The organism is Thermocrinis jamiesonii (assembly GCF_000702425.1).
Classification (GTDB): domain Bacteria; phylum Aquificota; class Aquificia; order Aquificales; family Aquificaceae; genus Thermocrinis; species Thermocrinis jamiesonii.
Genome location: NZ_JNIE01000002.1, coordinates 1 through 54,349, shown reverse-complemented (window position 1 = coordinate 54,349; position 54,349 = coordinate 1). Strand labels below are relative to the sequence as shown.

Annotated in this window: 65 protein-coding genes, 1 pseudogene and 1 CRISPR repeat array (1 of these 67 cut by a window edge); of the genes and pseudogenes, 29 read left to right on the top strand and 37 right to left on the bottom strand. The window is 41.5% G+C overall.

What is annotated here, in order from left to right; all coding sequences use genetic code 11:
* The 7 genes from sreC to secA form a co-directional block, all read right to left on the bottom strand.
* Window positions 1-378, bottom strand: the 5' end (the start) of a protein-coding gene (gene sreC, locus K217_RS0100355) for a DmsC/YnfH family molybdoenzyme membrane anchor subunit (protein ID WP_029551153.1). The gene continues 636 nt to the left of window position 1, outside the view; only the first 378 of its 1,014 coding nucleotides appear in the window; its start codon is at window positions 376-378; its stop codon lies off the left edge, out of view.
* Between the two features lie 3 nt (window positions 379-381).
* On the bottom strand, window positions 382-1,080 hold the full coding sequence (sreB, locus tag K217_RS0100350) for a sulfur reductase subunit SreB (RefSeq protein ID WP_029551152.1): 699 nt from the start codon (window positions 1,078-1,080) through the stop codon (window positions 382-384).
* Window positions 1,081-1,082: 2 nt separating this feature from the next.
* Window positions 1,083-1,616 (bottom strand): Uma2 family endonuclease, encoded by a 534-nt coding sequence (locus K217_RS0100345; protein ID WP_029551151.1) that lies wholly within the window; start codon window positions 1,614-1,616, stop codon window positions 1,083-1,085.
* Complete coding sequence (sreA, locus tag K217_RS0100340; RefSeq protein ID WP_029551150.1) at window positions 1,613-4,456, bottom strand: sulfur reductase subunit SreA; 2,844 nt, start codon at window positions 4,454-4,456, stop codon at window positions 1,613-1,615. The genes K217_RS0100345 and sreA overlap by 4 nt, the downstream gene beginning before the upstream one ends.
* A gap of 184 nt (window positions 4,457-4,640) precedes the next feature.
* A complete protein-coding gene (locus K217_RS0100335) occupies window positions 4,641-5,714 on the bottom strand; it encodes a M28 family peptidase (RefSeq protein ID WP_029551149.1) in 1,074 nt (357 codons plus the stop codon).
* Window positions 5,704-6,621, bottom strand: a complete 918-nt coding sequence (gene ilvE, locus K217_RS0100330) for a branched-chain-amino-acid transaminase (protein WP_029551148.1) — start codon at window positions 6,619-6,621, stop codon at window positions 5,704-5,706. Before ilvE ends, K217_RS0100335 begins: the two co-directional genes overlap by 11 nt.
* 45 nt (window positions 6,622-6,666) lie before the next feature.
* Window positions 6,667-9,465 (bottom strand): preprotein translocase subunit SecA, encoded by a 2,799-nt coding sequence (gene secA, locus K217_RS0100325; RefSeq protein ID WP_029551147.1) that lies wholly within the window; start codon window positions 9,463-9,465, stop codon window positions 6,667-6,669.
* Between the two features lie 74 nt (window positions 9,466-9,539).
* On the opposite strand from secA, the gene fliG reads away from it, so the two are divergent.
* From fliG to K217_RS0100310, 3 genes are read left to right on the top strand one after another with little or no spacing between them, the layout of a single operon-like run.
* Window positions 9,540-10,544: a flagellar motor switch protein FliG gene (gene fliG / locus K217_RS0100320; protein ID WP_029551146.1), complete on the top strand. Its 1,005-nt coding sequence runs from the start codon at window positions 9,540-9,542 to the stop codon at window positions 10,542-10,544.
* Entirely contained in the window at window positions 10,537-11,193 is a 657-nt protein-coding gene (locus K217_RS0100315; RefSeq protein WP_029551145.1) for a FliH/SctL family protein, read from the top strand. The genes fliG and K217_RS0100315 overlap by 8 nt, the downstream gene beginning before the upstream one ends.
* Entirely contained in the window at window positions 11,190-12,464 is a 1,275-nt protein-coding gene (locus tag K217_RS0100310) for a FliI/YscN family ATPase (RefSeq protein WP_029551144.1), read from the top strand. The genes K217_RS0100315 and K217_RS0100310 overlap by 4 nt, the downstream gene beginning before the upstream one ends.
* A gap of 4 nt (window positions 12,465-12,468) precedes the next feature.
* Here K217_RS0100310 and K217_RS0100305 read toward each other — a convergent pair whose 3' ends face one another.
* On the bottom strand, window positions 12,469-13,149 hold the full coding sequence (locus K217_RS0100305; protein WP_029551143.1) for a tetratricopeptide repeat protein: 681 nt from the start codon (window positions 13,147-13,149) through the stop codon (window positions 12,469-12,471).
* A gap of 26 nt (window positions 13,150-13,175) precedes the next feature.
* Between K217_RS0100305 and K217_RS0100300 the strand changes: the two genes are divergently transcribed.
* Window positions 13,176-13,919: an ATP-binding protein gene (locus K217_RS0100300; RefSeq protein WP_029551142.1), complete on the top strand. Its 744-nt coding sequence runs from the start codon at window positions 13,176-13,178 to the stop codon at window positions 13,917-13,919.
* Here K217_RS0100300 and pstB read toward each other — a convergent pair.
* Genes pstB through K217_RS0100270 form a run of 6 tightly spaced genes read right to left on the bottom strand, consistent with a single transcriptional unit; the run spans window position 13,900 to window position 18,578 of the window.
* Complete coding sequence (pstB, locus tag K217_RS0100295; protein WP_029551141.1) at window positions 13,900-14,664, bottom strand: phosphate ABC transporter ATP-binding protein PstB; 765 nt, start codon at window positions 14,662-14,664, stop codon at window positions 13,900-13,902. The two genes, K217_RS0100300 and pstB, sit on opposite strands and share 20 nt — an antisense overlap.
* A gap of 11 nt (window positions 14,665-14,675) precedes the next feature.
* The gene (gene pstA, locus K217_RS0100290) at window positions 14,676-15,539 is read right to left on the bottom strand and encodes a phosphate ABC transporter permease PstA (RefSeq protein ID WP_052177997.1); all 864 of its coding nucleotides are present in this window, start codon (window positions 15,537-15,539) and stop codon (window positions 14,676-14,678) included.
* A gap of 1 nt (window position 15,540) precedes the next feature.
* Entirely contained in the window at window positions 15,541-16,470 is a 930-nt protein-coding gene (pstC, locus tag K217_RS0100285) for a phosphate ABC transporter permease subunit PstC (RefSeq protein WP_029551139.1), read from the bottom strand.
* A 48-nt stretch (window positions 16,471-16,518) separates the two neighbouring features.
* A complete protein-coding gene (locus tag K217_RS0100280; RefSeq protein WP_029551138.1) occupies window positions 16,519-17,514 on the bottom strand; it encodes a PstS family phosphate ABC transporter substrate-binding protein in 996 nt (331 codons plus the stop codon).
* A 49-nt stretch (window positions 17,515-17,563) separates the two neighbouring features.
* Entirely contained in the window at window positions 17,564-18,283 is a 720-nt protein-coding gene (gene rlmB, locus K217_RS0100275; protein WP_029551137.1) for a 23S rRNA (guanosine(2251)-2'-O)-methyltransferase RlmB, read from the bottom strand.
* Window positions 18,267-18,578: a hypothetical protein gene (locus K217_RS0100270; protein ID WP_029551136.1), complete on the bottom strand. Its 312-nt coding sequence runs from the start codon at window positions 18,576-18,578 to the stop codon at window positions 18,267-18,269. Before K217_RS0100270 ends, rlmB begins: the two co-directional genes overlap by 17 nt.
* Window positions 18,579-18,601: 23 nt before the next feature.
* On the opposite strand from K217_RS0100270, the pseudogene K217_RS07875 reads away from it, so the two are divergent.
* Window positions 18,602-19,444 (top strand): annotated as a pseudogene (locus K217_RS07875) (ABC transporter transmembrane domain-containing protein); the annotation flags it as partial.
* Between the two features lie 150 nt (window positions 19,445-19,594).
* The gene (locus tag K217_RS07870; RefSeq protein WP_425477609.1) at window positions 19,595-20,275 is read left to right on the top strand and encodes an ATP-binding cassette domain-containing protein; all 681 of its coding nucleotides are present in this window, start codon (window positions 19,595-19,597) and stop codon (window positions 20,273-20,275) included.
* On the opposite strand, the gene K217_RS0100260 is transcribed toward K217_RS07870, so the two are convergent.
* Window positions 20,255-21,430, bottom strand: coding sequence for a class I SAM-dependent rRNA methyltransferase (locus K217_RS0100260; RefSeq protein ID WP_029551134.1), 1,176 nt, complete (start codon window positions 21,428-21,430; stop codon window positions 20,255-20,257). The two genes, K217_RS07870 and K217_RS0100260, sit on opposite strands and share 21 nt — an antisense overlap.
* Before the next feature lie 276 nt (window positions 21,431-21,706).
* On the opposite strand from K217_RS0100260, the gene K217_RS0100255 reads away from it, so the two are divergent.
* From K217_RS0100255 to K217_RS0100220, 9 genes are all read left to right on the top strand, one after another.
* Entirely contained in the window at window positions 21,707-22,684 is a 978-nt protein-coding gene (locus K217_RS0100255; protein WP_029551133.1) for a 3-dehydroquinate synthase II, read from the top strand.
* On the top strand, window positions 22,674-22,985 hold the full coding sequence (locus K217_RS07810; RefSeq protein ID WP_231476959.1) for a glycosyltransferase family 2 protein: 312 nt from the start codon (window positions 22,674-22,676) through the stop codon (window positions 22,983-22,985). The genes K217_RS0100255 and K217_RS07810 overlap by 11 nt, the downstream gene beginning before the upstream one ends.
* Before the next feature lie 96 nt (window positions 22,986-23,081).
* A complete protein-coding gene (locus tag K217_RS07805; RefSeq protein ID WP_231476958.1) occupies window positions 23,082-23,519 on the top strand; it encodes a hypothetical protein in 438 nt (145 codons plus the stop codon).
* Window positions 23,520-23,543: 24 nt separating this feature from the next.
* Window positions 23,544-24,128, top strand: coding sequence for a nicotinamidase (locus K217_RS0100245; RefSeq protein WP_029551132.1), 585 nt, complete (start codon window positions 23,544-23,546; stop codon window positions 24,126-24,128).
* Window positions 24,129-24,196: 68 nt separating this feature from the next.
* Complete coding sequence (locus K217_RS0100240; protein WP_029551131.1) at window positions 24,197-24,628, top strand: Hsp20/alpha crystallin family protein; 432 nt, start codon at window positions 24,197-24,199, stop codon at window positions 24,626-24,628.
* A gap of 58 nt (window positions 24,629-24,686) precedes the next feature.
* The gene (locus K217_RS0100235) at window positions 24,687-24,869 is read left to right on the top strand and encodes a hypothetical protein (RefSeq protein ID WP_029551130.1); all 183 of its coding nucleotides are present in this window, start codon (window positions 24,687-24,689) and stop codon (window positions 24,867-24,869) included.
* A gap of 69 nt (window positions 24,870-24,938) precedes the next feature.
* Window positions 24,939-25,742 (top strand): thiazole synthase, encoded by an 804-nt coding sequence (locus K217_RS0100230; protein WP_029551129.1) that lies wholly within the window; start codon window positions 24,939-24,941, stop codon window positions 25,740-25,742.
* Window positions 25,739-27,028, top strand: coding sequence for a protoporphyrinogen oxidase (gene hemG / locus K217_RS0100225; RefSeq protein ID WP_029551128.1), 1,290 nt, complete (start codon window positions 25,739-25,741; stop codon window positions 27,026-27,028). The genes K217_RS0100230 and hemG overlap by 4 nt, the downstream gene beginning before the upstream one ends.
* A 31-nt stretch (window positions 27,029-27,059) precedes the next feature.
* Window positions 27,060-29,042, top strand: a complete 1,983-nt coding sequence (locus K217_RS0100220) for an LPS-assembly protein LptD (RefSeq protein WP_029551127.1) — start codon at window positions 27,060-27,062, stop codon at window positions 29,040-29,042.
* Here K217_RS0100220 and rpe read toward each other — a convergent pair.
* Window positions 29,020-29,688, bottom strand: coding sequence for a ribulose-phosphate 3-epimerase (gene rpe / locus K217_RS0100215; RefSeq protein ID WP_029551126.1), 669 nt, complete (start codon window positions 29,686-29,688; stop codon window positions 29,020-29,022). The two genes, K217_RS0100220 and rpe, sit on opposite strands and share 23 nt — an antisense overlap.
* Window positions 29,685-30,986 carry a homoserine dehydrogenase gene (locus tag K217_RS0100210; RefSeq protein ID WP_029551125.1) on the bottom strand — a complete coding sequence of 434 codons (1,302 nt, stop codon included), beginning with the start codon at window positions 30,984-30,986 and terminating at the stop codon, window positions 29,685-29,687. Before K217_RS0100210 ends, rpe begins: the two co-directional genes overlap by 4 nt.
* A 36-nt stretch (window positions 30,987-31,022) precedes the next feature.
* On the opposite strand from K217_RS0100210, the gene K217_RS0100205 reads away from it, so the two are divergent.
* From K217_RS0100205 to K217_RS0100195, 3 genes are read left to right on the top strand one after another with little or no spacing between them, the layout of a single operon-like run.
* Entirely contained in the window at window positions 31,023-31,343 is a 321-nt protein-coding gene (locus K217_RS0100205; RefSeq protein ID WP_029551124.1) for a thioredoxin family protein, read from the top strand.
* Window positions 31,340-31,843, top strand: coding sequence for an HIT family protein (locus K217_RS0100200; protein ID WP_029551123.1), 504 nt, complete (start codon window positions 31,340-31,342; stop codon window positions 31,841-31,843). The genes K217_RS0100205 and K217_RS0100200 overlap by 4 nt, the downstream gene beginning before the upstream one ends.
* The gene (locus tag K217_RS0100195; protein WP_029551122.1) at window positions 31,833-32,591 is read left to right on the top strand and encodes an ABC transporter ATP-binding protein; all 759 of its coding nucleotides are present in this window, start codon (window positions 31,833-31,835) and stop codon (window positions 32,589-32,591) included. The genes K217_RS0100200 and K217_RS0100195 overlap by 11 nt, the downstream gene beginning before the upstream one ends.
* On the opposite strand, the gene leuA is transcribed toward K217_RS0100195, so the two are convergent.
* Window positions 32,588-34,150 (bottom strand): 2-isopropylmalate synthase, encoded by a 1,563-nt coding sequence (leuA, locus tag K217_RS0100190; protein WP_029551121.1) that lies wholly within the window; start codon window positions 34,148-34,150, stop codon window positions 32,588-32,590. The two genes, K217_RS0100195 and leuA, sit on opposite strands and share 4 nt — an antisense overlap.
* A 76-nt stretch (window positions 34,151-34,226) precedes the next feature.
* On the opposite strand from leuA, the gene trpD reads away from it, so the two are divergent.
* From trpD to K217_RS0100175, 3 genes are all read left to right on the top strand, one after another.
* Complete coding sequence (gene trpD / locus K217_RS0100185) at window positions 34,227-35,240, top strand: anthranilate phosphoribosyltransferase (protein ID WP_029551120.1); 1,014 nt, start codon at window positions 34,227-34,229, stop codon at window positions 35,238-35,240.
* Entirely contained in the window at window positions 35,240-35,977 is a 738-nt protein-coding gene (locus tag K217_RS0100180; RefSeq protein ID WP_029551119.1) for a menaquinone biosynthesis protein, read from the top strand. Before trpD ends, K217_RS0100180 begins: the two co-directional genes overlap by 1 nt.
* A gap of 369 nt (window positions 35,978-36,346) precedes the next feature.
* Window positions 36,347-36,641: a CRISPR direct-repeat array (repeat unit 29 nt; unit sequence GTTCCTAATCTACCGTGTGGAGTTGAAAG).
* A 47-nt stretch (window positions 36,642-36,688) separates the two neighbouring features.
* Window positions 36,689-37,228: a tetratricopeptide repeat protein gene (locus K217_RS0100175; protein WP_029551118.1), complete on the top strand. Its 540-nt coding sequence runs from the start codon at window positions 36,689-36,691 to the stop codon at window positions 37,226-37,228.
* Here the strand turns inward: K217_RS0100175 and K217_RS0100170 are convergent.
* Window positions 37,212-38,195 carry a hypothetical protein gene (locus K217_RS0100170; RefSeq protein WP_029551117.1) on the bottom strand — a complete coding sequence of 328 codons (984 nt, stop codon included), beginning with the start codon at window positions 38,193-38,195 and terminating at the stop codon, window positions 37,212-37,214. The genes K217_RS0100175 and K217_RS0100170 overlap by 17 nt on opposite strands.
* Window positions 38,164-39,105, bottom strand: coding sequence for a dihydroorotate dehydrogenase (locus tag K217_RS0100165; RefSeq protein WP_029551116.1), 942 nt, complete (start codon window positions 39,103-39,105; stop codon window positions 38,164-38,166). The genes K217_RS0100170 and K217_RS0100165 overlap by 32 nt, the downstream gene beginning before the upstream one ends.
* Before the next feature lie 20 nt (window positions 39,106-39,125).
* Between K217_RS0100165 and asd the strand changes: the two genes are divergently transcribed.
* The 8 genes from asd to ccsB all read left to right on the top strand — a co-directional run bounded on the left by asd (window position 39,126) and on the right by ccsB (window position 43,582).
* The gene (asd, locus tag K217_RS0100160) at window positions 39,126-40,118 is read left to right on the top strand and encodes an aspartate-semialdehyde dehydrogenase (protein WP_029551115.1); all 993 of its coding nucleotides are present in this window, start codon (window positions 39,126-39,128) and stop codon (window positions 40,116-40,118) included.
* The gene (locus tag K217_RS0100155; protein ID WP_029551114.1) at window positions 40,105-40,521 is read left to right on the top strand and encodes a M67 family metallopeptidase; all 417 of its coding nucleotides are present in this window, start codon (window positions 40,105-40,107) and stop codon (window positions 40,519-40,521) included. The genes asd and K217_RS0100155 overlap by 14 nt, the downstream gene beginning before the upstream one ends.
* On the top strand, window positions 40,481-41,146 hold the full coding sequence (hisIE, locus tag K217_RS0100150) for a bifunctional phosphoribosyl-AMP cyclohydrolase/phosphoribosyl-ATP diphosphatase HisIE (RefSeq protein ID WP_052177993.1): 666 nt from the start codon (window positions 40,481-40,483) through the stop codon (window positions 41,144-41,146). The genes K217_RS0100155 and hisIE overlap by 41 nt, the downstream gene beginning before the upstream one ends.
* A 68-nt stretch (window positions 41,147-41,214) precedes the next feature.
* Complete coding sequence (rpsF, locus tag K217_RS0100145; RefSeq protein ID WP_029551112.1) at window positions 41,215-41,550, top strand: 30S ribosomal protein S6; 336 nt, start codon at window positions 41,215-41,217, stop codon at window positions 41,548-41,550.
* Window positions 41,543-41,950 carry a single-stranded DNA-binding protein gene (gene ssb / locus K217_RS0100140; RefSeq protein WP_029551111.1) on the top strand — a complete coding sequence of 136 codons (408 nt, stop codon included), beginning with the start codon at window positions 41,543-41,545 and terminating at the stop codon, window positions 41,948-41,950. The genes rpsF and ssb overlap by 8 nt, the downstream gene beginning before the upstream one ends.
* Before the next feature lie 12 nt (window positions 41,951-41,962).
* Window positions 41,963-42,181 (top strand): 30S ribosomal protein S18, encoded by a 219-nt coding sequence (rpsR, locus tag K217_RS0100135; protein WP_029551110.1) that lies wholly within the window; start codon window positions 41,963-41,965, stop codon window positions 42,179-42,181.
* A gap of 13 nt (window positions 42,182-42,194) precedes the next feature.
* Window positions 42,195-42,641 (top strand): 50S ribosomal protein L9, encoded by a 447-nt coding sequence (rplI, locus tag K217_RS0100130; RefSeq protein WP_029551109.1) that lies wholly within the window; start codon window positions 42,195-42,197, stop codon window positions 42,639-42,641.
* A 17-nt stretch (window positions 42,642-42,658) separates the two neighbouring features.
* Entirely contained in the window at window positions 42,659-43,582 is a 924-nt protein-coding gene (gene ccsB / locus K217_RS0100125) for a c-type cytochrome biogenesis protein CcsB (RefSeq protein ID WP_029551108.1), read from the top strand.
* Here the strand turns inward: ccsB and K217_RS0100120 are convergent.
* The 17 genes from K217_RS0100120 to K217_RS0100040 form a co-directional block, all read right to left on the bottom strand.
* Window positions 43,579-44,802 (bottom strand): EAL and HDOD domain-containing protein, encoded by a 1,224-nt coding sequence (locus K217_RS0100120; protein WP_029551107.1) that lies wholly within the window; start codon window positions 44,800-44,802, stop codon window positions 43,579-43,581. The genes ccsB and K217_RS0100120 overlap by 4 nt on opposite strands.
* A 78-nt stretch (window positions 44,803-44,880) precedes the next feature.
* Complete coding sequence (locus K217_RS0100115; RefSeq protein ID WP_038028050.1) at window positions 44,881-45,993, bottom strand: 5-(carboxyamino)imidazole ribonucleotide synthase; 1,113 nt, start codon at window positions 45,991-45,993, stop codon at window positions 44,881-44,883.
* Window positions 45,993-47,699, bottom strand: coding sequence for an FAD-dependent oxidoreductase (locus K217_RS0100110; RefSeq protein ID WP_029551105.1), 1,707 nt, complete (start codon window positions 47,697-47,699; stop codon window positions 45,993-45,995). Before K217_RS0100110 ends, K217_RS0100115 begins: the two co-directional genes overlap by 1 nt.
* 14 nt (window positions 47,700-47,713) lie before the next feature.
* Entirely contained in the window at window positions 47,714-47,953 is a 240-nt protein-coding gene (locus K217_RS0100105) for a hypothetical protein (RefSeq protein WP_029551104.1), read from the bottom strand.
* Window positions 47,947-48,288 (bottom strand): DsrE family protein, encoded by a 342-nt coding sequence (locus tag K217_RS0100100; protein ID WP_029551103.1) that lies wholly within the window; start codon window positions 48,286-48,288, stop codon window positions 47,947-47,949. Before K217_RS0100100 ends, K217_RS0100105 begins: the two co-directional genes overlap by 7 nt.
* Window positions 48,285-48,563 (bottom strand): 30S ribosomal protein S17, encoded by a 279-nt coding sequence (rpsQ, locus tag K217_RS0100095; protein ID WP_029551102.1) that lies wholly within the window; start codon window positions 48,561-48,563, stop codon window positions 48,285-48,287. The genes K217_RS0100100 and rpsQ overlap by 4 nt, the downstream gene beginning before the upstream one ends.
* Entirely contained in the window at window positions 48,560-48,760 is a 201-nt protein-coding gene (gene rpmC, locus K217_RS0100090) for a 50S ribosomal protein L29 (protein WP_029551101.1), read from the bottom strand. The genes rpsQ and rpmC overlap by 4 nt, the downstream gene beginning before the upstream one ends.
* Entirely contained in the window at window positions 48,757-49,185 is a 429-nt protein-coding gene (gene rplP, locus K217_RS0100085; RefSeq protein ID WP_029551100.1) for a 50S ribosomal protein L16, read from the bottom strand. The genes rpmC and rplP overlap by 4 nt, the downstream gene beginning before the upstream one ends.
* A gap of 1 nt (window position 49,186) precedes the next feature.
* On the bottom strand, window positions 49,187-49,885 hold the full coding sequence (gene rpsC, locus K217_RS0100080) for a 30S ribosomal protein S3 (protein ID WP_029551099.1): 699 nt from the start codon (window positions 49,883-49,885) through the stop codon (window positions 49,187-49,189).
* Complete coding sequence (gene rplV / locus K217_RS0100075) at window positions 49,885-50,220, bottom strand: 50S ribosomal protein L22 (RefSeq protein ID WP_029551098.1); 336 nt, start codon at window positions 50,218-50,220, stop codon at window positions 49,885-49,887. Before rplV ends, rpsC begins: the two co-directional genes overlap by 1 nt.
* 9 nt (window positions 50,221-50,229) lie before the next feature.
* Complete coding sequence (gene rpsS, locus K217_RS07750) at window positions 50,230-50,526, bottom strand: 30S ribosomal protein S19 (RefSeq protein WP_038028064.1); 297 nt, start codon at window positions 50,524-50,526, stop codon at window positions 50,230-50,232.
* A 158-nt stretch (window positions 50,527-50,684) separates the two neighbouring features.
* Window positions 50,685-51,557 carry a 50S ribosomal protein L2 gene (rplB, locus tag K217_RS0100065; RefSeq protein ID WP_029551096.1) on the bottom strand — a complete coding sequence of 291 codons (873 nt, stop codon included), beginning with the start codon at window positions 51,555-51,557 and terminating at the stop codon, window positions 50,685-50,687.
* Between the two features lie 4 nt (window positions 51,558-51,561).
* The gene (rplW, locus tag K217_RS0100060; protein WP_029551095.1) at window positions 51,562-51,861 is read right to left on the bottom strand and encodes a 50S ribosomal protein L23; all 300 of its coding nucleotides are present in this window, start codon (window positions 51,859-51,861) and stop codon (window positions 51,562-51,564) included.
* Window positions 51,858-52,445 carry a 50S ribosomal protein L4 gene (gene rplD, locus K217_RS0100055; protein WP_029551094.1) on the bottom strand — a complete coding sequence of 196 codons (588 nt, stop codon included), beginning with the start codon at window positions 52,443-52,445 and terminating at the stop codon, window positions 51,858-51,860. Before rplD ends, rplW begins: the two co-directional genes overlap by 4 nt.
* Window positions 52,442-53,146, bottom strand: coding sequence for a 50S ribosomal protein L3 (gene rplC / locus K217_RS0100050; RefSeq protein ID WP_029551093.1), 705 nt, complete (start codon window positions 53,144-53,146; stop codon window positions 52,442-52,444). Before rplC ends, rplD begins: the two co-directional genes overlap by 4 nt.
* Window positions 53,147-53,148: 2 nt before the next feature.
* The gene (gene rpsJ, locus K217_RS0100045) at window positions 53,149-53,463 is read right to left on the bottom strand and encodes a 30S ribosomal protein S10 (RefSeq protein ID WP_029551092.1); all 315 of its coding nucleotides are present in this window, start codon (window positions 53,461-53,463) and stop codon (window positions 53,149-53,151) included.
* 10 nt (window positions 53,464-53,473) lie between these two features.
* Window positions 53,474-54,349: elongation factor Tu (locus K217_RS0100040; protein WP_029551091.1), on the bottom strand; the 876-nt coding region annotated here is incomplete at its 5' end.

Sequence of the window (54,349 nt, the reverse complement as noted above, 5' to 3'; positions counted from 1 at the left end):
CCATCCAAGAATGAAGGTTATCACACCAAATAGGTGATACCAAAAGCCTGTTTGATCAAAGAATCTAAGCACAGTAAATATAAAGAGTGTGAATCCGTAGGTTCCGCTAAAGACTGCTTCCCGAGAAAGCCAAGAGGTTCTGAACCTCTTTATTGCTTTCCATGCCCTTAGTTTGTGTCCAAGGTGAAAGCTTGCTCCTATGGCTCCAAGTCCAATAAGAATCAGAGATATTATGTTTGAGATAAGGACCATGTGTTTTGGAAGGCCAGTCTGCTTTCCAAAAAGCGTGAGAAACTCCATAAAGTAAGTAAAGGTAAAAAGACCTATGGACGTTCCTGCGGTAAGGAAGAAAAAGATCAGAGATAGGGCTGGATGCATCTTTTAACCTCCTTTGTAGTGTCTTCTTAGCACTTCAAGGAACATAGGATTTTCGGGCTTTAACAGGTGTTCATCTATGTGAATTTTAGTTTCCGTTCTTGGCAGGTAATGATTAGCTGGATTGGTTCCCATGTCTGGAAACAATACAAAGCCATTCCTTTCTTTGATCATTTTGTAAGCTTCGCTGTTGGGGTCTTCTATATCACCAAAGAACCTTGCCTTTGCGGGACAAGTCAAAACGCATGCGGGTTTTCTGTGCTCTGGTGGTAGTGATTCATCGTATATTCTGTCTATACAAAGGGTGCATTTTTTCATCACTTTATCCGCTTCGTCAAACTCTCTACAGCCGTAGGGACAAGCCCAAGAGCAGAGCTTACATCCTATGCAGTCATCGTAATTTACCAGCACTATACCATCCTGTTCCCTCTTATAACTTGCACCGGTGGGGCATACAGGCACACAGGGCGCATTCTGACAGTGAAGACAGGATTTGGGAAGATGGAAAACCTGAGTGTCTGGAAACTCTCCCACTTCATAAGTCATTATCCTGTTATACCATACCCCTTCGGGATTTCTTCCATACGGATCAAAGTCCGAAAGGGGTCCAAAAGACGCCTGTGTGTTCCATTCTTTGCAGTTTGTAGCACAAGCATGACAGCCCACACAGGTGTTTAGGTCTATCACCAAAGCATACTGTGGCATGATCAAACCTCCTCAAAGAGTTCCTTAAGGTCTATTTCTAAGCCAAGAAGCTCGGACCTGACTTTTCCATCTTTTTTAGCCTGAGAAGTGAGTTTAAACCCTTCCTCTGAGTTTGAGTATATTTCAAAGGTTTTTCTTTTTGGATCCACTATCCAGTATTCCTTTACACCTACCCTTTCATAAACATCTTTTTTCTCCGTAAGGTCATAATAGGCAGTGGAAGGAGAAAGAATCTCCACCACCACATCGGGCGCTCCAAATATGCCCCTTTCTTCTACCTTTGCTTTGCTGTCTTTTAAAACTACCACTAAATCTGGCTGATAAGCATTCTCTTCGTCAAGATAAACATCTATGGGAGACAGAATAACTTGGGCGTCTTTTAGTCTTGTCCTAAGGATGATAAAAAGGTTTCCTAAGGTATTTTGATGACTATATCCTGGTGCAGGGCTCATAACAAGTTCTCCCTCAATTAGTTGATAAGGTGCCCCTTCTGGGAGTTCCATGTAGTCTTTTACTGTTTTCTTTGTTCCTATCATGGTTTATACCTTAAAACCTCTACCCATCTTTCCTTTATATAATCTAATGGTTCTATTTCAAACTGTGGATAAGTTTCTGGCGTTTGATCCTCTGCTTTATAGACCTTTACCTTTGTGTCAAACCACGCCAAGTGTCCAGTTATTGGGTCTCCATAATAGATCTCCCTTCCTCCAATGTTGATGCTGTGAGGTATCACATGGTTCAGCAGAAAGCCTTGATGACCTTCTTCTGCCTCTGGCTTTAAACCCCAAGCACCTTTCATTTTACCTATGGCGTTCCAGGTCCAAACTGAATTGGGTTCTGTGGTGTTTGTTAGGAATACTTGACACTTAACCTTTCCTATTCTTGACTCAACCCATACCCAATCTAAGTGTTTTATACCGAGTTTTTCTGCGGTCTTTGGATTCATGTAAAGGTAATTTCTTGTGGATATCTGTCTTAACCATGCATTTTGAGAGTCCCAAGAGTGATACATCCACTGGGGCCTTTGGGTAAAGGCATAAAGTGGATAGTCTTTTCCGGAAACTTCTTCTTCAAAGGGCGGATACCAGAAAGGAAGGGGATCAAAGTATTTAATAAGTCTTTCTCTGAGGATTGGGTCGTTCGGTGGTTGATTTTTACCTTCCCAAAGTCCCTGACCTGCAAGTCTAAAGGTTTGAAGGGATTCAAGGTAAAAGTTAAACACTATTGGGGCTACCTTCTTTAGGAAACCAACACCAACCGCCCATTCCTGGTAGTCCTTATTTACGTGTCTGTAATATCTCATGTTGTCCGGAAGTTTGTAGTAGAAAAATCCCTTGTTTTTGATGTACATTTCCAATTGCTTAGGGTTGGGCTCTCCTACAAAGTGTTTGTCTCCGTTTTTACCCCTCCATCCCGCAAGGGCACCCACACCCGGTCTTATCTGCCAATTTATAAGAAAATCCTTAAAGTCCTTGTATTTTCTTGAACCGTCTGGATTTACAAAGCCGGGAAGTTTCAGCCTTGAGCCAAGTTCTACCATTATATCCCCCCAACCCATCACATCGTAGCCGTTTTGTTTGGGATCTACGATGGGGTGTCTCAGCGCATCTACTGGACCATCTACTGCAGAAGGTGGTCTGTCAAGCAAAGACAACGCAAACCACTGCTCAAGGTATGTAGCATCTGGCAAGACTAAATCCGAATAAGCAACCTGTTCGCTGTAGAAAGCATCTATGGTAATGATCTTTGGTATTATGTAGTTGCCCGCAGGGTCTGTGGCAGTCAGGGCTTCTATGATGTAAGGAATGTTCTGGGACGAGTTCCAAGCCATGTTTGCCATGTAGATCATCAAAACTTCTATTCCGTAAGGGTTTTGCTGATAGGCTGCAGGGATCACGTTTTGAATTAGTCCGTGAGCTGTCATTGGGAACCACCAGCTGTAAGCCCAGTCTATTCTTACTGGGTTTCCTTTTTCATCCACCAAGAGATCGTCCGGGTTTTGAACATAACCAAGGTGAGGTCCAGGATAGATTTCTCCGTACTTTATCTCGTCTGGCCTTGTAATCTTGTAAGGTTTGGGAAGATCTTCTATGTGTTTTGGATAGGGGGGCTTATTGAGAAATCCTCCGGGCACATCCACCACGCCCAACATCATCATAAGCAAGAAAACAGCCCTTGCGGTCTGAAAGCCATTGCTGTGGGAAGCTATACCCCTCATAATGTGGAAGGATACTGGCCTTCCAACAACCTTTTTGTGCTTTCTTCCCCAAACGTCGGTCCATTCAATGGGAAGTTCTATAGGATGATACAACGCTATTGTGCCCATCTCTTTGGCTATACGCTCTATGTCCTTTGCAGGAATGCCTGTTATCTTTTCCACCTTTTCTGGCGAATAATCTTTTACAAGTCTTTCTGCGAATATGTCAAAGGCTGGTCTTACAGTATATCCCTCTGGTGTTTTGAACTCTCCGATGAAAGCTGGATCCAAATCGTCTGGCACTATCCTATCCGCAGGCTTAAAGCTCTGACTTTTCTTGTCAAAAACCATAGGTTTTCCTTCTTGGTTTCTGTAAAAGAGTCCATCCTTTGAGGTTCCTGGTGCTTGAATTACAAGCCAGCTTGCGTTGGTGTATTCTTTAAGAAACTCCCAATTCACCAAGTTATACTTAAACAGCACGTGCATTAAACCAAGGAAAAATGCTCCATCTGTGCCAGGTTTTATTGGGATCCACTCGTCTGCTATCGCACCATAGCCCCATCTTACAGGATTGACGACTACAAATTTCCCACCCTTGCGCTTCATCTCCTGAATGCCAAGCTTAAACGGATTGGAAGAGTGGTCTTCTGCCACACCCACGAGCATAAAGTATTTAGTGTTTTCAAAATCTGCTTCTCCAAATTCCCAAAAGGAACCACCTATGGAGTAAAGACCTGCGGCGGCGATATTTACAGAGCAAAATCCACCGTGAGCTGCCCAATTTACAGTTCCCAACTGGCTTGCAAACCAGCTGTTTATCTGTTGCATTTGATCCCTTCCGGTAAAGAAGGCTATCTTGTATGGTCCTTTTTTACGAGCTTCCTCTAACCACTGCACTGCTATTTGCAGCGCCTCTTCCCACTCTATTTCCTTGAACTTACCAGAACCTCTTGGACCTACCCTAAGCAGAGGCTTTCTGAGCCTTGCAGGACTGTATTCTTTCATAATACCAGAAGAACCTTTTGCACACAAAACACCTTTGTTAGTAGGATGCGCATCGTTCCCCTTTATGTAAGTAACTTTGTTGTTTCTGATATATACCTCTATCCCACACCTGCAGGCACACATATAACAAGTGCTGTACGCTTTTCTGTCATAAAAGCTTCCACCTACATCCATGGGAAAACCTCCTGCTATTAAAAAGTTTAAAAATTTTCTATCGTTTTCAATTTCAACTTTCTTATACAATCATAAGCTTATCTTATGGAGAAGATAAGCAAAACTTATAAGAAGTTCGGAAAACAGAGAAAAACTTTTTTGCACAACTTCTTGCCTTTATAGGAGTGCTGTTAGCTTTCGTGTTTTAAATTTTTCCAAGGTCTTTTAGGAAATGCAAAACAGCAAAAAACCAAAGCTTGGCTATTTGCCAATCTATTGCGTAGTAATTGTCGCAGATAGTGTGCCTAATAGGTAGTGGATGGGAGCTTAAGAAAAGCGTTTTTAGTCCAGCCATTTTGAAGGGTATGTGGTCGCTTTTTGCGGATGGGACCGCTTTGAGTTCAACTTCTAAACCTACCTGCCTTGCTATGCGGTAGAAACGCTCAGACAACTCATGATCGTTGTATCCACCACTATCTCTGTATATAACCACCGGACTGTTCCATCCTATGCCATCTAAGTTAATGCAATAATATGCATGTTTTAGTCCCTTGCTTACATGGTGCTTTGCACCTTCTAAACCTATTTCCTCACAATCGGTAATCAGAAACCTAAGTTTGAAAGGAAGTCTAAAGTCCTTCTTCAACTCTTGGTAGAGATAAGGTAGGATGAAAGATGCCAATCCGTTGTCTACCGCTCCGCAAGTTTCTGGCTTTGTATCCATATGAGCTATCACATAAACCACAGGACCTTTTCCCAACTCAAACACTATGTTGCTACACCTAAGCTCTTCTTCTTTGCTTTCCACATAAAGCCTGACGTAAAAGTCCTTTACTTTTGGAAGCTCGCTCCTTTTAATAGAAACTACCGCTAAATCTTCATGCACCGCACCGTAGAATATTTGGTCTAAACTGCCAAGATAACAAACCAAAGCTTTTACATTTTTGTTCTTTAAAAGCTCAAAGTTTACGCTCTTTGCTTCCTGAAGGGCTATGTCCCCTTCTATAAAATCTTCCTTTACGTATCCTTCAAAGGTTCCGCTCAAACTTCCAACAAAGGGAAAAGCTTTAACAAAATTTCCATTTGTTTCTAAATAAGCTCTAACCGGCACACGCTTTTTTACTGAAAAACGTTCTTCCACAAAAGGAATAGCCTTTTCTCTAAGAATGGTCTTTATAATTTCCTTTGCTTTTTTGTGTTCCTTTGTGCCAGGAAACCTGCTTAGGGTTAGATACTCGTAAGCTCTTAATCTTAATTCTTCGTATATTTCACTTTTCATAAACTGGCGTAAGCCAAACTTTGTATCTTTCCATCCTACCACTCACAGCCTTAAAATAAAGTTCCTGCAGTTCTTTTGTGATGGGTCCCACTTCCCCTCCATTTATTTTTCTGTTGTCTACCTCAATCACCGGTGTTATCTCAGCGGCGGTTCCTGTTAGAAAAATTTCATCTGCTATATAAAGCTCACTCCTTGCTACGGGTCTTTCTTCAACTTCTAACATCAGCTCATTCTTTGCAAGCTTTATGACCGCAGATCTTGTTATGCCCTCCAATATGTGCTCTGAGTAAGAAGGGGTTATAAGTTTTCTACCTCTCAGTATAAATATGTTTTCTCCCGAACCTTCTGCTACAAAACCGTTCTGATTTAACATTATCGCCTCGTCATATCCAGATAGGAGAGCTTCAGTTTTAGCCAACGCACTGTTTACATAAGCACCTGCTACCTTCCACCTTGAAGGGATAGAGTTGTCGTCGTTCCTACGCCAAGAAGAAACCTTTACCCTAATTCCCTTGGAAGTGTCCAAATATCTACCAAACTTGTAAATGTATATGGCAACAGTGGGGGTAAAGCCGACAAGCTTTGGAGTTAGAGCAAGGTCTTTGAAGTAAGCTATAGGTCTTATATAAACATCCTCCCTTACTTCGCTTTTTCTTAGAATTTCCTTTGTAATATCCACTAAATCTTCGGCGGAATACTTAAGTTCCATGAACATAGCTCTACAGTTGTTTAAAAGCCTCTGGTAGTGCTCTTTGGCAAATAGGATGTATAGTTGTTCTTCCTCTTCATTCCAATAAGCCCTTATACCCTCAAAAACTGCGGTGCCATAATGAAAAGAGTTGGTCTTTATACTTATCTTTGCCTCTTCTACTGGCACTATTTTGTCTTCAAAGAAGGCGTATTCCATAGGTAAAGTATTATACCCCAATCTATTGAAGTTTCTGACTTTTGCTTAGACCTTCTTCCTTTTGGCTTTTAACCTTTCCTTTAAAGTCTTCCTTCTTGGCCCTTTTTCGTCCTTTTTGCCTTCTACCCCACTGAAAATGGCAGATTTAAGCAGTTTTTCCCTTTCCTCCTCTTCCCTTTTTACCTCCTCTTCCACCTCTTCTTGAGAAGCAACCTGAACCTTAATCAAATCTTCAAGTACCTTTTCCTTTAGGTTATACAGCATGTTTTCAAAGAGCAAGAAAGCTTCCTTTTTGTATTCCACCAACGGATCCTTTGCAGCATATCCCCTCAGGTATATACCCTCCCTTAGTCTGTCAAGTATATGAAGGTGTTCCCTCCATAGCTGGTCAAGGTTGGACAGTGCAATCACCTTAAAGATCTCTCTAAAAAGAGTATCTCCCCACACCTTTTTCTTTTCTTCCAGTATGCTGAGTATTTCAGCGCTTAGCTTTTCCACAAGCTCTTCTTTGTCTCTAACCTTTGGAATGTCTATTTTTCTTCCAGTTAGTTCATTTAAATAATCTTCCAAGGGCTTTAACTCCCAAAGTTCAGGATCCTCTTCAGGCAATAGCTGTGTAACCTTTTGATTAAGCACATCCTTTACAAACTCCTCCAAGTATTCTTCTAAGTCCTTGCCTTCCAAAATATCCCTTCTTAATCCATAAACAGTTTGCCTTTGCACATTTACTACGTTGTCGTATTCTAAAAGTCTCTTCCTTATTTGGAAATTCTGGGCTTCTATCCTTTTCTGTGCATTTTCGATAGCCTTCGTTACCATTCTGCTTTCTATGGGTTCCCCTTCGGGGATCTTCAAAAGCTCCATCATCTTCTTTACCTTGTCTCCACCAAATAGCCTCAGAAGGTCATCCTCAAGGGAAAGAATAAATCTGGATTCACCTGGGTCGCCTTGCCTACCAGCTCTACCCCTCAGCTGGTTGTCTATCCTCCTTGATTCGTGCCTTTCCGTTCCTATAACTAATAGACCACCAAGTTCAATTACCTTTTTCTTTTCCTCTTCAGTTATTCTGTATGCTTCTTGCAGAGCGGACTTCCACTCTTCCTGAGTAGCCTCCTCCGGAATTTTACCCTTTTTTCTCAGAATTTCCTTAGCTAAATACTCCGGATTTCCACCAAGCAGTATGTCCGTACCTCTACCTGCCATGTTGGTGGATATGGTAACAGCTCCAAGCCTTCCCGCCTGAGCAATTATCTCTGCCTCCTTTTCGTGATGTTTTGCGTTAAGCACGTTATGAGGTATGCCTCTTTCTTTCAAAAGTTTAGAAAGATGCTCTGAGTCTTCTATGGATATTGTGCCTACTAAGATGGGTCTTCCTCTGCTGTGCTCTTTTTCTATCTGTTTTACCACCTCCTCCCACTTTTCCTTTTTGGTCTTAAAGACCATATCTGGCAAGTCTTTCCTGCGCATGGGCTTGTGAGTTGGAACCACAACCACATCAAGCCCATATATTTCTTTAAACTCTAAAGCTTCAGTTTCTGCTGTTCCAGTCATACCAGCCAACTTTTGGTAAAGCCTAAAGTAGTTCTGAAAAGTTATGCTTGCCAAAGTTTGATTCTCTTGCTGTATGGGCACACCCTCCTTGACCTCTATAGCCTGATGCAATCCGTCGGACCATCTTCTACCAGGTAAAACCCTACCCGTAAATTCGTCCACTATTAGCACCTCTCCATCCTTTACTATGTAATGCACATCCCTTTTAAACAGCTCGTGAGCTTTTAAGGATTGATAAATAGCGTGCAGTAGGTCTATGTATTTAATGTCATAAAGGTTTTCAATTCCCAAAAACTCCTCAAGCTTTTTTATACCTTCTTCCTTTAGCTGAACAGTCCTATTTTTTTCATCTACCGTGTAGTCTTCTCCAGCTTTTAACCTTCTCACCGCTTGGTCTGCCTTGTAGTAAATGGAAGTATCCATCTGGGATGGCCCCGATATTATCAGCGGGACCCTTGCCTCGTCTATGAGTATAGAATCCACCTCGTCTATTATGGCATAGTGATGTCCCTTTACTTGAACTATATCATCCAAAGAAAAGCTCATGTTGTCTCTTAGATAGTCAAAGCCAAACTCGTTGTTTGTGCCGTAAGTTATGTGGGCTTGGTATGCGCTTCTTCTATCGCAAGAAACCAACTTGGTAAAAAACGCCTTTTTTGCTTCCACGTTTATTTTTTCTGAAGGAAGTATTTCTTCAAAGTATCCCTTAGGCCATACTCTAAGGTCTTCTTCTACCGCTTTTTTGAACAAATCTTCATCCACCCACTCCACCCTGTAGGAACTATAATCTGAGTTTATTACACCCACCTCCAAGCCCAAGAACCTGTATATGGGACCCATCCACTGTGCGTCTCTTCTTGCCAAGTAATCGTTGACAGTCACCACATGCACTCCTCTGTCCGTTAGGGCATTTACGTAAGCAGCTGAAGTAGCTACCAAGGTTTTCCCTTCCCCTGTCTTCATCTCTGCAATTTTACCCTCATGTAAAACAAGACCACCAATGAGCTGAACGTCAAAGAACCTAAGCCCTATGGTCCTTTTCCCCGCCTCCTTAACCAAAGCAAAGGCAAGGATAACCTCTTCCGTAATCCTACCCTTGCTGATCTCATCCTTTAAGCTTTCCTCTTGGGAAATTTTTTGGAATAATTCTTTTGAAATAGCAATAACTTCTTTGTTTGTAAGTTCATCCAATTCCTTCTCTTTTTGATTTATTTTCTCAACAACCTTTCTAAGGCGCTTTATTTCACGCTCGTTCTTTGTCCCTATGATTTTTTTCAAAAGCCATTCTATCATAAGATAAAAGTATAAAGAAATTTCTATCCAGTATATTCGGATTTATCATAATAATTATCGGAGGTGCATAGAATATGCCTGAAGCAAAAAGTAAATTGAGCAAACCACAAAAGGCTGCCATACTGTTAATGGCACTCCCGCCTCAGGTAGCAGTTGAAGTTATGAAAGAACTAAAGGATGAGGAAATACAAGAGATCCTCGTTTACGCTTCAAACTTAGAAGGGATTACTTTAAAGGACATAGAGGAGATAGGCAAGGAATTTATAGAAGAATACAAAGCAACATCCTTCATAACCCCAGATATGGAAGCTCTATTGGAATTTGCAAGAAAAGTATTACCTCCAGAAAAATTTGCGAAAATATACGAGTTTTTAAGCAGTTCAACGCTTATAAAAAGTTTTCAGGAATTGGAAAGGGTGGATGAACGCTTTCTTGCCAATCTTTTGAGAAATGAACATCCACAAACCATAGCTGTGGTTCTTTCTCAGCTTTCCGCTGGAAAATCAGCGGAGGTACTAAAGCTTTTACCAGACAGCTTGAAAGTGGAAGTAACAAAGAGAATGGCAACCCTTGAAAACATATCCCCCGAATTAATGGGTGAATTGATAGAAGTTTTAGCAGAAGAGATTAAAAGTATGGGAATAAGCGGTATTATGCAAAAGATGGAAGGTGTTCCCCTTGTAGCTAACATCCTCAACGCGCTTGATAGAAACACAGCAAACAGTATTCTACTAAAGTTGGAACAAGAAGATCCATATTTAGCAGAAAAGATAAGGGAAAAAATGTTTACCTTTGAAGACATAAGGAAGTTAGACAACAAAGCCATAGTGGAAATCTTAAAAGCTGTTGATAAGAACGTGCTTATGATAGCCCTTAAGGGTGCTCCAGAGGATATAAAGGAAAAATTCCTGTCAAACATGTCTAAGAAAGCTGCTGAGATAATGAAAGAAGATATGGAAGCTATGGGACCTGTTAGGGTTAGTGAGGTAGAGAAGGCTCAAAAAGAGGTCATAAGAGTAATCAAAAACTTGGCAGACCAAGGCATAATAGATTTGACCAGTGGAGAATACTATGCCTGATTTCTTTAAACCTATACACTCTCCTGCGCTTTCGGAACCTGTCCAAGAGGAAAAACAGCGTGAAGAAAGCACAGATCTGCTTAGAGAAGTTGAAGCTTTGAAGGACGCTTTGATCTCTATGGAGAAAAAACTGCAGGAGTGCTTAAAAACAAAGGAAGAGTTAAGATCCCTTAACTCTAAATTGGAAGAAGAAAAAAATTCTTTACTGGTTAAAAACAAGGAGTTGGAAGACTTAGTAAATGATTTAAGTCTCTCTAAAGAAACTTTTGAAAAGCTCATTCAAGAATTTTCACACCATCTTTCAAAAATTGAAGAGCGCATAAAGGAAGAGCTAAAAGAATTAGCAATACGAATAGCCAGAAAGCTTTATTTGACTGACAAACTTCCAAAGGAAGAGGTAATCTTAAAGGCCTTAGAAAAAGCTCTTGACAATAGTAATCTAATTGGAGGTATGGTACGGATATTTTTAAATCCAAAAGATTACCCTTTTGTGGAGCAGTTGATTAACAAGCTTGAAATGGGCAATGTGAAAATTGAACTAATTAAGAAAAGCGATATCAACAGAGGAGATTTTCTAATGGAAACTCCCAACTTTTGGATAGAGAGGGAGCTGGATAGTATTTTGAAGGAAATAGAAGAGGAGCTATGAAAGGTATATATAGGATATACGGGAAGGTTCTAAAGGTTAGCGGTATTCATTTAGAAGCTACTGCGCCAGAAGGAGCTGTGGGCAATCATGTCATTATAAAAACAGACAACGGTGACGTGGATGGAGAGGTGATAGGTTTTCATGAAAACAGGTATCTTATTATGCCTTTTGGAAGTTTGTCAGGAGTAAAGGTGGGGGATAGAGTATGGATAAAGGGAGAAGGGGTATCTACTGTGGTTGGAGAGCAAGCCCTTGGACAGCTGTTGAACCCTTTGGGTAGAAGAATTGCGGATGGAAAACCTATATCCGGAGAGAGAAGACCGATAGAGCTTAAAGATATAAATCCTTTGCACAGACGTAGGATAAAAGAGGTGTTTGATACAGGCGTAAGAACTATAAACGCACTCTTCACCTTAGGTAAGGGACAAAAGGTAGGCGTATTTGCAGGAGCTGGTGTGGGAAAAACCACTTTGTTGGGGATGATCACAAAGTTCAGTAAAGCGGATGTGGTAGTGCTTGGTTTGATAGGCGAAAGAGGTAGAGAAGTTAGAGAATTCGTAGAGGACATTTTAGGGGAGGCAATAGCAAGAAGTGTAGTTATAGTTACAACAGCAGATCAGGCGCCTATAATGAAAGTAAAAGGTGCTATCAGTGCATTGGTCCATGCAAGGTATTTTGCCGAAAAGGGCTATGACGTGCTCTTGGTGTTGGACTCTCTAACTCGTTTTGCCATGGCTCAGAGAGAGGTTGGGCTTTCCGCTGGAGAACCCCCCACTTTAAAGGGCTATACACCTTCTGTCTTCTACCTTCTATCCAGGATAGTAGAAAGTTGTGGAGCCTTTCAAAACGGTAGCATAACGGGAATATTCAGCGTTTTGGTTGAAGGGGATGATATAAGCCTTGATCCTGTGGCGGATGCCCTTATGGGCATGCTTGACGGTCATATTATCCTCTCAAGAAAACTTGCCAACGCAGGTTTATTCCCCGCCATAGACCCAGTAAAAAGCTTAAGCAGGTTAATGCCACAAATAGTCCAGCAGGACCACATGCGAGTTGCTCTTCAGATTAAGGAAATCCTAAGTGCTTACGAATCTGTTGAAGAACTGGTGAATTTAGGTTTATACACTCAGGGCACTAACCCGTTGGTGGATAAAGTTATAAAACACGAAAGGGCAATAAAGGACTTTTTCAGGCAAGATTACAAAACCTCCGTAGATTTTGAAAGTAGCGTTTCAAGCCTTATGGAATTGTTCAGAAAGTTAATGGAATAGAATATTACCTATCAACTTTGGTCTTTGCTATGTTGGCCTCGTCCGACAGAGGGAATTCTCTTAGGATTTTTTCGTAGTATTCCTTAGCTTTAGCTGTGTCTCCGGAGTTTTCGTAGATCCTGGCAAGCTGTAGGTAAGCAGAGGGTAATTTGTTGCAATCTACCAGCTCACCTCTTTTACATTTTTCCTCCAACGTTCTCCAAACAGCCTCCGCCCTCTTTATGTCTCCAAGATCCCTGTAGACCACACCCAGCCAAAGGTAGGCATTGTCTGTTAGGGGTGTTTGGGGATTATTTTTAATAAACTCTATGAACTTATCCTTTGCCTGATTTAACTGTCTGAGGTTGTAAAGGTTAAGCGCCTCTTGATATTCTTTTTCGTAGTCCTTTGGAGCGCTGTCCTTTGCTAACTGCTCGCCAGTTTTTAGTTCTTCAGTGGCTCTGCGGTGATGGATTTCTCCTCCGGTCTTTGTTTCTTCAAGCTCTAACCTCAAACTTGCCAAATTCTGAGACAGCGCATCTACTCTTTCCTCTATCTTTATCTGTTGAGCTTCAATCTTTCTTTGTTGTTCTTCCAGTTGGGTTATGCGTTTGTTTATCTGAGAAAGCTTGAAGTTTAACTCTTCTTGCGTCACTCCACCACAGGAGGATATAAGAAAAGCTAAAAGGAACAGCTTCCTTACCATTGGTTTTTATTTTAAACTATTCTGGCATGTTTGAAGAGTTTTTAGCCTTTAGGTTCAAAGATGGTAAGCTTCAACCTATTGCCCACCCTCACATACCGGACTTTGAAAGTCTGCTGTGTATAGAAAGACAAAAGGAACAATTAAGAAGAAATACAATGCAGTTTGTGATGAGCTATCCCGCAAACGACGTCTTGTTATGGGGTGATAGAGGAACTGGGAAGTCCTCTCTCGTAAAATCCATGCTTGGACTGTTTGGAAACAAAGGTTTAAGGCTAATTCAAGTTTATAAAGCCCAGCTGGAACATATATCAGACCTTTATGAAGTTCTAAGGGATAGCAAAAAGTGGTTCATACTCTTTTTTGATGACCTTTCTTTTGAGCCAGAAGAAGATGAGTATAGACTGCTAAAGTCCCTTTTGGATGGAGACTTAGAGGAAAGGCCACAAAATGTGCTTGTGTATGCAACATCCAATAGAAAACACATAGTCGCAGACAGAGAAAAACAAGGAAGGTTTCCAGAAGAGGATTACAGAGAGGTAACATCCCTTGTCGAAAGGTTTGGAATAAGATTGGGCTTTTATGCCTTTGACAAGAGCCAATACTTAGAAATAGTGAAGTTTTACGCTAAAAAGCGTGGAATAGATATATCAGATCTTGAAGAGAAAGCCCTTCTGTGGGCTACAGAAAGGGGTAGTTTTTCTGGCAGAACAGCCTATCAGTTTATAAAAGACTTAGAAGGGTTATTAAAACTTAGCCAAACCTTCCGGTAATGTAGTCTTCCGTAAGTTTTTTATCTGGTTTTGTAAATATCTTTTCTGTAGGTCCAAATTCTATCAGTTCGCCCAAATACATAAAAGCGGTAAAGTCAGAAATCCTTGCTGCCTGTTGCATATTGTGAGTGACGATAAGTATGGTAGTTCTTTTCTTTAGTTCCACTATAAGCTCCTCTATCTTTGCGGTGGATATAGGGTCAAGGGCAGAGGTAGGCTCGTCAAAAAGAAGCACTTCTGGTTGAACCGCTATTGCTCTTGCTATACACAGTCTTTGCTGTTGGCCACCAGACAAAGAATAGGCGTTGTCATGAAGGCGGTCTTTTACCTCATCCCAAAGCCACGCAGCCTTTAACGCCTCTTCTACCCGTTCGCTAAGCTCAGTTTTGTTTTTTATACCCCTTATACGAAGTCCATAGGCTACGTTTTCAAAGATAGATTTTGGGAAAGGGTTTGGCTTCTGGAAAACCATACCTATGCGCATTCTAACTTTTAAGGGATCAACCTTTTTGTCTATTAGGTTAATGCCTTCGGGATAGAGTATAGCTTCTCCGGTGTAGGTTATGTCAGGATAAAGGTCGTGCATTCTGTTTAGCACTCTCAAAAGGGTAGTTTTTCCACAGCCAGAGGGTCCTATTATGGCAATTACCTTGTTTTCATAAACTGGAAAGCTAACCTCTTTCACCGCCTGGTTTTTCCCATAAAAGACGGATACCTTTCTAAGGTCCAGCTTTACGTTGTTCATGTAGAGCCTCCTCACCACGCATATCTTTTTCTGAACTTAAACCTAAGATAGAAAGCCAAAGCGTTGAAGAGAAAGGCTAAGACCAAAAGCACAAAACCTGCAGCAGCGGCGTTTGTATGAAAACCAGCCTGCGGTCTTGAAACCCAGTTAAACATCTGGATGGGAAGAACTGTAAAGGGAGATTTTAACATACCTATAAAGTCTTCCCAAGGTTCTGGGGGTAAAAAGGCTATAAAGGTCAACGCTCCTATGGTAATGAGGGGTGCAGTTTCTCCTATAGCTCTGCTTATGGATATGATCACACCTGTGAGAATTCCGCCGAGGGAGTAGGGTATTATGTGGTGAAAAAGTGTTTCCCATTTGGTTGCACCAAGCGCATAGGCCGCTTCCCTTATGGACCTGGGGATCCTCCTAATGGATTCTCTTGTAGCTACCACTATAACCGGCACCATCAAAAGCCCCAAGGTTAAACCAGCGGTAAGTATGCTTTCTCCTAAGTTAAACCTATAGACAAAAATGCTTAAAGCCAAAAGCCCATAAACTATAGAAGGCACCGCCGCAAGGTTTGATATGTTTGCCTCTATTATTCTAGCTATCTTACTTTCTCTGTCTGCATATTCCTCAAGGTATATGCCTGCAGGGACTCCTATAAGCACGCTCCAGAAGATGGCACCAAGCATAACGTAAACTGTGCCTACCCAAGCGGAGAGTATGCCTGCCTGTTCGGGAAACCGGGATGGAAAAGAGGTGTAAAAGGAAGGATCTATTATACGAGACCATCCATGAATAAGAAGGGCAAGGGTAATGCTAAACAAAAACAGTATAGAAATTAAGGACAGGATCAGACCAATGGCAGAAAAAACTTTCTCTTTCATTTTAATACCCCTTCACCTTGCTTTTGAAGTGGACCGCCAAAAGGTTGAAAATAAGGGTTATTACAAAGAGGGATATGCCTGCGGCAAATATAGACAAGTATTCAAAGGAGTTAAAGGGAAGGTCTCCGAGGGCTACTTGAACTATGTATCCGGTTATGGTTTGGATGGGCTCAAGGGGGTTTAAAGTTAAATTGGGATACATACCCGCAGCAACCGCAACCACCATAGTTTCGCCCAACGCTCTGGATATACCAAGCAAATAAGCGGATAAAACTCCAGATTTGGCAGCAGGGAGAACTACTTTAAGAAAAGTTGTCACCTTGTCTGCACCAAGGGCATAGCTTGCCTCTCTCAAATAGGCTGGAACTCCCTTAAAGGCATCCTCCACCATAGAGGCAGTAAAAGGTAGGATCATAAAACCAAGAACTATGCCAGGAGACAAAGCATTCATCCCTTCCATCTCTATGCCAAAGTAGGAAAAAAGCCTTTGAAGGGCTGGAGTTACCACCAAAAGGGCAAAGTAACCATAGACTACGGTAGGCACCGCTTCCATAAAGTCAAGCAAAGGTTTTATAAACTCTCTGGTTTTAAAGCTGGCAAATTCGCTCAAATAGGCTGCTACTAATAAACCCATAGGTATGCTTATCAAACCAGCTATAAAGGCTATCATAAAGGTTCCATTAAGAAGGGGAAGAATGCCTATTTGTTTGTCGTAAAAAGTAGGGGTCCATTGGGTTTCTGTAAAGAATCTTATAAGGGACTTAGGAAAACCGCCCGCCTCTTCGTGTAAGAAAAACTTAACAGCGTCTAAAACGAGTGCAAGCACTATCAGAAAGGTAACCAGTATGGTTACCAATCCCATTGAGAAAAAGAAAATGTGAAAAACGGTATCAAGTTTTTTCTTTACATTAAGGGGCAATTGTGATAGCATCTTTTAAATTATTTTAAAACAAAGGGGCCTGCTAGACCCCTATAAAGATCATTCCTTTAGCTCTCTTTTTACAAGTTCGTCTATGGTTAGTCCCACTTCTGGCTCACCGCCAAACACAGTTCCCACTTTTCTTTGTTCAACTCTTTTTGCAATTTCTGGATAGAATTTTGATGGCAAAGGTATGTATCCTACTTGCCTGGAGAGTTTTTCTGCGTTCTTTATGTAGAAATCTACGAATTCTTTAACTTCTGGTCTTTCCAAAGCTTTCACATTAACGTATATAAACAATGGTCTGGAAAGTGGTTGATACTTACCACTCCTTACTGTTTCAAGGCTGGGTGCCACACACTCACCAGTTTTGGGATTCTTAATTTGAACAGCCTTTATTTTTCCTTTGTTTTCTTCAACATAAGCTAAACCAAAGTAGCAAAGTGCGCCCCTTTCTCTGGAAGCAAACTGAACTAAGACGTTGTCATCTTCGGAAGCCAAATAATCTCCCCTGCTGGCCTTTGCCTTACCTACTATGGCTTCAGTAAAGTAGTCAAAGGTTCCAGAGTCCGAGCCTGGTCCGCAGAGCTTTATGGGAATATCTGGCCATTTGGGGTCAAGGTCTTTCCACTTGAAAGTTTTTCCTTGGGATTCGGGCTTCCAGATTTCCTTAAGCTGTTCCACGGTCATACACTTTGCCCAATTGTTTCTTGGATTGACAACTACCGCCAAACCATCGTAAGCGATAGGAAGCTCTATATACCTTACTCCGTTCTTTGCACACTCTTGCATCTCCTTCTTGAGTATGGGTCTGGATGCGTTGCTTATGTCTGTTTCTCCTCTGCAGAATTTCTTAAAACCACCACCAGTTCCAGATATACCCACCGTTACCTTCACTGCACCCTTTTTAACCTTTTGAAATTCTTCAGCTACCGCTTCCGTTATAGGATAAACAGTAGAAGAGCCATCAATTTTTATGATGAGCTCTTGGGCCTTTGCATCAGCAAGTATAGCACTGACTGAAAAGACCGCACTCAAAAGAAGAGCCTTTCTCATACTTATGCCTCCCTAAGGTTTTCTGGGAGGGAATTTTACCGACAGATTGTTAAGATTTTGTTAAGAATCTTCTAAACACTTCCCACATGGCTATGGCACCTGCGGAAGACACGTTTAAGGAATTTACCTTTCCAACCATTGGGATGGATAGGACCTTATCCGCCAGCTCAAGCACACTCTTTGACACACCCTCTCCCTCCGAACCTAAGACCAAAGCACAGGGAAGCTCAAAGTTAGACCTTCTTATGTCCTCCCCACCCCTTTCTACCACAATCACACTGCCTCCCATGTTCTTAAAGTCTTCTAAGGCCTTTCTGAGACTGGGAGTTCTGCTGAAAGAGAGATAGAACAATGCACCTGAGGAAGCCTTAACCACCGTCTGGTTAAGAGGAAAACTTCTGTCCTTTGGCATTAGCACACCTACACCCCCAAACACTTCACACGTCCTTATAAGATTTCCCGCATTCTGCGGGTCTGTTATGTGATCCAAGACTAAGAAGAAAGTTTTTCTTTCAAAAGCCATTTTGAAGAGCTGTTGGTAAGGTATAAGAGGCACTGGGCTGATTAGAGCTAATATACCTTGTGTTTTTTTGGTTCCTGCAAGCTCTTCTATTTTTTGTCTTGGCACTCTCTGGATTTTTATTCCCCTTTCTTTGCAGAGCTTAACTACCTGATAGGGAGGATGGCTATCGTGTGCTACAAGGACCTTTTCCACAGGTTTGTTCGCCTTCAAGGCTTCTATCACTGGGTTTTTACCGTAGATTATCATACTCTGTAAGCCTTTGCTTTATAGCCTCTATCAACTGAGTGTAATACCACTCTATCTGTTCAGCTATCTCTATTAATTTTGGAATTTCAGTATTCTTTGCTCTGCTTAAAAGAGTTTCTGTAACTCTTTTAAACTGAAGGCGATACTCTTCCAAGTCTCCCATAAGCTCTTCTTTTGTGTATTCTTCTATGGTTAGCATGTAGCCACGGTATATCATCTTTATGGATATTAGCGTGTGTTCAAGTTCCTTTTCTAAATTGCCTCTATCTGAACCAGCTTTCTGAATATCGCCCATCAGAAATATAATAAACTTTTTTGATGGAAAGTTTTCTTTGGATTTTAAAACGTTTAAAAGCCCACTATTTCTTTGTGTTTCTTTCTCTGCTGGGAATGTTATTAGAATCCTTAAGCACTTCTGGAATAAGCTTGTTGGTGAAAGGTTTGGTAGATAACGGGATGCTCCTTAAAGACTGGCACAGTCTTTTGCTCACCACATCCCTACTGTTTGCTCTTGCTGTAATTCAACAGCTTGGAAACTTTTTAGTTTCCTATTATACAAACGCCTACGCAGAGAGAGAAATAAAGGATTTAAGGGAGAAAATATTCTCAAAGTTTTTGAAATCCTCCTTTCTTTCCGCAAAAGCATACTCCATGGGAGAATACACAACCAGGGTTTTATCAGACCTGAAGATATACAGAGACCTCTTAGTCTCTTCTTTGGTGAAGTTAGCAAGAGACCCCATCACCGCTGTTTTACTCTTTGGTGTGCTCCTTTACAGAGACTGGCAACTGACTACAGCACTTTTACTGCTTTTTCCTTTCTTGGCTCTTTCCGTAAGATACTTTGGAAAGAAAAAAGGAAAACATCTAAGGAGAGTTCAAGAATCACAAGAGCAGTTGATAACCAAGATAGGAGATGTATTCAGAGGTTATGAGAGTATAAGAACCTTTCCTGCAAAGGATCTACTTTTTGGATGGTTCAAAGCAATAAACCAAAAGATTTACAGTGCAAGTATGAAGACTACGCTTTACACTTCTCTAAACTCTGTGTTTAACTACAGTACTGGATATTTGGTAATAACCTTTTTACTCTTTTACGGTGGTCTTAGGGTGCTTGAGGGAGTTCTTTCCTTAGGCGAGTTTATGTCTTACGTTACAGCGTTGGTGTTTATACAAAAGCCAATAATTGAAAGTCAAAAGGGCGTGGTGGAAATTAGGGCAAGTTTGCCGGTGGTGGGTAGAATAAGGGAACTTCTTAACCTTGAAGAGGAAAAGGAAGGAGGTATAGAATTCGTAGGCTTAAAAGAAGGCATAAGAGTAGAAGGGCTAAGTGTGGTAGTCAATGGTAAAACTTTGTTAGAGGGAGTTAGCTTTTCTATAAAAAAAGGAGAAAAAGTAGCAATCATGGGTAGCACAGGAAGTGGAAAGAGCACACTTCTCAGAGCTTTGTGTGGCTTTATGCCATACAAGGGGAAAATACTTTACGATAACTTGGACCTCAAAGAGCTTGATCTGTCCTCTTTGCGGTCCAAAATAGGCTATCTAACTCAAGAAAGCTTTATACTGTCTGGAACGATCAGAGAAAACTTGCTTATAGCCAAGCCGGGCGCTAAGGATGAGGAGCTTTGGAAGGCGCTTCAGTTGTCTGTATGTGATTTTGTCAAAAGCCTTGAAGAGGAAGTAGATGAAGAAAACAGACTTTTGTCAGGTGGAGAAGCTCAAAGGCTTGCGTTAGCGAGGATTTTCCTTAAAGAACCCGAGATATTGCTTTTGGATGAAGCGACTTCTGCCTTAGATGCAAACACAGAAAATACAGTGCTAAAAAACCTCTTTGAAAGCTTTCCAGAAAGCGTTTTCATAGTAGTGGCCCATCGCTTTTCCAATATTCTGGCGTGTGATAGGGCTATTCTTCTCAAGGATGGCCGGGTAGTCTTTGATGGAGATCCAAAGGAAGCGATAGAAATCTTCTTATCAGAACACCTGCAAGTATAAGCCTTTTAGGTAAAGTGTATTGGGCATTTGGAGTATCCAAGGATGATCCAAATCCTGAAAGCTTTCTCCTACAACCCTTACAAGCCTTTTAACGTCCATTGCAGCATCTAAGATAACCTCAAGAAGATGTTCTCTGGTAACATGAAAAGAGCAAGAATATATAGCAAGATATCCACCTGGTTTTACGAGCTTTAAACCTCTAACGCAGAGCTCTTTGTAACCTCTTAGGGCATTTTCTACATGGGCTTTAGTTCTTGCAAAGGACGGTGGATCTATGACTATCACATCAAACTTGCTTCCTTCCTTAGCTAATTTTCTCAGGAAATGGAAGGCATTGCTTTCAACCCACTCAATACCTTCCAAACCATTAAGCTCCGCATTCTTCTTTCCAATGTTTAAAGCTCTTTCTGACATATCTACTGCTACAACCTTTTTTGCTCCTTTTTTGATCATACTAAGGGCAAACCCTCCCGTATGGCAAAAAGCATCTAAGCACACATCCCCCGGCTTTACCAAATCTCTTATCATCTTCCTTGCCTTTCTTTGGTCCAAGTAAAAACCAGTTTTCTGACCTTTTAATACATCCACGTAAAACTCTAAGTCCTCTTCCCAGATCTTTATAAGTTCTGGGACCGCTCCATATAAAGTTTTTTCCTCCTCTTCAAAACCTTCTATATTCATAGCGTAATTGCTTACCTTCTGATATATGCCCTTTGGTTTTAAAAGTTCAACCAAAGACTCCACCACCCAGTTTTTTAGCTTAGTCATGCCATAAGTGGTTATTTCCACAACCACATACTGGTCAAACACATCCACAATAAGCCCCGGTAGCATGTCCGCTTCAGAATGAACCAACCTATATGCGTTACTGTTTATGTTCAAGCTCTTTCTGTACTCAAGGGCAGACAGGATCCTTTGTTTTATCAGATCTTTGTTTATCTCTTCCTTTTCGTCGAAAGAGAGCAGTCTAACAGCTATTTTCGTGTTAGGGTTAATGTAACCGTATCCTAAAAATCTCTTCTTAACATCCAAAACCTTTACAAAGTCCCCAGGTTTTGGCTTCCCTTTAATCTCTAATATCTCTGCGTTGTAAACCCACGGGAAAAACGCCCTTATCTTTTCTTTAGCACTATCTTTTACCTTTACCTCTATCATTAGTATTTTTGCTGGATATAGGATGCATTTCAGAGATTGAGCTTAATAAATATTATACACTTACACATTGGTGAAGGTTATAGCCTGACAGTCATAAGCCTTTGCATGTGCTATGACAAAATTTGTAAGAGTTTCAAGTATTTCTTTCCTTAACTGCTTTATCTTCCTCTCAAGGGCTGAGACTTCAAAGTTTAGTCTATTAGCATAACCTTCCCAAGAACAAGGGATTTTTCAAACAGCTTCAAAAAAATCTTTGTGTTTTATAATTTCCTTGTTATGAAAGAATTTTGGTATTGGGTAGAGGAATACGACAGAGGACTAATAGCGAGCGCCATAGAAGCAGGAGCAAGGGCTATAGTGCTAAACGATCAAGGTAAAGAAGAAGAAGTAAAAAAGCTCGGTAAGGTTTCTATTTTAAGACAGGGGATAGATTTTGAATATGTGCTTATAAAGGGCAAAGAGGATGAAGAAATGGCAGCAAAATATCCACCAAACGTTAAGGTAGTTGTAGAGACCACCGACTGGACTATCATACCCTTAGAAAATCTCATAGCCCAAAGGGAAGAGCTATACGCAGTAGTAAAAAACGAGGAAGAGGCAAAAACAGCCATAAAAATATTAGAAAAGGGGGTAAAAGGTATAGTTCTAAAGAGTAAGGACATAAACACCATAAAGAAGGTTGGAAAGGTTTTGGAGGAAGAGGAAGAAAACCTTCCGTTTGTGGTGGTTAGAATATCAAAGATCCTTCCCTTAGGCTTGGGCGACAGAGTCTGCGTGGATACAACCTCTATACTAAGTAGAGGGGAAGGTATGTTGGTAGGAAACTCCTCCGGTGGCATGTTTTTGGTGCATGCAGAAACAGAAGAGAACCCTTACGTAGCTTCAAGACCATTTAGAGTAAATGCGGGAGCGGTACATATGTATATAAGGACCCCCAACAACAAAACCAAGTATCTGTGCGAGCTAAAGGCAGGGGACGAAGTTATGGTATATGATCACAAAGGAAGGGGAAGGGTAGTTTATGTAGGAAGGGCTAAGGTGGAAAGAAGACCTATGCTTTTGGTTGAGGGCAGATGGGAAAATAAAAAAGTGAGTGCAGTGCTTCAGAATGCAGAAACTATAAGACTTACCAAGCCAGACGGAAATCCTATATCTGTGGCGGAGCTTAAGGAAGGGGATGAAGTTTTGGGATATGTGGAGGAGGCAGGAAGACACTTTGGTATAAAGGTTGAGGAAACAATAATTGAAAAATGATCTTGCTTCTATCATAATCCCCGTCTATAACGGAGAGAGATATATAAGCCAAGCCATAGAAAGCGCTTTATCTCAGACCTATCCCTACAAGGAAATAATCGTAGTAGATGATGCAAGCACAGACCGCACGCCTCAGGTAGTAAAAAGCTATCCAGTTATTTATTACAGAAACGAAAAGAATATGGAAAGGGCATACTCAAGAAACAAAGGAGTGGAGCTTTCTAAAGGTGAGTATTTGTTCTTTTTAGACTACGACGACCTTTGGGAGAAGGACTATGTAGAGTCATCTGTAGAGTTCTAAAAAAAACACGATGTAGTCTATAGTTTTCCCAGAACATTCGTTGATAGCTCGGGTAATGTTAAAAGAGTCTCAAAGAAAAAAATTCCAGGAGATAGCTTGATTTTACTTTTTTCTGGAATGATGGGCTATCCTTCCGCCACTGCCTTCAGGCGGTCTGCCTTTTTAGGATACAAGCACGAATACCTAATGAGGGAAGACTGGGAAATACTACTGAGGGCTTACATAAATGGTCTGAGCATTCACTTTTTGGACAACAAGAGAGTTTTAATTAGAGAACATCCAAAAAGAACGAGTAGAAGTAAAACCTTTCTAAACGCAACCTACAAGGTCTATATAGATTACAAAGATAAAGTGCCAGAAAAGTATCTTCCTTACTTTCTCTTTCACATAGGGGAAACTGCCCTGAGGTTTGGAGAACTAAAGGAAGGCTGGCTTTTGGTGTTAAATTCCATTTACAAAAAACCGTCTATGTTGTTAGACTCAAGAAAAATCCTCAGCATCCTAAAAAGGGGTTTCAGATTTTGGAAGAGATAAATTTAAAGGTAAGGAGGTATGATCATGAAAGTAAAATTGACAAAATTTGATGCTCTCATAGTAGTGGATGTGCAAAAGGATTTTATGCCTGGTGGCGCATTGCCCGTGCCAGAAGGAGACAAAGTGGTAAAACCTTTAAATCAATACATAGAACTTTTTTCAGAAAAAGGACTGCCTGTGTTTTTCACCAGAGATTGGCATCCAAAAGATCATATATCCTTTAAAGGACACGGTGGTGTATGGCCTCCTCACTGTGTGCAAGATACAGAAGGAGCTCAGTTTCATCCAGACCTCATCATACCATCGGATAACAAGTTCATAATATCAAAAGGAACGAGTAGGGACTTTGACGCTTACTCAGGCTTTCAGGGAACAACCCTTGACAGCCTGCTGAAAGAAAGAGGGATAAGGAGAATATTCGTAGGTGGAGTAGCTACAGATTATTGCGTTAAAAATACTGTTCTTGGTGGTATAAACTTAGGATACTTTGCATTCCTACTCTTAGACGCTATAAAAGGAGTAGATGTAAAGCCAGGAGACTCGGAAAAAGCAATAGAAGAAATGTTAAATGCAGGTGCGGTTTGTTTGACTTATCAGGAACTTGAATAATCCCCTTGACTTTTTATAAAAATACGCTAAATTTAATTTATATAAAACCTATTAAGGAGGTGAAGGCTATGAGGAGAGGACTTTTAGTTTGGCGTCCTTTTGAAGAACTTGAAAGAATAAGAAGGGAGTTTGATAGGTTTATGGAGGAGTTCTTCAAGGAAGAGTCTGTTGAAAGGGTCTTTGCACCTGCCTTGGATGTTTATGAGACAGATACGGAAATAGTCGTTAAAGCAGAATTGCCAGGTGTGAAGAAGGAGGATGTGGAAGTACTCGTAAGAGACAACAATCTGATCATCAGAGGAGAAAAGAAGGAAGAGAGGGAAGAAAAGACTGAGACTATCCACAGGGTTGAAAGGGTGTATGGAAAGTTTGAAAGGGTTATAGGGTTGCCAACAGATATAAAGCTGGATGAGGTAAAGGGAGAGTTCAAGGATGGTGTCTTGGAAATAAGACTTCCTAAAGAAAAGTCATCCAGAGAGAAAAAGATAGAAATAACCTAACATACTTTGCCCCCTAAGCGGGGGCTTTCAGAGTGTAGTTTGTAATATTTTTATCCTTATGAAGAAGTTATTGCTTAGTATCTTTGGGATCTTAGGCATTTCCTTAAGTGGCGCTCCCATAAAAGAGGGACAGCAGGCATACAACTTCAAGCTTTACTCTGATCAAGGGAAACTGGTCCGGCTTTCTGACTATAAAGGAAAGGAGCATACGACAAAGCAAGAAAAAGAAGAACAGGAATAACTGACCACTAAAAGCAAAAGACCTTTTAAACTTATTGGCATAATTTTATTATCCTACAGGAGGTTTTTTATGCTTGACTGGGAAAAACTTTTAGAGGATGATTACCTTGAGATAGCAGGTAGGCGCTTTAGGTCCAGATTAATCATTGGGTCTGGAAAGTTCAAGAGCTTTCAGGAAAATAAGGAGGTTTTGGAGGCAAGTGGTGCGGAGATGATTACCGTTGCGGTCAGAAGGGTAAATATAACTGATCCCAATAAAGAAAACCTCTTAGACTACATAGATCCCAAAAAATACCTCATCCTTCCCAACACCGCAGGATGCTATACCGCAGAAGAAGCCATAAAAACTGCCATGCTTGCCCGGGAAGCTACGGGCATAAACTGGATAAAGCTTGAGGTAATAGGAGATCAGAAAACTTTATTGCCAGATATGGAAGAAACCTATAAGGCGGCAAAGTTCCTTGTAAAGGAGGGCTTTGTGGTCCTTCCTTACATCTTTGATGACCCTGTCTATGCTAAAAAGTTTGAAGATATTGGATGTGCTGCAGTTATGCCCTTGGCTGCACCTATAGGTTCAGGACTTGGACTGCAAAATCCATACAATTTGATCTTTATAAAGGAAGCGGTATCTGTTCCTGTTATAGTGGATGCTGGCATAGGTAGTGCGGCGGATATAGTGCCTGTAATGGAGCTTGGGGTAGATGGCATACTTACCAACACAGCTTTGGCGGAAGCCAAGGACCCTATAAAGATGGCAGTCGCTATGAAATACGCTACCATTGCAGGCAGACTCTCTTACCTTGCTGGGAGGATGCCAAAGAGGACTTATGCGGTTCCCTCTTCTCCACTGAAAGGTGTTCCTTACAAATCATGATAGATGTTGCGGTAGTTGGTTCGGGTATATCCGGGCTTTCGGTAGCATTCCGCCTGCAAAAGGCAGGTGTAAAGGTAAAAGTTTTTGAAAAGGAAGACAGAGTAGGTGGCAATATACAAACAAAAAACATTGACGGATATCTTTGTGAACTCGGACCTCAAACCATCTTAGCAGACAAAAAAGTTGAAGAGTTTTTAGCTTTAGCAGACGTAAAACCCCTTTATGCCAAAGATGAAGCAAAGATAAGGTATATATACAAAAAGGGAAAGCTCATACCACTGCCCCTTTCACCAATAAGCTTTTTAACCTCGCCTCTCCTTTCTTTGTCTGGTAAATTAAAAGTCTTGAGAGAACCTTTTGTGTCTAAATCAATAAAGAGCGAAGAAACTATAGCGGAGTTTGTAAAAAGGCGGTTAGGTCAGGAGTTCCTTGACTACATAGTGGAGCCCTTTGTAAGCGGTGTTTATGCGGGAGATGTAAGACAGCTTTCGGTAAAGTATGCGGTAAGAAGGGTCTATGAACTGGAACAGCAATTTGGAAGCCTTATAAAGGGAGCTATAAAGCTAAAAGCCCTTGGACCTGTGGGTAGGTTGATCTCTTTTGAGGGAGGAAACTGGAGCTTTCCCAAAAGACTTTCTGAAGCTTTGGATGTGGATTTAGAAAACGTAGTGCTGAGAATAAGAAAAAAGGACGATAGGTTCATTTTGGATACAAAAAACGGAAAGTTTGAGGCAAAAGCTGTGGTAGTCTCTGCGCCAGCTACATCTGCAAGCTATCTTTTGAGAGACCTTTCTTGGAGTGCTGCTCAGGAGTTTGACAAAATATACTACGCCCCAGTGGTTGTAGTTCATATATCCACAAAAGACTCCATACCACCCGGTTTTGGCTTTTTGATCCCACGCAAAGAGAAAAAAAGAATGCTTGGCGTTCTTTTTTCATCCAACATATTTTCAGGAAGAAAAGGAAACCTCTTAACCGTTTATCTTGGAGGTGCCACAGATCCACAGATCATAGAAGAGGAGGAAGAGACAATATCTAAGACAGTAGAAAGGGAGTTAAAGGAAATCCTAAGTATTGATGCAAACATCCTTAACATTACCAAATGGAAAAGAGGAATTCCCCAATACAACTTAGGTTATGGTAAATATTACGAGCTTGCTCAGACAATGGAAAAAGAAAATCCGGGACTGTTTTTAACTGGAAATTATCTAAGCGGTGTATCGGTGGCAGATTGTATAAGAAACTCTGAGGTAGTCTCTCAGAAAGTTTTGGAATTCTTAAGATAACTATTTTCACGTATAATAAAACAAAAACGCTATGCTGATAGTCTATCTTATTCTCTTCTTAATAAAGATAGTTTATAGCTTGGAAATATTTTCCAACCACCTTGAACGCCAGCCCGATGGATGGATACAGGCAAAGGAAGAGGTAGAAGTATATCACGAAAGGTACTACATAAAGGCAGACACTATAAGATACAACCCCGAAACAAAGGAAGTTATAGCGGAAGGTAATGTTTATGTAAGGTCTTTGGACGGTAGGCTTGAAGTAGTAGGCTCTTATGCATACCTAAGCTTAGAAAAGGAGGAAGGATACTACTTAAATGCACAGGGAAAGTTTGAAAAGTTTTACTTTCAAGCAATTAGATTGGAAAAAAGTGGGGAGTTATACACCGTTGAGGAGGGACAGATCACCACATGTCCCCCCGATAGAAAGGAGATGGTCCTTTGCTTTTCAAAGGCAAAAATAGACCAAAAGTATGTGTTTTCAACCAACAACTCTTTGAGACTTTTTAGAGTTCCCTTTGCCTATCTGCCCCTTTTTTTCTATCCCGTAGGAGAACGTAGGTCTGGTCTTTTAGCGCCAACGATAGGTTTCAATTCTTACAACAACCTAATATACCAACAGCCCATCTATTGGGCTATATCAAGGGACAAGGACGCTACTTTGACGATTGACCTGCGAGACAAACAGGCTAAGGGTTTTTCTTTAGAATACAGACAAGCCTTTTTTAAGGAAAATGACCTTAGGCTAAACATATCCTATTACATAGAACCTGAACCACCGGGTAAATGGTGGGAAGGGAGGGATCCAAGCACTTTCAGAAAAAACAGGTATCGCTTTAAGTTTGATTTAGACCTCCAGGACTTTAAAGCGGGTTTGGACACGATCTCAGACCCATACTTTTTGGAAGACACATATTTGCAAAAAACCGAAAGAACAATACCATACCTTACATCCTACATCAATTACAGCAAAGAGTTTGACAGATTTTTCTTGAGCTTTAGTGCAAAGCACTTTTATGACACCACCTCTTCAAACAACAAACGCACCTTACATAGACTACCAGAGGTAAGTATCTATTGGAAATCCCAACAGATAGTGGGAAGCGTATTCTTAGGTGGTCTTCTTTCATACACAAACTTTTATAGAGAAGTTGGTCTGAGAGGACAAAGGGTTTTATTTTTCCCAGAAATTTCCATACCAAAAGAAATATTCGGCAAAGTGTTTTATTCTAAGATTGTATTTGAAAACCTATATTACTTTGGCTTAAACCAAAGGGGATACAAAAATAGTATAAACAGTATTCATTTTTCCGAAAACCTGTCCTTTTCCTCGGACCTTCAAAAGGGAGAGCTTAACCTAAGGAACTCCTTCAACCTAAGTTATAGCTTTAGGCCAAAAGATTTTAACAATCCAAACTTTGATAACTTAGACAAACTAAACAGAAAAAACCAAATTGATGCAACAGCGACCACCTCCTTGAGCTATGCGGGTAGAGAGTTTTTAGGACTTTACCTTAGCACTGGCTATAACTACCTTAACAGCTACACCTATGCGGGATCCACCGTAAAGAGAAGAGTAATACCTCTTAGGGCGGTTCTGTCTTTAAAGCCTTTTGAAGGTTTAAGCTTTAGCACAGACAACCTCTACGATGTGGAAGGCGGTTCCCTTTTACAAACTTTTGGCAGTGTAAGCCTTGGATACAAACGAACAACTCTTACTTTGGGACAAATACTGTCAAGAAACTTTTCTGGGCAGAGGCTTTTGGACCAAACTACTCTGAGCCTAAACACAGCCTACAGGTCAGCAGTTTTTAGCTTTTCTCTAACGAGGGACAACAGAATAAAGAAGGATTTAACCAGACAAGCGAGCATTGACTACAGAGGTGCATGCTGGAGCTTTGGACTGCTTGCAAGGGATAATTACGATGGAACAAAGGGGAAGTATATAAAAGAGTTATACCTTACCTTTAATGTCTTTGATTTGCGAAGACTTACAGTGCCTCTAAGGAGATAAGAATGTTTTTTAGCTTTCTTGTTTGAGCTTCCACGTCTTCTGAAGAAAAGATGGCAGAACCTACCACTATTATGTCCGCTCCAGCCTCTGCCACCTGCCTTATGTTGTCTTCCTTTATCCCACCGTCTATTTCTACAAGCACCTTTGGATTTATCTCCAAGACCATAGCCTTTAGCATTCTTAACCTTTCTATGGACCTTGGTATAAATTTCTGTCCTCCAAAGCCCGGATTTACTGACATCAAAAGCACGAAATCCACATAGTGCAGAACTTCTTCTAAGAGTTTAAGGGATGTGGCTGGGTTTATAACCACCCCTGCCTTTGCACCCAAGCTCTTTATTAGCTCAAGGCTTCTGTGAATGTGATAGTTGTTCTCTATGTGTATGCTTATCATATCTGCGCCTGCCTTTACAAAGTCCGGAATATACTTATCCACGTTCTCTATCATTAGGTGGGCATCCAAGGGTATGGAGCAGTGCTTTTTTATGCTCTCAAGCACCACAGGTCCAAAGGTTATGTTTGGCACAAAGTGTCCGTCCATCACGTCAAAGTGCAGTATGTCCGCACCACCTCTTATACAAGCGGATATCTGCTCTCCAAGTCTGTAAAAATCGGCCGAAAGAATAGAGGGAGCCAACAGCTTCAATAGGCTTCCTCCTCCACTCTTATAATAGTGGGGCTTCCTTCCACAACTGGAAGCTTTTGGATATCGCCAACTGCCCTTTGCATGTCCATTTCATAAGCTTTGTGGGTAAGTATAACCAAAGGCACAATGGGCTGACCTTCTCTGCCTGCTGCCTTACAGACCTTTTCCTTTTGAAGGACAGAGGCTATGCTGATGTTATACTCTGCCAAAACGTGGGCGATTTTTGCTAACACCCCAGGTTTGTCAGGAACGTCAAACCTAAGATAATATCTACTATAGAAGTTTTTATTGATCCTTAGCGGTTCCTCACTTTCCCACGTATGCTTGGGAGGGATACAGTAGTTTATGCTCTTTGCAATATCCACTATGTCGGAAACCACTGCCGATGCGGTAGGTTTTGAGCCAGCTCCCCTTCCGTAGAACATGGTCTTACCTACAAAATCCCCCTCTACCAAAACTGCGTTATAGACATCTGAGACCTTAGCTAACGGGTTGTCAGTAGGTATAAAGGTAGGATGAACTCTAAGTTCTACTTCCGAATCCATCCTCTTTGCTATGGCCAAAAGCTTTAGCGTGTATCCCAATTCCTTTCCAAGTTCCACATCCAAAAGGTCAACCTTTCTTATACCTTCTACGTATATTTCATTAAAGGGAAAGTGCTTTCCAAAGCCTACATAAGCTAAAAGGCTTAGCTTGTGCGCAGAGTCCCAACCGTCTATGTCCAAAGAAGGGTCTGCTTCTGCGTATCCGAGCCTTTTTGCCATATCAAGGGCCTTTTCAAAGCTAATGTCTTCTTCTAACATTTTGGTAAGTATATAGTTTGTGGTGCCATTCAGTATTCCGTAAATATTTTGCACTCTGTTCCCAACCAAGCCCTCCCTTAGGGCTTTTATGATCGGTATTCCTCCACCCACAGAAGCTTCAAAGCCTAAGAGGACTCCCTTCTCCTTTGCCTTATGGAATATCTCATATCCTTCTTCTGCAAGCAGGTGTTTATTTGCAGTCACTACGTGCTTACCCCTTTCTATAGCCTCCAGTATTAGCTTCTTTGCAAAGTCTTTACCGCCTACCAGCTCTACCACGATTTGGGAGTTTTCTAAGACTTCCCTGTAGTCTGTAGTTCTTAGGTGTTCTGGCACGTTATACTCTCTTGGTCTGCTCCAATCTTTGTCTGCTACTTTGCTTATTACGATCTCAAGCCCCGTCTTCTCTTTTATTACCTTAGCGTTTTCCAACAATAAAGCGACCGTGCCTGTGCCCACTACACCGCATCCAACTATACCAACACTAACTTTCACAAGCTTGATATTTTATAATAAATTCGGAGGTGTGAAATGTTTGAAGAACTAACAGACAAAGATATATACGACAAGGCTATATCTGCAGAGAAACCTGCGGTGGTAGTGTTCTACAAGCCAGGAAATGAAAAAAATCAGGAAGTTTTCCAACTGCTGTCAAAGTTTCAGGCGATATACGGAGATAAGGTAAATTTCTTTAGCATGAATGCAGAGGAAAACACAACTCCCGAGGACCTTGGCATATTTTACTTCCCCACAGTTCTATACTTTAGGGACACGATGGAGTTGGAACGGCACGATTACACGCCTACAGAGGAGGAAGTAGATAAAGCAATAAGGAGGCTTTTGAGGTTATGAAGCTTCTTTGGGCTCCTTGGAGAAGCGGATACGTAGAAAAGGTGGATCAATTCTCTGAGTGCTTTCTTTGTGAAGCGGTCAGACAGCCGGAAGAAAAGTTAAGGGATTATTTGGTGTTATACAGAGGGAAAAAAGCCTTTGTTATATTCAACAAGTATCCCTACAATGCGGGACATCTTATGATAGCTCCAAAGGATCACATAGGAGACTTTAGCCTTTTGGATGAGGAAACAGTGCTTGAGATCCACAAGCTAACTGTAGCTTGCATAAAGGCTTTGGAGCAAACGATCAAGCCACACGGCTTTAATCTTGGTTACAACTTGGGAAGATCTGCGGGTGCTGGGCTGGAAAGCCACATACACCTTCACATAGTCCCAAGGTGGAACGGAGACACTAACTTTATGCCTACCGTAGCCCAAACAAAGGTAATATCTCAGGATCTTTGGGAGCTTTACGATAGGATAAAGCCCCATCTTGAAAGACTGCTGAATGCTCCTTGAAGTAAAAGATCTATCTCTTAGTTATGGTTCAAAAAAAGTTTTGAAGAATGTTAGCTTTTCCTTGGAGAGGGGAGAGGTTCTCTGCATAGTGGGAGAGTCAGGTTCTGGAAAAAGTTCCATCCTGCTTTCCATCATCGGCCTTTTACCAAAGCACAGCTCAATAAGCGGAAGCATAAAACTTGAAGGCAAGGAACTAATAGGTTTGCCGGAAACAGAGTATGCAAAACTGAGAGGGAAAGATATAGGTATAGTTTTTCAGGAGCCTTCTTTGTATTTGGACCCTCTCTTTAAAGTAAAGGATCAGATAATAGAGGCATACACTACACATTTTGGGAAGGCTGGAGCGGAGGAAAGAGTGGTGGAAACTCTAAAAAAGGTAGGCGTGCAGGATGTGGAAAGGGTTATGAACTCTTATCCTCATCAGCTTTCAGGGGGCCTAAGGCAAAGGGTTTGTATAGCTATAGCCACCGTTTGCGATCCAAGTCTCATCTTAGCAGATGAACCAACAACAGCTCTGGATCTGACGGTGCAAAGAAAGATACTGGGACTTTTCACAAAGCTGAAAGACGAGGGAAAGGGCATAATCTTAGTCACTCACGATTTTGGAGTGGTGGCAGAAGTGGCAGACAGGGTGCTGGTCTTAAAGGAAGGAGAGGTGGTAGAGTCCGGCTCAGTGTGGGAAATATTTGACAATCCAAAACACGAATACACTAAAAGCCTACTGTCTGCTACCTATCTAAAGGCTTAAACCGTGCCCTCTTCTCTTACCTTTTGCCTTGAGAGTATGTAGTTTTTCCTCAAGATTGCCCTATTGACCGCATCCACAAAACCATTCACGCTTGCCTTTATAACATCCACATCCACACCCCTTCCGGAGGATTTTACTCCGTCCAATTCTATAACAAGCCTTGACTCCGCTTGAGCGTCTGTGTTGGGAGTGAGCGCTTTTATGGAAAAATCTATCAGCTTTGGCTCAATGCCAAGAGCCTTTTGTATAGCCTTTATTATAGCATCCACGGGACCGTTTCCGGTAGATGTTGCAGTCCTTTCCTCTCCCATGTAAGACAGAACTACGGTGGCTGTGGGTAAGATTTTATCTCCTGTTTGCACCTGATAGTGAAGCACTTTTACCGGTTCTTCTTCTTCCACCTTCATTACCTCCTCGTATATCAGAGCTTCAAGGTCTTCCTCATAAACTTCTTTCTTTTTGTCTGCCAACGCTTTGAATTTTTCAAAGATTCTATCTATTTCTACTTCCGAAAGTTCATAACCCATGTCTTTTAGTTTGCTCTTTAGTGCATGCCTTCCGGAGTGCTTGCCCAGAACTATACGTGTAGCTGGAAATCCTACATCCTCTGGGCTCATGATCTCATAAGTAAGTGGGTGTGAAAGCACACCATGTTGATGTATGCCAGATTCGTGGGCAAAGGCATTGTCCCCTACCACCGCTTTGTTAGGTGGCACAAAGCTTCCCGTGATCCTACACAGCAACCTGCTGGTTTTATAAAGCTCTTTGGTGTTTATGTTTGTGTATAGCTCACCAAAGAAATCTTTTCTTACCTTCAAAGCCATAACGATCTCTTCCATTGCAGCGTTGCCAGCCCTTTCTCCTATACCGTTTATTGTGCATTCTACCTGCCTTGCACCGTGTTTCACAGCCATAAGCGAGTTTGCCACAGCCATCCCGAGGTCATCATGACAATGCACGCTTACAATAGCCTTATCTATGTTAGGGACATTGTTCATTATGTCTTCAATAAGCTTTGCAAACTCTTCGGGAACTGCATATCCCACCGTATCTGGTATGTTTATCACCGTTGCGCCAGCCTTTATAGCCCTTTCAATTATTCTGTAGAGAAACTCCCTTTGGCTTCTGGTAGCGTCCTCACAAGAAAACTCCACGTCATCTGTAAAGTTTCTTGCAAAAGCAACTGCCCTGCTGGCTCTTTCTAAAACATCTTCTGGTTGCATTTTCAGTTTATACTTCATATGGATCTCAGAGGTTGCTATGAATGTGTGGATCCTTTTTCTTTCTGCTGGTTCCAAAGCTTGCGCAGCTAACTCTATATCCTTCTCCAATGCCCTTGCCAAAGAGCATATAACTGGGCCTTTTACTTCCTCTGCTATGAGTCTTACCGCTTCAAAGTCTCCTTTGGATGCTGCGGCAAAACCAGCTTCTATAACATCCACACCTAACTTGGCAAGCTGTAGTGCCATCTGTAGTTTTTCTTCAGCGGTCATAGAAAAACCGGGTGCCTGTTCGCCGTCCCTAAGCGTGGTATCAAAGATATAAACTCTGTTATTCATCCGAAACCTCCTTATACTCTAAATGATAATAATTCTCATTTGTGAAAAGTCAAGGGAAAAGTGTATAATCTAACACATGCGGGAAATTTTAAGGCGCTTATCTGAGTTTGATAACTTAAGTAAAGAGGAAATGGTTCGGGTTCTTGAGGATATCACGGAGGGTAGGGCGACAGATGCTCAGATAGGTGCTTTTTTGATGGGACTGAAGATGAAGGGAGAAACCGTAGAAGAGCTTGAGGGTGCAGCAAGTTTTTTCAGAGCTAAAGCGACAAAGGTAGAAGTGGAAGATCCAGAAAACTTGGTGGATACCTGCGGGACTGGTGGAGACCTGGCAGAAACCTTTAACGTATCCACGGTGACTGCCTTTGTTTTGGCTGGGGCAGGCATAAAGGTAGCAAAGCACGGCAATAGGTCTGTTTCCTCCAAAAGCGGAAGTGCGGACCTTTTGGAACACTTAGGAGCAAAGATAGATTTGGGTCCCCAGCAGGTGAAAAGGATGATAGAAGAGATTGGCATAGGCTTTATGTTTGCTCCCATATTCCATCCTGCCATGAAAAGGGTAGTGGGTCCAAGAAGGGAAGTAGGTATAAGGTCTGTTTTCAATCTTATAGGTCCATTGTCCAATCCGGCAGGCGCAAAGAGACAGCTCTTGGGTGTGTTTTCGGACCAGTTTGTAGAAAAGATAGCTCGGACACTTTTAAAATTGGGTGTGATCAGCGCGGTGGTGGTTCATGGCAAAGATGGGCTTGACGAAGTTTCCATATCCGCACCAACCACCATAGCAGAGGTTAAAGGAGGTGAGGTGAGCCTGTATGAATTTACCCCAGAAGATTTAGGCTTTAGGCGTTATCCACAAGATTACATAAAAGTCAAATCTGTGGAAGAGAGCGCAAAGATAGCTTTATCTGTGCTGAGTGGAGAACCCTCCCCAGCTCTTGATATGGTCCTTTTAAATGCTACCTTTGGGATTTTGATATCAGGAAAGACAGATGACAAGCGCACCGCATTAGAGATGGCAAAGGAGTCAATAAAGAGTGGTAAAGCCAAAGAGAAACTTTTCAAATTCATTGAACTTTCAAAGCAGGTTTAATGTTCAAAATCGGAAAGGTGTCCTATCTTAACACCCTACCGCTCTTTTATAAATTTAGAGATCCAAGAATTGAGCTTGTAGAAGGACACCCTTCTCAACTTGTTAGCCTACTCAGAGAAGGCAAAATCCAAGCAGGCATAGTCTCGTCCGTAGAATACCTCCTTCGCCCTGACCAATACAGGATAATACCTAATATTTCTATCTCCTCAAGGGAAAGGGCATGCTCTGTAGCCATATTTTCAACCAAACCGTTGGTAGAACTGAAAAAAGTATATTTAACTCCCGCATCTTTAACTTCTAAATACCTGTGTTTTTATGTCTTAGAAGAGATATACAAGCTAAATCCAATATACACCGAAAACAAAGAAGAGGCGGATGCCTTTTTGCTTATAGGAGATGAAGCCCTTTCTACAAAAGCACAAAAGTTATATCCATACATCTACGACTTAGCCCAAGAGTGGTTCAAAGTGCATAAGTTACCCTTTGTGTTCGCTTTGTTCTTAGTAAGGTCAGACGCTCCCCAATACTTAGACGAATTGATAGAAAACTTGGTTTCTCTCTCCTTAGAGGCATTTTACAAGGATTTAGAAGAGGGCAAAGTAGAGATAGAGGGATACTCTAAGGAAGAGCTTAAGGAATACCTTACGGAGTGCCTGAGTAACTCCTTAGGGGAAAGGGAACTTCTTTCTTTGGATATTTTCAAAAGATTTTTGGAAATAAAGGCGCTTTTGGTATAATTTTTAATAGGTCTGTGGGTCCAAAAGGGGACCCATGTTAAATTGGCAACTGAATATGGTGTGGTTTCCTTAAGGGGGTATTTCTCTAATTCTTTTAGTGATGGACTTCGGAGGGCAATAAAATTGTGGCTTTTACCACTTTCTTCTTTTTGCGTTTCATAGCTTTAAAATTGATGCCTTTATGCAAAAACATAAAGTCATAATTATGCACGATTGCTTAAAGCATTGGGAGACAAGGACTTAAATTTGACAATAACACACTCAACTTTGCACGACCTCGGATTTTCGGAAAATAACCTTCATTTGCGAGGGGTACCCCCTTGACAAAATTATTGATTTGTCTTATTTTGATTAAAGTGGTCAGTTGGGGTTCCTAATCTACCGTGTGGAGTTGAAAGTGTTTTAATGATTTGTTTGAAGTTTTTGAAAACAACATGTTCCTAATCTACCGTGTGGAGTTGAAAGCTTCCAACCACATAATTATAGCCCCTCTTGTAATTACAGGTTCCTAATCTACCGTGTGGAGTTGAAAGATGTTTATTCCCATCCTCAGAATCTCCGTGTAAAGAGTTCCTAATCTACCGTGTGGAGTTGAAAGAAATATTCCAAGGAATAACGGGGATATGCCAAAACTAGTTCCTAATCTACCGTGTGGAGTTGAAAGTCGGATATACTTGAAAAATCTATTGGTTGGTTTATACTTCTTAATTAATGGCTATCAAGTTATTGATAATAACATCACTTCTTTTCATACTATCGTGTGCAGGAAGGATAGAAGTAAATACCAAACCCCAAACCTATAGGCCACCTGGTCTGATAATAGCTTCAGAAAAAGCGGTAGAAAATGGAAAGAAACACCTCAGAAAGGGTAATTGTGGAAAAGCTATTCAAGAGTTTAACAAAGCCCTTGCTAAAAATCCTAACAACTTTGAAGCCCTATATTGGCTAGGCGTAGCAGAAGGTATGTGTGGTTATTACTCTGACGCATATAACAGACTTACTATTGCGTTAAGATACGCTCCAGACGGAACTTGGGAAGCTAGAGTAAATGCAAGCATAGGCCTTATTTTGATATTTATGGAAAAAGATGAAGAAGCAAAAATTTATTTTGATAGAGCCAAACGTATAGATCCAAGAAATGAGTTGGTAATAAAATACTCTGAAATTGAAACAAGAGGAAAAGGGAAGAAAGGAAGGGGAAAAATTAAAAAAGAAGAAGGCTTTGGCCTAATTCTTAAGTGGCTTGATTGATTTGCTCTGCGTAGTATCTACTCAGTTTAAAAAACCTTCTTGCCCTTTCCTTGTGCTCTCTCTTTAGATCTTCCGGAAGATTAGGATCATCCAGCATAAAAGATTCCACTTTGCCACGCACGTATGCCCTGTAGCATTTAAAGAAGGGTAAAAAGATATCAAACTCTGGGTCCTTACTCAGGCGCTTGTATTCCTCTTCGTAAATCTCCGTCAAATCGCTCCTTCCGTAGAAATCAAGCTCCATAGAAAGAAAACACATATCATTTAGAACATCCCCACACCGGAACCTTTCGTTAAACTCTATGCAGTCAAATATACACACTCCTTCATCCAAAAAGGCAACATGCTCAAGCCTTATGTCTCCATGTCCGTCCCTAATCCTTCCATCCTCTATCCTCTTTTCAAACAACCAAGCATAACGCTTGTAAAATTCCTCTGTCCTTTCCCTTATGAAAGTAAAATCGTCCCTTTCTATGGTTATACCCACGTATTTTTCTGTCTGAAGGAAGTTTTCATCGGTGTTAAACCTCATCACTTCCAGCCTACCAAACTCATCCCTTCTTTCTGCCCTTTGATGGAAATTCCATAGGTGTTTGGATAAAGCCTTTATCTGCTCAGCTGTTAGACTACTTAGCAGGTTTTTCATAATCCTATTTTCCGGTATCCTTCTCATCTTTACCGCATACTCCACCACCTGTCCTTCTCCTCCCAAGCTGTAGCCTTCAGCAGTTTTTACTATAGGCACAACCTCTAAATAAACCCACGGGCAGAGCCTTTTGTTTAAATCCAACTCCCTTTGGCAGTTTTCCTTTCTCTTTTCCAAAGTAGAATAATCCAAAAAACCAAAATTTACAGGCTTTTTTATCTTGTAGGCAAAGTCCTCGGTTAATATAACCCAACTGGCGTGGGTCTGCACTAAATCACCTTTTAGCAAGCTAACAAGGGCATCTATCAGCTTGTTGTCCATGATGAGCTAAACCTACAAGTTGTTCAAATCTTTCTATACCCTGCTCTTTCATGTATTGGGATATACCTTCAATTATACCCAAAGGACTAAGTGGATCAAAAAAGTTAGCGGTTCCTACTTGTATCGCACTTGCTCCAGCTAAAATATGCTCAAGGGCTGAGTTTGTGTCAAATATTCCACCTACCCCTATTATTGGAATCTCTTCTCCTAAAGCTTGATACAGCTCCCAAACCATCCTGACTGCGATGGGTAAAATGGCAGGTCCGGAAAGCCCACCCTTTACCGTAGATAGCACAGGTTTTTTTGTTCTTATGTCTATCTTCATCCCAACTATGGTGTTTATGGCTACCAGCCCGTCCGCACCGTTTTCTACACAAACCCTACCAAAAGGGACCACCTCCCCAGTGTTTGGAGATAGCTTTACAAGCACTGGCTTTTTAACTTTTCCTTTGATTCTGCTCACCAAATTACCCAAAACCTTCAGGTCGTGTCCAAAGGCAAGCCCACCTTTCTTTACGTTCGGACAAGAGACGTTCAGCTCGTAAGCGACAATCTTATTTGCACCCTCCAAAGCCATGCAAACTTCTAAGTATTCCTCTTCTGTTTCCCCAAAAACGTTAGCTATAAAGTGGGTGTTTAGCTTTTCTATTTTTGGATAGATCTTTTTCAAAAACTCTTCCACGCCGGGATTTTGAAGGCCTATGGAGTTTAGCATACCACAAGGAGTTTCCGCTATTCGGTTTGGTTCATTGCCCTGACGTGGCCTTAAGGACAAGCCCTTTGTAACTATCGCACCAAGCTTAGACACATCGTAAAGCTCCAAAGCCTCCAATCCATACCCAAAGGTCCCGGAGGCAACCCATACAGGGTTTTTAAACTCAATACCAAAAAGTTTAATGGAAAGATTCATAGGGCTTAAAATTATAAATTATGAAAGTTGCCATAGTAGGAGCTACGGGAGAAGTTGGGCGAGCCTTTTTAAAAGTCTTAGAAGAAAGAAATTTTCCGGTAGATGAACTTTATCTTTTTGCTTCCGAAAAGTCTGAGGGGGTAGAGCTAACCTTCAGAGGCGAAAAGTTCAAGGTAAGGGCACTCAACAAAGAAACCTCCTTCAAAGGCATAGACATAGCGCTTTTCTCTGCAGGTTCTGGTATAAGCAAAGAATATGCTCCAAGGTTTGTAAAGGACGGAGCGGTGGTTGTGGATAACTCATCAGCGTGGAGGTTAGATCCAGAGGTGCCATTGGTGGTGCCAGAGGTTAACCCGGAGGATGTGGAAAATCACAAAGGAATTATAGCCAATCCAAATTGCTCTACCATACAAATGGTAGTAGCTCTAAAGCCAATATACGATGCGGTGGGAATAGAAGCTATAGTGGTATCCACTTATCAATCGGTCTCCGGTGCTGGTGCAAAGGCTATAAAGGAGTTGGAAGAACAAACCAAAGCTTGGTGTGAAGGAAAAGAAATGGAAGTTAAACATCTTCCAAGAAGAATAGCCTTCAATGTGGTCCCACAAATAGACGTATTTACAGAAAACGGATACACCAAGGAAGAAATGAAGATGCTAAACGAAACAAGGAAAATACTGCATGACCAAAACATAAAGGTTAGCGCTACCACGGTAAGGGTTCCTGTCTTTTACGGACACTCGGAGGCGGTTTCTGTAAAGCTAAAGAAACCCTTAGAGCCAGCAGAAGCCATGGAGCTTTTAAGAAAGGCAAAGGGTGTGATTCTCGTAGAAGATGGCTATCCTACACCGATAGATGTAGCAGGCAAGGATGAGGTGTTTGTGGGTAGGATTAGGAAGGATTTGGTTTTTGAGCCGGGACTTTCTATGTGGATTGTTGCAGACAACATAAGAAAGGGTGCGGCAACTAACGCGGTGCAAATAGCGGAGCTTTTGATCCATGCTAAAGCTTAAAAACTCTGCCCTTCAGAAGATGATTCTCCAAGCGGAAAGGGATTACCCTTGTGAAACCTGTGGCCTTTTGCTTGGTAAATACGAAAAGGACTTAAGAATTGTTTTTGGAGCCTATGAAACACCGAATGCAAACCCAGATAGAAAAAACGACAGATACGAAATAGATCCAAAGGATTACCTGAAAGCGGAAAAAAAAGCAAGGGAGTTTGGGCTTGAAATTGTAGGTGTGTATCATTCTCATCCAGACCATCCCGACAGGCCCTCCCAGTTTGACCAAGAAAGAGCCTTTGAAGGTTTTTCTTACATAATCCTTTCCGTTAGCAAAGGAAAAGTGGTATCATACAGAAGTTGGGAGCTGATAGATGGAAGATTTAGAGAAGAACCCATTGACATATTCGGATGAGCTTTTAAAGAGCATAAAGTGGAACGCTGATGGGCTTGTGCCTGTGATAGCACAAGACTACAGGACTGGGGAAATAAGAATGTTTGCATGGGCAAATCAACTTGCTTTAATGCTAACCTTACAAACAGGCTATGCCCACTACTATTCAAGGTCAAGGAAAAGCGTGTGGAAAAAGGGGGAAAGCTCCGGAGAACTCCAAAGGATAGTTGAAATAAGGATAGACTGCGACGAAGATGTTCTTTTATATATCATCAAGCAAGAGCTGAACAAAGCTTGCCATACAGGAGAAAGAAATTGCTTTTTTAGAAACATAAAAGGGGAAAAGGTAGAAAAACCTTTGCCCTTTGAAACACTTACCAGGCTTGAGGAGGTCATAAAACAGCGCCTTTCAGAAAGACAGGAAGGTTCATACACAGTAAAACTCTTTATGGAAGGTGAAGACAGAATTCTTCAAAAATTCGGAGAAGAGGCAATAGAAGCCCTGATAGCGATAAAAAACGGAGAGCAAAAGCAAATAGCCATGGAGGTTTCAGACCTTTTGTATCATTTAACCTTGGCTTTGGTGACCAAAGGACTGGAGTGGCATCAAATTATGGAAGAGCTTGCCAGCAGGTTCAAAAAGTGATAAAATAAAAAGACTAAACCTTGTTCCCACTGGCATTAGTGGGGACCTAAAAAGGCCAGGAGGTTGCTATGGCAAAGAGGTATTACGAGACTACAAGATACTACGAAAGTGTGATAGTTCTAAAGCCTACTCTTTCGGAAGAGGAAGTAAGCAGAAGGGTGCAGGAGATAAAGGACTATATAGCCAAGAAGGGTGGTGAGGTGCTCGGCGTAACAGATTGGGGGCTAAAGCAGTTAGCCTACAGAATAAATCACTTCAGCAGTGGAAGGTATTTTATCATTCAGATCAAATCAAGCAATCCAGAATTGCCCAATGATTTGGATTTTTATTACAGGATAAACGAAGATGTAATAAGGTGGTTAAACTTTCGGGTGAGCGAAAAGGAGATCACAACCAATGCTTAACAAAGTGATCATAATAGGTAACTTGGTAAGGGACCCTTCAATAATTTACCTACCTTCCGGCACACAAGTTGCTGAGTTTTCCATAGCTTACAACAGAAGATTCAAGGTTAGGGACGAATGGAGAGAAGAAACACACTTTTTTGATGTAAGAGCCTACGGTAGGTTGGCAGAAAGTCTTAGCACAAGGCTTTTTAAAGGCTATACAGTGGTAATAGAAGGAAGACTTTCTCAGGATAGATGGATAGATAAAGAGGGAAAAAACCAAAGTAGGGTTAGAATAGTGGCAGAATCTGTTAGGATTGTAAGAAAACCAAAAATGGAAGAACCTATAGAAGAGGAGGTATTGCCTAAGGAAATGGAGAATCCTTTTCCTTCCGAAGAAGACGAACTATCATTTTAAGGAGGTTTTAGCATGGAGATAAAAAGGAGCGCAAAAAAAACCTGTTACTTTTGCGAGAAAGGCAAGAACCCGTCCTACAAAAACTATGAAGAACTTACCAAGTTTATATCCGAAAGAGGCAAAATAATAGGTAGAAGGCACACTGGTGTATGTGCCAAGCATCAGCGTATATTAGCCAGAGAAATAAAAAGGGCAAGACAGTTGGCTCTAATGCCTTACGTTATCATCTGAGGAGGTAAGTAAGATGAAAGTGGTGCTTCTCAGAGAACTGGAAGGTTATGGCAATATGGGAGATGTGATAAACGTAAAGGACGGATTTGCGCGTAACTATCTAATACCCAAAGGTATAGCACTTCCTGCCACGGAATCAAACTTAAGACACGTCAAAAGTATAATCTCCCAAAAACTTAGGAAGCTTCAAAAAGAAAAAGAAAAGGCTTTGGCTTTGGCGAAAAAATTGGAAGGCTTTATGTTGGAAATAAAGCATCCTGTGGGTGAAAAGGGAAAACTCTATGGTTCGGTAACAAGTGCAGAGATTGCCAAAGCCCTCAGTGAAAAAGGGTTTGAAATAGATAGAAAAAAGATAATTCTTAGCAAACCTATAAGGGAAGTGGGAATATACACTGTGCAAATAAAACTCCACCCGGAGGTTGAGGTTCAGATAAAAGTTGACGTGCAACCTCAGAAGTAGGTTTTATATTTAAAAGTATGAGAAATGTATTAGTAAAGGATAGTTTTCTAAGTAGGCAAGGTTTTTGGTTATTCCTAGCCTTTGGGCTTATGCTCTCCGTTCTACTTTCCTTTCTTCCCTACGATAATACTTTTTGGTATAAATCCGCTACAATACTTTACGGGCTTTCCATCCTATTATATCTTTCTGTGTTCCTAACAAAGGAGGGTTTACTGTACCACGCATCAAGTGTTACACTTTTCTTAGGCTTACTTTTGAACTTAACCGGTATGATAAGGAGAAGCATACAGACTTATGAAATGGGTGCTTTTCATCCACCATGGTCCAATCTATTTGAGGCTTTAACCTTTTGGAGCTTTGTAACGGGTGCGATTTATTTAATCATAGAAAGAAAATACGGTGTAAAGCTCTTAGGTTTGTTTGTGCTACCAGTTGTATTTGGATTGTCTCTTTTTGCGGTTTACAAAGCAAATGCAGAAATAGTGCCTTTAATGCCGGCGCTGAGAAGCTATTGGTTATACCTGCATGTTGTAACTGCCTTTGTTGGTTATGCAGGTTTTACGGTTGCCTTTGCTGGCGCGGTTTTGTATCTGCTAAAAGAAAAGAAACCAAACTTAAACTTCTTACCATCTTTGGATATTCTGGATGAAATTGCCTATAAATCGGTGGTTACAGTGTTTCCCATATGGACTGCCTCCATCATCTTAGGTGCAGCTTGGGCTAACGAAGCATGGGGAGGTTACTGGAGCTGGGACCCGAAAGAAGTATGGTCCCTTATAGTTTGGCTCTTCTTTGGTGCTTACCTTCATACAAGGCAAATGCTTGGCTGGAGAGGGACAAAAAGCGCATGGCTGTTAGTTTTTGGATTTATAAACGTGCTAATATGCTTTTTTGCAATAAATCTTTTCTTTCCGGGACTTCACAGCTACGCGACAGACTAAGAAAACTCTTCTTCAACCATTCTTGATTCTTTTATTGCCTCTTCTACTATTGAATGTAGTTCCTGCTTTGTAATACCCAAAGTTTTGGCAACTTTTTCTATAACCTTACTATCTGTGGAGTCTTCTATCAACTCTACCAAAGAAAGTATAAAACTCAACTCATTAGGCTTTCTCTCAAGAGCATCCTGAATTTCTTTGTCCAGTCCCAACTGTGAAGCTATCTCCTTGGGTTCTTGCCCAAAGATCTGCCAGGATAAGGAAAACAAACCAACCAAGTGAGCTTTCCCTTTCAAACCTGGAGCATAAATCTCTGCCAATTTTTCCGACAGGCTAGCCCTATAAAGAGCCTTTTTCCAATATTCTTTTTCTTTTTCTCCTACAAACATTTCGGAAAGGGCAAGGATTATCACAAATTTAACTATGTTATCAAAACCCAAACGAACTATTGCTTCCTCTAAGGTGCCTATTTTTTTAATTCTACGGAACATAGCGGAGTTAGCAAACTTCAGCAATTTATATGTTGCTCCCACATCCTGTTCTAAAATATTAGCGACTCGTTTTAAATCACCTTCTTTCAGGGCTTTGTAAAGCTTAAATAAAGTACCTTTGAGATAAACTATAGCTTTTGTATCCTTTAAGAGTACGGGAGGGGAAAGGTAGTTACCCTGAAAATAGTTAAAACCGAGTTCTTTTGCCATTTTATAATCTTCCTCCGTTTCTATATTTTTGGCTATTGCACCCTTTTTTAAACTTTTGAGTATAGCTATTACTTCCTTTAGCTCCACCAGATTGTAAGGGTTGTTTTTAATATTTATCTTGACAAAATGGGCTTTGTTTAAAATGGGTAGATAATCTATCCTCTCAAACCCAAAATCATCTATACAAAACTTAAAACCTCTTTTAAGTAAAATGTCTATAGCGTCGTAGGTTTGATTTGTTATACTTTTGTTTTCCACTAACTCTATGCCAACGTATTCTGGGGAAACAAGGTCAAACATAGAAGCTTCCAAAAATACGGCAGGCACATTCACAAAAACCAACTTTCCTCCACCAACTTTGTACATACCCAATTCCACTAATAGATCTACCGCAATACTGGTAGCCTTTAATGGATCTAGATTTTGAGGATGTTTTCCCGTTTCTCTATCTTGCAAAAATACCTCCCAGAAAACTACGTTGTTGTGCTTATCGTATATAGCTTGCCTACTTAATACATGCATAAATAGAAAACCTCTTCAGCAAGGTTAAAGCATATAGCAAGCATCCTGTGTTAAATTATAGCATGGAAATACTATGGCTTAAACCGTATACTCGTATGTATCAAGCTTAGGTGTAATACTATATTTCAGAATATCAAAAAGTAGAGTTTTTAAAATGACATCCACCTCCTCCTGACTATCTCCCACAACGTTTATATGTCCCATTTTCCTTCTGGATCTTTTTTCCTTTCCGTACCAGTAAAGCTTAGACCCTTCTAAGGAAAGGATCCTTTTTATGTCTATCTCTTCGTAAGATTTGCCGATTATGTTTATCATACCAGAAGGGCTTTTCAGCTTTGTAGAACCAAGGGGTAAGCCTGAGATTGCTCTAAGTAGGTTTTCAAACTGGGAGGTGTAACAGCCGTCCAAAGTCCAGTGACCCGTATTGTGCGTCCTGGGAGCCATTTCGTTTATAAGTATGTGTCCATCCTTTGTGTGAAAAAACTCAACGCACAGAATTCCAACGATATTTAGCTCTTCCATCAAAGATATGACTATCTCCTGAGCAAGCGGAAGATTTAAGTCAGCGGTTTTGTTGTAGATAAGGATCCCCTCCTCGTGATAGTTTATTGTTGGTGGATATAGTTTTATTTCTCCTTTATCGTTTCTGACACCTATTATGGAAAACTCAAAATCAAAATCTACAAATTCTTCCACCAAAAATCTCTCTTCCTCTCTGTGGTTCATCATGACGGTCTTAAGTTTTTCCCCGTTCCTTATCAAGTACTGACCCTTTCCGTCATAGCCCAAACTTTCTGCTTTTACTACCACAGGCAATTTAAACGTAGAAACAACCCTGCTTAAGTCTTTCCCAAAGGCTACCGCAAAGTTTGGCACAGGATAGCCCCCTCTTTTTAGAAACAGCTTTTCTTCCACTTTGCTTTTTTTAAGCTTTAGAACTTCCACAGAAGGCAAAGTTATATGAGAAACACTTTCCAACACCTCGTCGGGAATGTGTTCAAATTCATAAGTTACAACATCGCAAAGTTTTGCAAACTCATCCACTTCGGAGTAATCAAAGCATCTATCTGCTGCCTTACAAGCGGGAGAATCTTTTGATTTGTCCAAGACTAAAAACTCAAAACCGAGCTTTTTACCCTCAAGTATAGTCATCCAGCCAAGCTGTCCTCCACCCAATATACCTATTTTCATCAGTAAGTCCTTTGGGCAGGTTGGTATTTAAGTATGCTTACAGGTATATATTCAATCACAAGTTTGTCATCCCTTTGATATACCAGTGTATGCTTGAGAAAGTTTTTGTCGTCTCTGTTAGGGTAATCTTCCCTTGTGTGACTTCCCCTTGATTCTTTTCTGTGAAGGGCAGAATAGGCTACTACCCTAGCTAACTCCAGCATGTTTCTAAGTTCTAAAACTTCCACCAAGTTTGTGTTGAAGATTTTGCTCTTGTCCACCACCGGTATGGCTTCCCATCTTTCCAAAAGCTCGCTAAGCTCTTTATACGCTTCTTGCAAAGATCTTTCATCCCTAAATATTCCCACCTTTTCCCAGGTTATCTCGCCCATCCTTTTCCTTATGTCAGCCAACTTTTCAGACCCTTCCCTGTTCATTAATCTTTCTATGAACTCTATGTTCTTCTTCCTTTCCGCCTCGGTCAAAGGTAACCAATCTACCTGTTTGGCATACTCCCTTGCGGATATACCACAGAATTTACCAAAAACAAGGATTTCCGTTAGAGAGTTTCCTCCCAATCTGTTGGCCCCATGCACGGATACACACGCGCATTCTCCTACGGCGTAGAGTCCTTCCAGCTCTGTAGCACTGGTTCTGTAATTAACTACATGTATGCCTCCCATACAGTAGTGGGCGGTTGGCCTAATGGGAACCAGCTCTTTAACTGGGTCGACACCCTCAAAGTCTATAGCAAGCTGGCGCACTTGTGGAAGTCTTTCTTTTATCTTAGCCTCTCCCAAATGTCTCAGATCTAAATAAACATAGGCGCTTGTGCCACTGCCTACACCCCTTCCCTCTTTGATTTCATACTCTATTGCCCTTGAGACCATATCTCTTGGTGCTAGTTCCATCTTTTCTGGAGCATACCTTTTCATAAACCTCTCACCCAGCGCGTTTAGAAGGTATCCTCCTTCACCTCTACAGGCTTCGGAAAGGAGTATGCCCGTCTTTGCCAAGCCTGTGGGGTGGAATTGGATAAACTCCATGTCCTTTAGTGCCAAGCCAGCCCTAAAAGCAACAGCTACACCGTCTCCGGTGTTTCCAACTGCGTTTGTGCTTCTTTGCCAGTAAATTCTAGCAAAACCGCCCGTAGCCAAAATAACCGCCTTTGCTTCAATGTTTAACACTTCTCCGTTCTTTATGTCATAAACCGAAACTCCCTTTACTCTAACACCATTGTGGATTATGTCTAAGAGAAAGTATTCGTTGTAAAAGTCTATATTGTCGCGGGCTAACGCCTGTTCAAATAGAGTGTGAAGTATAACATGGCCTGTCCTGTCTGCGGAGAAAACTGTCCTTGGAAAAGATGCTCCGCCAAAGGGCCTTTGGGCTATCCTTCCATCCGGAAGACGTGAAAAGGGAACACCCCATCTGTCAAGTTCGTATATAATGTCAGGCGCATTTTCACACATAAAGAAAACCGCATCCTGATCCGCTAAAAAGTCCGAGCCTTTTATTGTATCAAAGGCGTGGGATTCGGGCGAATCTTCTGGGATAACATTACCAAGGGACGCATTTATACCTCCTTGGGCTGCGCCTGTGTGGGAACGAGTAGGATAAACCTTGGAAATGACCGCCACTCTAATGTTGGGGTCCATGCTCGCCTCAATTGCGGCCCTCAAACCTGCACCACCTGCTCCTACTATAACCACATCGTACCTTGCCATAGAGTATGATTATATTACCAAACTACTATCCTTTGTGCCTTTAAAATAAGCTCTGCTATCTCTTCGTAAGACTTTAGCTTTTCTTCTGGGATCTTCAGACCTCTGTCTCGGACGTCTTCCTTGCACGCAAACCAATCCCTTCTGGATGGAAACCTCAGAACCGCATCCTGAATTAACACAACCACATCCCCTTCTTCCAACAGATCCGAACTAAAATCTCCCAGCTTTCTTACCAACCAAAGGGTTCTTACCATACGAGCACCGCTTCCGAAGAGGCTAAAATCCTTTTAATTTGCTCAATGTTTATAAACTCCACATCTTTTACGAAGTCCCCTTTTTTTAGCCCCCTTTCCTCTGCAGAAAGGTCCTCTACGAAAAGTTTAACGTTCACATACTCAAGATTCTCTATTAGCTTCTCAAAACCAGAAATTAAAAGATTTTCCCAGTTGCATCTTGTCAAGGTATAAACTCCATCTTTAAAAAAAATTATAAAAACTTCGTGGTTTATGCCCAAGGCTAAGCCCACACGCAAAGCTTCATGAGCTTTCCAAGAAAAAGGATCTCCTTTTATCAAGAGCACAATCTTCATTCAAGTTGGGTTTGGGCTCTCTGCAGTATTTTAACTACCACCCACCTTTTAGTCTTTGATAGAGGTCTCGTTTCCCTTATGACAACTACATCCCCTACTTTGCATTGATTTTCTGGGTCATGAGCATGATATTTTTTACTTCTTATTATGTGTTTTTTGTAAATTGGGTGTTGCACTTTTCTATCTACCCTAACTACAACTGTTTTATCCATTTTATCGCTCACAACAACACCCACAAACTCCTTTCTTTTTTCGTGCCATTTTTTTTCTTTCATGCTTCACCCCTCAGCTGTTTTTGTCTAATGATAGTTAAAACCCTTGCTAAGTCCTTTCTCTTTTTTCTAATAATCATCTTGTCTTTTAAACCTTCAATCTTTTTCTTAAAACGCAGTTCCAAGATCTCTTTTCTAAGTTCTTTTTCTTTGTTTAACAACTCTTCAATTGAGAGCTTTGCCAGTTCTTTTGCTTTCATCCTCCAACACCTCCATGTTTCTTTACCAGTCTGACCTTTATGGGTAGTTTGGAAGATACTAACCTGCAGGCTTCTTCTGCAACCTCTTCCGACACACCGGAGAATTCATAAAGTATCCTTCCGGGTCTTACGACTGCTACGAAACCTTCCGGATCACCCTTTCCACCACCCATACGCACTTCATTGGGCTTTCTGGTATAGGGCTTATCGGGGAATATGGTTATCCATATCTTTGCTCCTTTGCGAAGGCTCCTAACCAGCGCAACTCTACCCGCTTCTATTTGCCTTTGGGTTAGCCAGCAAGCTTCTAAAGCCTGTATGCCGTATTCACCAAAAGATACTTTGTTACCCCTAAAGGCTTTGCCTTTTAGCGTTCCTCTTTGCTGTTTCCTAAACTTTGTCTTTTTAGGTGCAAGAAAGGACATGTTAGCTTACCTCCTTCTCCGCTTTCTTTAAGTCTTCCTCTATCTTCTTGACGATCTCTTCTTTACCTGCTTTTAGCACGTCACCCTTGTATATCCAAACCTTCACACCCAAAACTCCATACTTTGTCTGAGCTACTGCAAAACCGTAGTCTATATCAGCTCTCAGAGTTTGGAGAGGCATCCTTCCCACCAAAAACCATTCAGCCCTTGCCAACTCTGCACCACCTATTCTTCCCTTCACCTGAATTTTAACACCCTTTGCGCCAGCCTTAAGTGCGTTGTCTATTGCTCTCTTCATAGCTCTTCTGTGGGAAACTCTCCTCTCTATTTGCAGAGCTATTTCTTCTGCTACCAGCTGAGCGTCCAACTCAGGAACCCTAACCTCTTCTACGTTTATGTTGTAATTATAGCCTGGAGCAATGCTGAGTAGGTCCTTCTTAAGCTGTTCTACCTCCGCACCCTTACGACCGATTATGATCCCGGGCCTTGCTACACTTATCCTTATTCTTACTTTCTCCGCCGCCCTTTCAATTATGATTTTGGAAATACCCGCTGCGCTATATCTTTTCTTTATGTACTCCTTAATCTTTAAGTCCTGATGCAAAAGCTTAGTGTAGTCTCTTTTATCCGCATACCACCTGGAGTTCCAGTCTTTTATAATTCCTATCCTAAAACCTATGGGATGCGTTTTTTGCCCCATCAGTCTTCCTCCTTCTTCTCCTCTAACTCTATGGTTATGTGGGAGGTTCTCTTTCTCACCATCGTAGCCCTTCCGTGTGCTCTTGGAATCCACTTTTTGTACATAGGACCCTCGTCTGCGACAGCCTTTTTTATGTATAACCTGTCAAGGTTCATACCCTTTTGCTCCGCATTTGCCAATGCGCTTTTTAAGACCCCTTCCACTATCCTTGCGGCCTTTTTGGGAATAAACTTTAGTTGATAAAGTGCATCACTCGCTTTTGCTCCCTGTATTATCCTTAGCACTTGCCTTGCCTTTATAGGAGAAATTCTTGCGTACCTTAAAACTGCCCGCATGCTTTCACCTCACTTTTTCTTGGCCACCTTTGAGGACTTATCCGGGTGGCCTTTAAATGTCCTCGTTGGAGCAAACTCACCCAACTTATGACCTACCATATCAGAAGTAATATAAACTGGAACGAAAGTTTTACCGTTATGAACCGCTATCGTATGACCCACGAACTCTGGTATTATTGTAGTGTCCCTACTGTAGGTTTTTATCACCTTTCTTTCTCCCGTTTGGTTCATTTTTCTTATTCTATACCAAAGCTTTGGATCTACCCAAGCCTTCTTATCCACGAGTTTTCTGTATTCATCCCAAATCGCTTTGTATTTTTCGTATGCTTTTTGGAATAACTCTGGCGTATGCTGAACCTTTCTAACTTTTTTGTAAGCCTTCTGGACTTTTTTGTAAAGTTTCAGAAAAGTGTCCAGATCTTCTATTAGCTTATTCCTTTTGTTCCAAGCACCCTTAAAACCCATTACTTAATACCCTCCTTAAGAGGTATGCCTTTCCTGTTAACTAAGATAAACTTGTCTGAATACTTTTTGCCCCTTCTTGTCTTGTATCCTTTTGTCTTCCATCCCCATGGAGACTCTGGATGCTTTCCTTTTGTTTTACCTTCACCACCACCGTGGGGATGATCCACAGGGTTCATAGCTGTTCCCCTTGTGTGAGGCCTCCACCCAAGCCAACGGTACCTTCCAGCCTTTCCGTATTTAACAAGCTCATGTTCAGCTAGTCCGACAGCTCCAACCGTAGCCATACATCTTTCATGAATAAGCCTTATTTCACCCGATGGAAGTCTTACTTGCACATAATCATCTACCTTACCTATTACCTGGGCAGAAGTTCCAGCGGACCTTACCAACTGCCCACCCTTACCTGGATGTAGCTCTATGTTATGAATGATAGTTCCCACTGGAATAAACTTTAGAGGTAAAGCGTTTCCGGGTTTTATCTCCGGAAGCTCCTTGCCTGCAATTGCATCTTCGTAGGATATAGAAACTACTGTATCGCCTACCTTCAGTCCTTCTGGCCATATTATGTACCTTTTTTCTCCATCTGCATAATGCAGTAGGGCTATTCGTGCAGACCTGAAAGGATCGTACTCTATGCTTGCAACCTTTGCGGGCACAAGACTCTTGTCTCTCTTAAAGTCTATTATCCTGTATCTCTTCTTGTGGCCTCCGCCTCTGGACCTTACAGTGATCTTTCCGTGAGAGCGCCCTTTGGCTCTCTTGTAAAAGTATGTCAAAGACTTTTCAGGTTCTGACTTTGTTATTTCTGCAAAGTCGTACAGAACCGCATGTCTCTGTCCATTGGTGACCGGTTTTAACTTTTTCACACCCATGTTTTTACCTCACATTAGCAAGATCAATTTCTTGAGATGGGTCTATAGTAACTATGGCCTTCTTGTAAGCTTTTGTATATCCATACTTTCTGAATTTACCAAAAACCCTCTTCTTCTTTGGTTTTACTATCATGGTGTTTACCTTAAGAACCTTGACGCCAAAGAGCTTTTCTACAGCATACTTAATTTCATGTTTTGTGGCATCCATTGCCACTTCAAAGGTGTATTTTTTGTAATCTTCCATAAGTCTGTTGCTTTTTTCTGTAATTATTGGTCTTATGATTATGTCCTCTGGCCTTTTCATGAACCCAACCTCTCGTAAATTTTGTCAAGGGCTGGTTTGGTTATTATCAAATAGTCCGCCCAAAGAGTGTCATAAACATTAAGTCCTTCCACAGGAAGGACCTTTGCGTTCTGTAAATTTCTGAAAGATTTTTCCACTACTTGATCTCTTTCAGCAATTACAACCAAAACCTTTTTCTCTTCCAAGCCATTGGCTTTTAAGAATTCCACGGCCTTTTTTGTTTTTGGAACCTCTCCAATATTTATGCTATCCACCAATACTATTGCATTTTCCTTAGCCTTTGCGGAAAGAGCCATCTTTAGCGCCAACTTCCTTACTTTCTTAGGCAGAGGGTAGTAGTAATCCCTTGGTTTAGGACCGTGTGCTACACCACCTCCTACAAAGATGTTTGCTCCTCTGTCTCCATGTCTTGCGTTTCCTGTTCCCTTTTGGGGATAAAGCTTTCTTCCACTGTAAGCTACTTCGCCTCTAGTTTTGGTGCTGTGTGTTCCTTGCCTTCTTTTGGCAAGTTGCCACTTTACCACTTCCCACAAAATATGCTTCTTAACCTCAAGCCCAAATATATCTTCCCTCAACTCACTCATGCTTCACTCCTAAGGATGTTCTCTGGAATGTGTTTTATTCTATTTAGTTTCAACCTCTGTGATCTTCTGTTTGCTATCTTGCTCTTTTCTATAATCAGTATTCCCTTTGGGTGACCAGGTACTGAACCTTTCACAAGCATTACTCCTTTATCGGGCAACACATCCACCACCAAAAGGGATTGAACTCTTATCTTCTCCGCACCCCAGTGTCCAGCCATTCTTTTGCCTTTCCACACCCTTCCTGGATCAGTCCTTTGGCCTATAGAACCTACCGCTCTGTGATATCTGTGTCCGTGAGATCTTGGAAAACCGCCAAAGTCCCATCTTTTCATCGCACCAGCAAAACCTCTACCTTTGCTTATCCCAACCACATCCACCAAATCTCCAGGTTTAAAAACATCCTCCAACTTTATTTCTTGTCCCACCTGATAATCTTGGGGATTATCTACTCTAAATTCTTTTAACCTTTTTACCAGAATGGCACCAACCTTTTTTAGATGCCCTATCTCTGGCTTTGTGAGCTTTTTCTCTTTTACTTCAAAGGCACCCAGCTGAACCGCATTGTAACCATCCTTCTCCAACGTGCGAATGGCGGTTACAATATGCTTTGGAACCTTTATAGCAGTAACAGGCACCACTGTGCCGTCTTTCAAGAAAACCCTCGTCATACCCAACTTTATTCCAAAAAGACCCATACTCATGTTTAGCTCCCCATTTTAAGTTCAACGTCTACCCCTGCAGGCAGATTTAGGCTCATCAAAGATTCCACAGTTTGAGGGGTTATCCGAACTATATCCAAAATTCTTTTATGCTCCCTTATTTCAAAGTGTTCTCTAGACTGATCAAACTTGTGAGGAGAGCGTAAAACCACCCATCTTTTTCTTCTTGTAGGCAAGGGAATAGGACCTCTCACTATACCTCCTGTTCTCTTTACCACATCCACTATCTGCCTAACGGATTGATCCAACAATCTATGATCGTAAGATCTTAGCTTTATTCGTATTATGTCCTGCTCCATCCTTTACCCCTCAGTCAAGTATTTTTGTGACAACACCTGCACCTATTGTCTTTCCACCTTCCCTTATGGCAAACCTTAAACCTTCCTCCATCGCTATGGGCTTTATTAGCTCTACCTCAAGCTCCACATTGTCCCCAGGCATCACCATCTCCTGACCCTCCGGTAACTTCACCACCACCCCTGTCACGTCCGCCGTCCTAAAGTAAAACTGCGGTCTGTAATTCACAAAAAACGGACTGTGCCTTCCCCCTTCCTCCTTCGTCAATACATACACCTGTGCCCTAAACCTCCTGTGCGGTGTCACACTCCCAGGCTTTGCCAATACCTGACCCCTCTCCACGTCATCCTTACCTACACCCCTCAAAAGCACTCCTATGTTGTCCCCAGGCAATGCCTCATCAAGAACCTTCCTAAACATCTCTATGGATGTAGCTACTGTCTTTATCGGCTCTTCCCTCAGCCCAACTACCTCCACTTCCTCACCAGGCTTTAACACACCACGCTCTACCCTACCTGTAACCACTGTTCCACGTCCAGATATGCTAAATACGTCCTCTATGGGCATCAAAAATGGTTTGTCTGCTTCCCTCACAGGTGTTGGAATGTATTCGTCCATGGCATTAAGCAGTTCCACTATGGCATTGCACCACTTGTCCGGCTTGCCCGCTTCTAACTCCTGCAATGTCCCTAAGGCTGATCCCCTTATAACCGGCACCTCATCCCCAGGAAATTCATACTTGTTAAGAAGCTCCCTCACCTCAAGCTCCACAAGGTCCAAAAGCTCCGGATCATCCACCATGTCACATTTGTTCATAAACACCACTATGTAAGGAACATTGACCTGCCTTGCCAAAAGCACGTGTTCCCTTGTTTGGGGCATTGGTCC

What these genes read in the sequence shown, in the direction of transcription:
- secA (WP_029551147.1), bottom strand. Translation starts at nt 9,465, where the DNA reads ATGATAGAATGGCTTTTGAAAAAAATCATAGGGACAAAGAACGAGCGT.
- rpsQ (WP_029551102.1), bottom strand. Translation starts at nt 48,563, where the DNA reads ATGAAAGAAAAAAAATGGCACGAAAAAAGAAAGGAGTTTGTGGGTGTT.
- rpmC (WP_029551101.1), bottom strand. Translation starts at nt 48,760, where the DNA reads ATGAAAGCAAAAGAACTGGCAAAGCTCTCAATTGAAGAGTTGTTAAAC.
- K217_RS0100315 (WP_029551145.1), top strand. Translation starts at nt 10,537, where the DNA reads ATGCCTGATTTCTTTAAACCTATACACTCTCCTGCGCTTTCGGAACCT.
- K217_RS0100220 (WP_029551127.1), top strand. Translation starts at nt 27,060, where the DNA reads ATGCTGATAGTCTATCTTATTCTCTTCTTAATAAAGATAGTTTATAGC.
- K217_RS0100205 (WP_029551124.1), top strand. Translation starts at nt 31,023, where the DNA reads ATGTTTGAAGAACTAACAGACAAAGATATATACGACAAGGCTATATCT.
- K217_RS0100280 (WP_029551138.1), bottom strand. Translation starts at nt 17,514, where the DNA reads ATGAGAAAGGCTCTTCTTTTGAGTGCGGTCTTTTCAGTCAGTGCTATA.
- K217_RS0100255 (WP_029551133.1), top strand. Translation starts at nt 21,707, where the DNA reads ATGAAAGAATTTTGGTATTGGGTAGAGGAATACGACAGAGGACTAATA.
- K217_RS0100175 (WP_029551118.1), top strand. Translation starts at nt 36,689, where the DNA reads ATGGCTATCAAGTTATTGATAATAACATCACTTCTTTTCATACTATCG.
- K217_RS0100120 (WP_029551107.1), bottom strand. Translation starts at nt 44,802, where the DNA reads ATGCATGTATTAAGTAGGCAAGCTATATACGATAAGCACAACAACGTA.
- K217_RS0100305 (WP_029551143.1), bottom strand. Translation starts at nt 13,149, where the DNA reads ATGGTAAGGAAGCTGTTCCTTTTAGCTTTTCTTATATCCTCCTGTGGT.
- K217_RS0100170 (WP_029551117.1), bottom strand. Translation starts at nt 38,195, where the DNA reads ATGGACAACAAGCTGATAGATGCCCTTGTTAGCTTGCTAAAAGGTGAT.
- K217_RS0100260 (WP_029551134.1), bottom strand. Translation starts at nt 21,430, where the DNA reads ATGATAGAGGTAAAGGTAAAAGATAGTGCTAAAGAAAAGATAAGGGCG.
- sreA (WP_029551150.1), bottom strand. Translation starts at nt 4,456, where the DNA reads ATGGATGTAGGTGGAAGCTTTTATGACAGAAAAGCGTACAGCACTTGT.
- sreB (WP_029551152.1), bottom strand. Translation starts at nt 1,080, where the DNA reads ATGCCACAGTATGCTTTGGTGATAGACCTAAACACCTGTGTGGGCTGT.
- K217_RS0100110 (WP_029551105.1), bottom strand. Translation starts at nt 47,699, where the DNA reads ATGGCAAGGTACGATGTGGTTATAGTAGGAGCAGGTGGTGCAGGTTTG.
- K217_RS0100245 (WP_029551132.1), top strand. Translation starts at nt 23,544, where the DNA reads ATGAAAGTAAAATTGACAAAATTTGATGCTCTCATAGTAGTGGATGTG.
- fliG (WP_029551146.1), top strand. Translation starts at nt 9,540, where the DNA reads ATGCCTGAAGCAAAAAGTAAATTGAGCAAACCACAAAAGGCTGCCATA.
- K217_RS0100100 (WP_029551103.1), bottom strand. Translation starts at nt 48,288, where the DNA reads ATGAAGATTGTGCTCTTGATAAAAGGAGATCCTTTTTCTTGGAAAGCT.
- rplP (WP_029551100.1), bottom strand. Translation starts at nt 49,185, where the DNA reads ATGTCCTTTCTTGCACCTAAAAAGACAAAGTTTAGGAAACAGCAAAGA.
- K217_RS0100180 (WP_029551119.1), top strand. Translation starts at nt 35,240, where the DNA reads ATGTTCAAAATCGGAAAGGTGTCCTATCTTAACACCCTACCGCTCTTT.
- hisIE (WP_052177993.1), top strand. Translation starts at nt 40,481, where the DNA reads ATGGAAGATTTAGAGAAGAACCCATTGACATATTCGGATGAGCTTTTA.
- asd (WP_029551115.1), top strand. Translation starts at nt 39,126, where the DNA reads ATGAAAGTTGCCATAGTAGGAGCTACGGGAGAAGTTGGGCGAGCCTTT.
- trpD (WP_029551120.1), top strand. Translation starts at nt 34,227, where the DNA reads ATGCGGGAAATTTTAAGGCGCTTATCTGAGTTTGATAACTTAAGTAAA.
- K217_RS0100155 (WP_029551114.1), top strand. Translation starts at nt 40,105, where the DNA reads ATGCTAAAGCTTAAAAACTCTGCCCTTCAGAAGATGATTCTCCAAGCG.
- rplD (WP_029551094.1), bottom strand. Translation starts at nt 52,445, where the DNA reads ATGAGTGAGTTGAGGGAAGATATATTTGGGCTTGAGGTTAAGAAGCAT.
- rpsJ (WP_029551092.1), bottom strand. Translation starts at nt 53,463, where the DNA reads ATGGAGCAGGACATAATACGAATAAAGCTAAGATCTTACGATCATAGA.
- leuA (WP_029551121.1), bottom strand. Translation starts at nt 34,150, where the DNA reads ATGAATAACAGAGTTTATATCTTTGATACCACGCTTAGGGACGGCGAA.
- K217_RS0100200 (WP_029551123.1), top strand. Translation starts at nt 31,340, where the DNA reads ATGAAGCTTCTTTGGGCTCCTTGGAGAAGCGGATACGTAGAAAAGGTG.
- K217_RS0100235 (WP_029551130.1), top strand. Translation starts at nt 24,687, where the DNA reads ATGAAGAAGTTATTGCTTAGTATCTTTGGGATCTTAGGCATTTCCTTA.
- rplW (WP_029551095.1), bottom strand. Translation starts at nt 51,861, where the DNA reads ATGAAAAGGCCAGAGGACATAATCATAAGACCAATAATTACAGAAAAA.
- K217_RS0100105 (WP_029551104.1), bottom strand. Translation starts at nt 47,953, where the DNA reads ATGGTAAGAACCCTTTGGTTGGTAAGAAAGCTGGGAGATTTTAGTTCG.
- K217_RS0100300 (WP_029551142.1), top strand. Translation starts at nt 13,176, where the DNA reads ATGTTTGAAGAGTTTTTAGCCTTTAGGTTCAAAGATGGTAAGCTTCAA.
- rlmB (WP_029551137.1), bottom strand. Translation starts at nt 18,283, where the DNA reads ATGATAATCTACGGTAAAAACCCAGTGATAGAAGCCTTGAAGGCGAAC.
- ccsB (WP_029551108.1), top strand. Translation starts at nt 42,659, where the DNA reads ATGAGAAATGTATTAGTAAAGGATAGTTTTCTAAGTAGGCAAGGTTTT.
- rplV (WP_029551098.1), bottom strand. Translation starts at nt 50,220, where the DNA reads ATGCGGGCAGTTTTAAGGTACGCAAGAATTTCTCCTATAAAGGCAAGG.
- K217_RS0100270 (WP_029551136.1), bottom strand. Translation starts at nt 18,578, where the DNA reads ATGGGCGATATTCAGAAAGCTGGTTCAGATAGAGGCAATTTAGAAAAG.
- rplC (WP_029551093.1), bottom strand. Translation starts at nt 53,146, where the DNA reads ATGAGTATGGGTCTTTTTGGAATAAAGTTGGGTATGACGAGGGTTTTC.
- K217_RS0100345 (WP_029551151.1), bottom strand. Translation starts at nt 1,616, where the DNA reads ATGATAGGAACAAAGAAAACAGTAAAAGACTACATGGAACTCCCAGAA.
- ilvE (WP_029551148.1), bottom strand. Translation starts at nt 6,621, where the DNA reads ATGGAATACGCCTTCTTTGAAGACAAAATAGTGCCAGTAGAAGAGGCA.
- rpsF (WP_029551112.1), top strand. Translation starts at nt 41,215, where the DNA reads ATGGCAAAGAGGTATTACGAGACTACAAGATACTACGAAAGTGTGATA.
- rplB (WP_029551096.1), bottom strand. Translation starts at nt 51,557, where the DNA reads ATGGGTGTGAAAAAGTTAAAACCGGTCACCAATGGACAGAGACATGCG.
- rpsC (WP_029551099.1), bottom strand. Translation starts at nt 49,885, where the DNA reads ATGGGGCAAAAAACGCATCCCATAGGTTTTAGGATAGGAATTATAAAA.
- K217_RS0100195 (WP_029551122.1), top strand. Translation starts at nt 31,833, where the DNA reads ATGCTCCTTGAAGTAAAAGATCTATCTCTTAGTTATGGTTCAAAAAAA.
- rpsR (WP_029551110.1), top strand. Translation starts at nt 41,963, where the DNA reads ATGGAGATAAAAAGGAGCGCAAAAAAAACCTGTTACTTTTGCGAGAAA.
- pstB (WP_029551141.1), bottom strand. Translation starts at nt 14,664, where the DNA reads ATGAACAACGTAAAGCTGGACCTTAGAAAGGTATCCGTCTTTTATGGG.
- ssb (WP_029551111.1), top strand. Translation starts at nt 41,543, where the DNA reads ATGCTTAACAAAGTGATCATAATAGGTAACTTGGTAAGGGACCCTTCA.
- rplI (WP_029551109.1), top strand. Translation starts at nt 42,195, where the DNA reads ATGAAAGTGGTGCTTCTCAGAGAACTGGAAGGTTATGGCAATATGGGA.
- K217_RS0100240 (WP_029551131.1), top strand. Translation starts at nt 24,197, where the DNA reads ATGAGGAGAGGACTTTTAGTTTGGCGTCCTTTTGAAGAACTTGAAAGA.
- pstA (WP_052177997.1), bottom strand. Translation starts at nt 15,539, where the DNA reads ATGAAAGAGAAAGTTTTTTCTGCCATTGGTCTGATCCTGTCCTTAATT.
- hemG (WP_029551128.1), top strand. Translation starts at nt 25,739, where the DNA reads ATGATAGATGTTGCGGTAGTTGGTTCGGGTATATCCGGGCTTTCGGTA.
- K217_RS0100230 (WP_029551129.1), top strand. Translation starts at nt 24,939, where the DNA reads ATGCTTGACTGGGAAAAACTTTTAGAGGATGATTACCTTGAGATAGCA.
- K217_RS0100335 (WP_029551149.1), bottom strand. Translation starts at nt 5,714, where the DNA reads ATGAAAAGTGAAATATACGAAGAATTAAGATTAAGAGCTTACGAGTAT.
- K217_RS0100165 (WP_029551116.1), bottom strand. Translation starts at nt 39,105, where the DNA reads ATGAATCTTTCCATTAAACTTTTTGGTATTGAGTTTAAAAACCCTGTA.
- pstC (WP_029551139.1), bottom strand. Translation starts at nt 16,470, where the DNA reads ATGCTATCACAATTGCCCCTTAATGTAAAGAAAAAACTTGATACCGTT.
- K217_RS0100115 (WP_038028050.1), bottom strand. Translation starts at nt 45,993, where the DNA reads ATGAAAATAGGTATATTGGGTGGAGGACAGCTTGGCTGGATGACTATA.
- K217_RS0100310 (WP_029551144.1), top strand. Translation starts at nt 11,190, where the DNA reads ATGAAAGGTATATATAGGATATACGGGAAGGTTCTAAAGGTTAGCGGT.